This window comes from Lysobacter sp. (assembly GCA_013141175.1).
Taxonomy (GTDB): Bacteria; Pseudomonadota; Gammaproteobacteria; order Xanthomonadales; family Xanthomonadaceae; genus Lysobacter_I.
Map to the genome: position 1 here is coordinate 341,292 of JABFRN010000001.1, position 53,814 is coordinate 395,105.

The window sequence follows — 53,814 nt, forward strand, 5'->3', positions numbered from 1 at the left end:
GCTCTCGGCTTCGAGGCGATCGAGATGGCTCAACGCTGGATAAGACATGACTTCCGGAATGTGTTGGTCGGGCGGAAACGCGCCTGTATTCGTGCTGGACGGCTGTAACGCATCAGGTCCGCATCAGCCGGCGAAGGTATGGTAAAGGGTGCGAACGCTGAGGCCGATCACAAGCACGCCGACGACCGGCATCAGCAAACGCGGCCGTACGAAGCGCAACAGCCAGGCACCGAACGGCGCCGCGACCACGCCGCCCAACGCCAGCCCCAGCACGATGCCGAGGTGGCCGGTCCCCATCGTCAGCAGGAACACCACGGAGGCGGTCAGGGTCACGAAGAATTCCACCGCATTGACGCTGCCCACGGTCAGGCGCAGTTCGTGCCCGCGTGCGATCAGGTTGCTGGCGACGATCGGCCCCCAGCCGCCGCCGCCGATGGCGTCCACCAGGGCGCCGAAGAATCCCAGGATCGACACGTGCGAAGTCACTTCTTTCGGGACCAGTTCGCGGAACGACTTGAAGATGATCATCGCGCCCATCAGCAGCAGGTAGCCGGCGATCCAGGGCTTCAGCATGTCGCCGTCGATGGTGGTGAGCAGGTACGCGCCCACGCCCGCGCCGAGCATACCCGGCAACAACAGCCGCCGGAACAGCTTGCGGTCGATATTGCCGAAGGCGTGATGGGAGATCGCCGAGGTGCCGGTGGTGAAGCATTCGGCGGCATGGACGGTCGCGCTGCTGACCGCCGGCGGCACGCCGAAACCCAGCAACAGGCTGGACGCAGTGACTCCGTAGGCCATGCCCAGCGCCCCATCGACCACTTGCGCGGCGAAGCCGATCACGATGTAGAGGATCAAATCCGGGGGCAGATCCATTTCGGGGGGCGATCCTCTCGACAGGGTTTCAGTATCTGCGACCACCCCGGTTGCTGAAAGTGCGGTGGAGCATAAGCGCATAACGACCGCTCCTTTCCGCACGCAGATACGGAAGCCTAGGCTGAATCGTCGCTCGGACCCCCTCCGCACGGACCGCAGGCCACCGTAATGTCTCCCGCCAATCCCGCCGCAACACTGTCGACACTCCCGCAGACGCCCCTGTCGGCGGAGTCATACAGCCAGATTTCCCGCCTGGTCGAGGGTCTGGACAGCGCCGGCCTCTGGTGGCTGTCGGGCTATACCGCTGGCTTGGCACGGGCACAGGGTGGGGCGGCACCGTTCGCATCGGTCGGCGCGAACGCCGACAGCCTGGCCATCGACAGCGCTGACCGCACGCGTCTGACCGTGGTCTACGGCAGCCAGACCGGCAACGCGCGCCGCGTCGCCGAAGCGCTGACCGCCAAACTCGAAAACGACGGCCTGCCGGTGCGCCTGCTGCGCGCCGATGCCTACCAGACCCGCGAGCTGAAGGACGAACGCTTCCTCGCCATCGTGATCAGCACCCAGGGCGACGGCGACCCGCCGGACGACGCCCGCGCACTGGTCGAATTCATCGAAGGCAAGCGCGCGCCCTCGTTGCCGCAGCTGCGTTTCGCGGTGCTCGGCCTGGGCGATTCCAGCTATCCGCAGTTCTGCGCCATCGGCCAACGCCTCGACGCGCGTTTCGAAGCCTTGGGCGCACAGCGCTGGATCGACCGCGTCGATGCCGATCTGGATATCGACAGCGTGGCCGCGCCGTGGTCGTCGAAATTGTTCGTCGAAGCGAAAGAAGCGCTGAAACCGCGCCCACCACTCGCCAGTGTCACCGCGCTGCGTCCGCACACCGCCCCGGTCGCCTGGACGCGCGAGCGCCCGTTCGCGGCAGAGCTGCTGGCGAACCAGCGCATCACCGGTCGCGGTTCGGATCGCGACGTGCGCCATCTGGAAATCTCGCTCGAAGGCGTGGGCCTCGACTACGAACCCGGCGATGCGCTCGGCATATGGATCGAGAATCCGCCCGCGCTGGTGCAGGCGATCGCCGAAGCGCTGGACCTCGACGCCGACGCGGCGGTCAGCCACCACGGCGACACGCGGACGTTGCGCGAATGGCTGGGCAGCAAGCGCGAAATCACCCGCCTGAGCCGTCCGTTCGTGGCGTCCCATGCCGCGCACGCCGGGAGCGATGCGTTGAATCGCCTGCTCGCGCCGGATCAACGCGAAGGCCTGACCGCGTTGATGGCCGAATCGCAGATCATCGATCTGCTCCAGGAGCATCCGGGCGCATGGACCGCCGAAGCGCTGGTCGAAGCGCTGCGCCCGCTGCAGCCGCGCCTGTATTCCATCGCCTCCAGCCGCAAGGCCGTCGGCGACGAAGCGCATCTCACGGTCGCGCATGTCGAATACCGCCACGGCGACGCGCTGCGCTGGGGCGCGGCCTCGCACTATCTCGCCAGCCATGAGGAAGGCGCGTCCCTGCCGGTGTTCATCGAGCGCAACGAACGCTTCCGCCTGCCTGCCGACCCGTCACGCGACGTGATCATGATCGGCCCCGGCACCGGCGTCGCGCCGTTCCGCGGATTCGTGCAGGAGCGCGCCGTCATCGGAGCAACGGGCCGTCAGTGGCTGTTGTTCGGCAACCCGCACGCGCGCAGCGATTTCCTCTACCAGCTCGAATGGCAGGACGCGCTGAAGCGCGGCGAACTGGATCGCCTCGACCTCGCGTTCTCGCGCGATCAGGCGCACAAGATCTACGTGCAGGACAAGCTGCGCGAGCACGGCCGCGAACTGTTCTCGTGGCTGGAAGGCGGCGCGCACCTGTACGTCTGCGGCGACGCCACGCGCATGGCCAAGGACGTGCACGCGGCGCTGCTGGCGGTGATCGCCGAGCACGGCGCCAAGTCGGCCGAGGATGCGAACGATTACCTGAACGGGCTGCAGTCGCAGGGCCGCTACGCGCGGGACGTGTACTGATGTCCGCACACTCCGTCGAAGACATCAAGCAGCAGAGTGGCCGCCTGCGCGGCACGCTGCAGCAGTCGCTCGCCGACCGGGTCACCGGCGCGCTGGCCGACGACGACCAGACGCTCATCAAATACCACGGCAGCTACCAGCAGGACGATCGCGACGTCCGCGACGAACGCCGCCGGCAAAAGCTCGAGCCGGATGTCTCGTTCATGATCCGCACCCGCACCCCCGGCGGCGTGGTCACACCGGCGCAGTGGCTGAAGCTCGATGCCATCGCGACCACCTACGCAGAACGCGGCCTGCGCATCACCACCCGCCAGGCATTCCAGTTCCACGGCGTGATCAAGGGCAGGCTCAAACCGACGATGCAGGCGATCAACGCCGCACTGATCGACACCCTCGCCGCCTGCGGCGACGTCAACCGCAATATCGCGGTCGCCTCCAACCCGTACCTGTCGCAAGTGCACACCGCGGTGCAGACACAGGCCGAAGCGCTGTCGAAATATCTGTTGCCGAACAGCCGCGCGTACTACGAAATCTGGCTCGACGAGGAAAAAGTCGCCGGCAGCGGCGAGGAAGAAGAACCGATCTACGGCGCGACCTATCTGCCGCGCAAGTTCAAGATCGCCTTCGCGGTGCCGCCGAGCAACGATGTCGACGTGTTCGCGCAGGATCTCGGCTTCATCGCCGTCGTCGGCAACGACGGCGCACTGCTCGGCTACAACGTCAGCATCGGCGGCGGCATGGGTGCAACCCATGGCGACGCCGAAACCTACCCGCGCATCGCCGATGTGATCGGCTTCATCGCGCCGGATCACGTCACTGCGGTCGCCGAAGCAGTGGTCACCACGCAGCGCGACTGGGGCAACCGCGCGGTGCGCAAGCGCGCGCGCTTGAAATACACCATCGACGATCGCGGCCTCGATACATTCAAGGCTGAAGTGGAACGCCGCTCGGGCGTGGCCTTCGCTGCCGCGCGCGCGTTCGAATTCGCGCACAACGCCGACGAATTCGGCTGGCATCAGGGCGACGACGGCCGCTGGCATCTGACCCTGCGCATCATCGCCGGGCGGATCTGGGACCGTGATGGCGTGCGGCATCTCAGCGGCCTGCGCGCCATCGCGACCCTGCTCGACGCCGCCGGCGGCGCGTCGGAATTCCGTCTCACCGCGAACCAGAACATGCTGATCGCGAATCTCGACGATGCCCAGCGCGAAGCGATCGATGCGCTGGTCGGCGAATACGCGCTCGACACCCATCGCACCGCATCGCCCTTGCGCAAAGCCGCGCTGGCCTGCGTCGCGCTGCCGACCTGCGGCCTGGCGATGGCCGAAGCAGAACGCTATCTGTCGAGCTTCGTCGACCGCCTCGAAGCGCGGCTCGCGACGCATGGCCTGGATGGCGCAGAACTGCACCTGCGCATCAGCGGCTGCCCGAACGGCTGTTCACGGCCGTATCTCGCCGAAATCGCCCTGGTCGGCAAGGCGCCCGGCCGCTACAACCTGATGCTGGGCGCCGATCATCGCGGTCAACGCCTGAACACGCTGTACCGCGAAAACATCGACGAAACCACCCTTCTCGACAGCCTCGATCCGTTGTTCGGGCAATACGCCGCACAGCGCAACGCAGGCGAACGCTTCGGCGATTTCCTCGTCCGCAGCGGTGTCGTGACTCTCGAAAGCACGGGCAGCAGGACGTTGCCACTGGAGTTGATCGCATGAGCCTTCCCGACCCGATCACCGCAGCCGAATCGCCGCAGGCGCTCGCCGAACTCAACCGCTGGCTCGCCACGAAAACGGCGCCGGAACGCGTGCAATGGGCGGTCGAGCATCTCGCCGGCCATCACGCGCTGTCGTCGAGTTTCGGCGCGCAGGCGGCGGTCGCACTGCACATGACCACGCAGGCCAAGCCGGACATCCCGGTGATCCTGATCGACACCGGCTATCTGTTTCCGGAAACCTATCGCTTCATCGACGCGCTGACCGAACGCCTGTCACTGAATCTGAAGGTCTACCGGCCGCAGGTCGGCATCGCGTGGATGGAAGCGCGCCACGGCAAACTCTGGGAAAACGGCATCGACGGCATCCAGAGTTACAACCAGTTGCGCAAGGTCGAACCGATGCAGCGCGCGCTGCGCGAACTCGGTGTGCGCACCTGGATCGCAGGCCTGCGCCGCACTCAGACCAGCACGCGCGCCGGCATCGACTTCCTCGAGTTGCGCGACGGCCGCTGGAAACTGCACCCGATCGCCGACTGGAACGACCACGACGTGTGGAAGTATCTCGAAGCCAACGGACTGCCCTACCATCCCCTGTGGGATCAGGGTTATGTCTCGATCGGCGACATCCACACCACCCGCCGTCTCGAAGACGGCATGAACGAAGAAGACACCCGTTTCTTCGGCCTCAAGCGCGAATGCGGCCTGCATGAGGACTGGGCGGAGCTGGCGAAGAGCGCTTGAACTTCAGCGCGCGGCGCGGCGGGCGCAACCCGCACGGCGGGGTTCGCTGCGCTCAGCACCACCCTGCGGACTTTCGGGGAATACGCCTGCTTCCAAGGCATCAATAAACGCCGCATCAGCCTGTTTGTGATCTCCGCATGCTCCGCGCGGAGTATGCGGAGATTGCAAACAGGCTCTTAGAGGCGGTCGATGGTCGGATCTTCGTTCGCGGTGGTGAATACGCCGGGCTGCATCGACAGGGCATTCGCCCATTGCTCCTCGAATCCGGCCGGCACAGCCACGTCGAATTCCACCATCGCACCCGGCGCGCTGCCGGATCTCTTGCCGATCACGTCGAGCGAAAACTGCTTGAGCACCGCTTCGACTTCGGCCTCCCGCCCTTGGCGGGCGGTGACCAGTACGGCACCCCTGCCCCAGATGCTGTCGTAATCCTTGGATTCGACCCGCCTGTATTCCTTGCCGAGCACGACCAACATGCTGCCTCGGTAGTCGACGGCACCATCGCCGCCGCCGGAGCAGGCTGTCATGCACAGGACCACGGCGATGGTCGCCGCATGCAGCAGACTGCTTGCCGATTTCGATGCCATGTCTTCGATTCCCGGATCGCTGCGATGCGCAGATCGTAACGTCGGCGCGCGCGAACTGCATCCGCTGCGCTGTCAAAATCTGCAGATCAGCTCGTGATCACCTGACTCAACTCGGCCCACGTCGGCGGCGCCGGCCACTGCGCGATCTGATTGCCGGCGAGGATCCGGCGCAGGTCATGGCGATCGAGCTGCGGCGCCAGCGCGACCAGCAATTCGACCGTGTAATCGCGCAGCACGCGTTCGCGCGGCAGCACCGCCCATGCGATGCATTCGGGAATCGAGTCCGGCGCCGGCAGCGCGACGAGGTCGGCGTCCTGGATCGCACTCACCGCCATTTCCGCGAGCAGGCCGATACCGATGCCGGCGCGCACATAGGTCTTGATCAGATCCGCGTCGCGCGCGGTCATCGCCAACTGCGGCTCCAGTCCACGCTCGGCGAACGCACGGCGCAGCGAGGACTCGGGACGGATCGAGGATTCATAGCTCACCAGCGGGAAGCCGGCGAGATCGGCCAGCGTCAGCCGCGCACCGGTCCGTGCCAGCGGATGCGCGCGCGGCAACAGCACCACGCGACGCCAGCGGAACATCGGGATCGCGATCCCGTCGGCGGGCGCGTCGCCAGCGGTACTGATCAGGGCGAGATCGGCTTCGCCCCGCGCGAGTTGGGTCAGCACGTCGCCGTCGGCGCTGGGCTGCAGATGGATGCTCAGCTGCGGATACGCCTGATGCACCTGCGAAATCACCGGAGGCAGCACGAAACGCGCCTGGGTGTGGGTGGTGGCGATCAGCAACTGGCCCTGCCCGTCGCGGCGCTGGTTGGCGGCGAAGGCGCGGATGTTCGCCGCTTCGCCCAGCATCTTGCGCGAATGCGCGAGCACCTGGGTGCCGGCGGTCGTAAGTCCTTCCAGACTGCGGCCCTTGCGCACGAACAGCAGGAACCCGAGTTCGTCCTCCAACTGTTTCAGTTGCTTCGACAGGCCCGGCTGGGTCGCATGCACGTGCTCGGCCGCCAACGTGATGTTGAAGCCGGCATCGGCGATCGCGACGAAATAACGCAGCTGGACCAGGGTCATGACGATCGTTCCGGGAAAGCAGGTTTGGAGCGGTGCGGTTGGAGGGGTGCGGTCGTGAGGGATGCGGTCGTGGATGAAGCGACCAGGCTGCCGGGCATGGCCGGGTCGCCTGACATCTCTTTATCCGAATCAAGCGATAGGAATAGCAGATAAGCATTCTGAATGCCCACCGCTCCTTATGCCAAAAAAGCATATGGCCAAGCAATGCCGTCATTTCCAGCACTCTGGCCCCGGAACTACGGTGACCTGTCCCCCTTTGATCCGCAACAGGCCATGTCAGACCCGGTTCCGACCTTGTTCCCGGCCTTCCTCGACCTCCGCGACCGGCCGGTGCTGGTGGTCGGCGGCGGCAGCGTGGCGCGGCGCAAGATCACCGCCCTGCTGCCGACCGGGGCGTTGGTCCGGGTCGGCGCGCCGGAACTGGACCCCGAAGTCGCCATGCTGGTCGCCGAAGGCAGTATCGAACACCTGGACGGCCGCTTCGACCCGGCCTGGCTGGACGGTGTCTGGCTGGTGATCGCCGCCACCGACGAGCCCGACACCAACCGCAGCGTGGCCGAAGCCGCCCATGCACGCAGGATCTGGGCGAACGTGGTCGACGATGCGCCGCTGTGCAGCTTCCAGGTGCCGGCGCGGATCGAGCGCGGCCCGCTGCAGATCGCGATCTCCAGCAGCGGCGGTGCACCGATGCTGGCGCGGCATCTGCGCGAACGCCTGGAAACCGAACTCGACGCGTCGCTCGGCACGCTCGGCCATCTGCTGGTCGAACATCGCCGGCGGATCCGCGCACGCATTCCCGACACCGGCGCACGCCGCCGTTTCTTCGACGCGGTCATGCACAGCGACATCCAGAGCCTGCTCCGTCGCGGCGACACCGCTTCCGCAGAACACGCGCTGCTGGCGTTGATCGACGCCTCGACGAACGTCACCGCCGAGGGCCGCGTTGCGCTGGTCGGCGCGGGTCCCGGCGACGCCGGCCTGCTCACCCTGCGCGGCCTGCGCCTGCTCAACGAGGCCGACGTGATCCTGCACGACCGTCTGGTCAGCGCCGAAGTGCTCGACCTCGCGCGCCGCGATGCCGAGCGCATCGAGGTCGGCAAGGAAGCCGGACATCACCACGTATCTCAGGAAGGCATCCACGCGCTGATGCTCGAACGCGCGCGCGCCGGAAAACGGGTGGTGCGATTGAAGGGCGGCGACGGCTTCATCTTCGGCCGCGGCGGCGAGGAACTCGAATTCCTGCGCGCGCACGGCATCGGCTACGAAGTCGTGCCCGGCATCACCGCCGCGCTGGCCTGCGCCGCGTACGCCGGGATTCCGCTCACCCATCGCGACCATGCGCAGTCGGTACGTTTCGTCACCGCCCATGCGAAAACCGAAGACGACGGCCTGGATTGGGCCGGTTTTGCCCGGGAAAAGCAGACACTCGCGTTCTACATGGGCGTCTCCGGGCTGGAGCGCGTGCGCGCACGCCTGATCGCGCACGGCCGCGCGGCATCCACGCCCTGCGCACTGGTCGAAAACGGCTCGCGCGCCGAACAGCGCGTCGTCGTGGGCACGCTCGACGATCTGCCCGCGCTGGCGCGCCGTCACGACGTGCGTTCGCCTGCGCTGCTGTTCGTTGGCGAAGTCGCCGCGCTTGCCGCGCAACTGCACTGGTTCGGCGCCGCACCGCTCGGCATGTCCGAGGATGTCGCGGCAGCGCCGCCAACGCCCGCACTGGCGGAAGCGGCATGACGAGGCGCAGGTTCATTCATCTTCGATGTCGATGACCGCTGCCGTCATCACTGCACGTTCGATCGCAATAAATACGTCTTTTCCGATGCCCTGTTTTTTCGAACCCGATACGACCCAGGAATTCCCCATGGCTCTCTACGACAACATTCTCGACACCATCGGCCGCACACCCATCGTCAAATTGCACCGCATCGCGCCGAAGCACGTCACGCTCTACGCGAAAGTCGAATCGTTCAATCCCGGCGGCTCGGTCAAGGACCGTCTCGCACTGGCGATCGTGCTCGATGCCGAACGCCGCGGCACGCTGAAGCCCGGACAGACCATCGTCGAAGCGACCTCGGGCAACACCGGCGTCGCGCTGGCGATGGTCGCTGCCGCGCGCGGTTATCCGTTCGTCGCGATCATGACCGAAACCTTCTCGATCGAACGCCGCAAACTGATGCGCGCCTACGGTGCGAAAGTCATCCTCACGCCGGCCGCCGAACGCGGCAGCGGCATGGTCCGCAAAGCGAAGGAACTGGCGGAAAAGCACGGCTGGTTCCTCGCCAGCCAGTTCGAGAACGAAGCCAACCCCGCGTATCACCGCAGCACCACCGGTCCGGAAATCCTCCAGGATTTCGCCGGCAAGCGCCTCGACTATTTCGTCAGCGGCTGGGGCACCGGCGGCACCATCACCGGCGCTGGCGAAATGCTGAAACTCGCGCGCCCCGACATCAGGATCATCAGCACCGAACCTGCGGGCGCTGCGTTGCTTTCGGGCCAGGAATGGAAACCGCACAAGATCCAGGGCTGGACCCCGGACTTCCTGCCGGCGGTGCTCAGCCGCACGATCGCCGACGAAATCATTCTGATCGACGATGTGCTCGCCCGCGACACCTCGCGCCGCCTCGCGGCCGAAGAAGGCATCTTCGTCGGCATCTCCGCTGGCGCGACCGCCGCCGCTGCGATCAAGGCCGCCGAATCCGCCCCCGAAGGTTCGGTGCTGCTCACGATGCTGCCCGACACCGGCGAACGCTATCTCTCGACCTTCCTGTTCGAAGGTGTGAACGAAGGCTCGGACGACGAGTGGTTGGCTTCATTGGGTTGAACACGCAGCGTAGCTCGTAGCCCGGACGCGTTGCGCTCACGGCTACGAAACTAAGCTGATACATCTGGTGTAGGACGGAATTGCCTGCGGCGGTTCCGCCCTACACCGTATCGCGTTTGCCCCTCTTCGGCAGCTCTTCAAAAGCGTGGCTAGCCATCCGCACAGCGGGTTCCGCCCTGTAACTCTGGAAAAACAAACACGATCTCATTCTTAACCAGATTGTAGATCCAGACCCTACGGAACGCGGATTCGTCGATGTTATTGCATACCTCCCTCGCAGCGAGCTTGAATTCTTGCTCGTCAGGCAGCAGATCCCAGTCGACATAAGCCAATAGCTCTATTTGACAGTTCGCCTCGTAGCTCTTTCCAAATTTTGCAGAGATGGCATACCGAGTCGGATCAGTCAGATATCCAAACCCGGAAACATAGAAAGAAGGACCATCTAATGTTGTTTTTTTTACCCTGATGGTATGCAAAGTCGGCATAAGATCTGGGTCGAACCTGATGACGAACTCCGACAAATACTGACGACATGACAACAAGATATCGAAAGCGGACCGAAATATTTTTCTCCTTTGATCCATGCTTGAACCCGGAGAAAAATCAAAGCTTATGAATGCATAATGATACCGCTCATCGAACCTGCATTTTTCATCTGAAGGCAATCCTAAATAAAACTGCCGGAGCGCACCTTTTGTCAGCTCTTGGATATCGATACGTCTCAAGGTCTGCTGATCAATTAGGCGAGTGATCTCGAAAGCCATTTCTTTACCGGATCGCGACACACAGTGAATATCGGGCTGTGGAGGGGAGCGAGACTCAATAGATCCATCATCGATTTCCAACGGACAGATGCGCACGAATGACCGGAAGACTTCCAGCTCTCGCTCAGACTGTTCTAGGCGCGTCATGTTTTCTCCTTTGCCGCTTTGAGAAGCCCCCTCACCCGCCCTGTCGGGCACCCTCTCCCCGCTTTGCGGGGAGAGGGAAGAGTGAGCGCATCGAGTGAGGGTGAGCGGCTCTCTCACCCCCGCCCATACACATCCTCATACCGCACGATATCGTCCTCGCCGAGATAATCGCCCGACTGCACTTCGATCAGTTCCAGCATCTCGTCGCCTGGATTCTCAAGCCGATGCTTGGCACCGATCGGAATATACGTGGACTGATTCGCGAACAATTCGAACACATCGTTGTTGCGGGTCACGCGTGCCGTACCGCGCACGACGATCCAGTGCTCGGCGCGGCGATTGTGCGACTGCAGCGATAGTGCTGCGCCCGGTTTGACCTTGATGCGTTTGACCTGGAAGCCGGCGCCGGCATCCACGGAGTCATAGCTGCCCCACGGACGATGGACTTCGCGATGCAGCGCGGCCTGGCTGCGCTGTTCGGCCTTCAGCCGCGCCACCACCTGTTTCACTTCCTGCACCTTGTCTTTCGCGGCGACCAGCACCGCGTCGTCGGTTTCGACCACGATCAGATCGTCGACGCCGACCAGCGCCACCAGCCGCTGCGCGTAGGCGTAGCTGTTGCGGCTGTCGATGGCGATCACGTCGCCGTGGTGCGCGTTGCCGTCGGCATCCTGTTCGCTCACATCCCACAGCGCCGACCACGAGCCGACATCGTTCCAGCCGATATCGACCGGCAGCACCATCGCCGCGTCGGTCTTCTCCATCACCGCGTAGTCGATCGATTCCGACGGCGATGCGGCGAAGGCGTCGCGATCGAGGCGCAGGAACTCGCCATCGGGATCGAGGTGCTCGCACGCGGCGCGCGCGGCGGCGAGGATGTCGGGACGATATTTGCCGAGTTCCTCGATGAAGCGCGACGCGCGGAACAGGAACATGCCGCTGTTCCAGTAATAGCCGCCTTCATCGAGATAACGCTGCGCGGTGGCGGCGTCGGGTTTTTCGACGAAGCGCAGCACTTTGCGCACGCCTTCACCCGTATCCGCGTGGATATAACCGAAGCCGGTTTCCGGCGCCTGCGGCACGATCCCGAACGTCACCAGCGCGCCGGCTTCGGCGGCCGGCGCGGCAGCGGCCACCGCCGCACGGAACGCGGCATCGTCGCGCACCACATGATCCGACGGGAGCACCAGCAGCAGCGGGTCGCCATTCTGGTGCTGCGGATCGGCCCGCGCGATCAGCGCCGCAGCGGCGATGGCAGGGGCGGTATTGCGTCCGACCGGCTCCAGCACGATCCGCGGGGTCGGCGCGCCGATCACCCGCAGTTGCTCGGCGACCAGGAAGCGATGGTCCTCGTTGGCGACGACGATCGGGGCAAGGGACGACAGCGCCGCAACCCGGCGCCACGTGGCCTGCAGCATGGTGTCGTCGCCGACCAGCGGCAGGAACTGCTTCGGGTAGGCCTCGCGCGAGAGCGGCCAGAGCCGGGTTCCGGACCCGCCGGACAACAACACCGCCTGCACTGCGACCATGACCCGCTCCCGAAAACGATGCCCGGCAGTTTACCCTGTCGTCTTTGTCGCCCTCGCCCGTCCCGCATGACCCTCGACATCGAATCAGACCCCCGTGCCACCGCCCGCACCGCATGGGCACGCAACGCCACCGGTGAGCCTGCGCTCGACCTCGAACGCGCCTCGATGGACGCGGGCTTCCGCAGCTACTGGCGCGGGCGGCCTGCAGAGGGCGCACTCGCTTCCAACAGCGTGATCGTCATGGATTCGCCGCCGGACAAGGAGGATGTGCGGCCGTGGCTGCACATCCGCACGCTGCTCGAAGCCGGCGGCGTGCGCGTGCCGCGGGTGCTGTCCGAGGATGTCGGACACGGCTTCCTGCTGCTGGAAGACCTGGGTCGCGACACCTATCTGCACGTGATCGACGCCGACAACGCCGATGCGCTGTTCGACGATGCGGTCACGCAGTTGCTGACCCTGCAGGCGATCGCGCCGCCGGACGACCTGCCGGTCTACGATGAGGCGATGCTGGCCCGCGAACTGAAACTGTTCGACGAGTGGTTTCTCGGCCGGCATCTCGGCGTGACCCTCGACTGCGGCGATCTGGAAAACCTCGAACTGGTCTACCGTCAGTTGATCGACGCGGCATTGGCGCAGTCGCAGGTGCTGGTGCATCGCGACTTCATGCCGCGCAATCTGATGCCGGCCGACGACGGCCCGGCCGTGCTGGATTTCCAGGACGCCGTGCGCGGGCCGATCGCCTACGATGCGCTGAGCCTGTTCAAGGACGCCTTCCTGAGCTGGCCACGGGACCGCGTCGATGCCTGGCTGGATCGCTACCACGCCCGCGCCATCGCCGCCGGCCTGCCGGTGCCGACGCTGGCGCGTTTCCGCCGCGATGCGGACTGGATCGGCGTACAGCGTCACCTGAAAGTGATGGGCATCTTCGCGCGGCTGAATTACCGCGACGCCAAGCCGAAGTACCTCGAAGACGCGCCGCGCTTCCTCGCCTATCTCGACGGTGTGGTGCCGAAGTATCCGGAACTGGCGCCGCTGGGCGAGTTGCTGGATCGGCACGTGCGACCGGCGTACGGCTGATCCCCGTGCGCCTCGTGCCGACCGGCACAATTCTTGCTTACGAACTCATGGCACAGTGCCCGGTACGCCGCTGGGGGGAGACAGCGCCATGAAAGCCTTGATTTTCGCTGCCGGGCTGGGCGAACGGATGCGGCCACTCACCGACACCACGCCGAAACCGCTGCTGACGGTCGGCGGCAAACCGCTGATCGTGTGGCATCTGCAGAAACTCGCGTCGATCGGCATCCACGATGCCGTGATCAACACCAGTTGGCTGGCGAAACGGTTCCCGGAAACGCTGGGCGACGGCAGCCAGTTCGGGATGCACCTGGAATACACCTACGAAGGCCCGACGCCGTTGGAAACCGGCGGCGGCATGTGGCACGCACTGCCGTTGCTCGGGCGCGAACGCATCAGCGAAGAACCCTTCATCGCCATCAATGGCGACATCTGGACCGATTACGACTTCGCGAAGTTGCCGCTCGATCCCGTCGGCGACGCGCATCTGGTGATGGTCGACAACCCCGGGCACAATCCGCGCGGCGATTTCTCCCTGCTGCGCGACGGACAACTGCTGAGCGCCGCGCCGCACCCCGAAGAAATCGCCGAAACCGGCGATGCCGGCACGCGCCTGACCTTCGCCGGCATCGGCGTGTATCGCCCGAGCCTGTTCGACGACTGGCGCCGCATCATCGGCGACGCACCCGGTGCACGCGACAAACAGCCGCGCTTCAAACTCGCGCCGCTGCTGCGCGCAGCGATGAACTGCAGCGCCGTCAGCGGCGAACATCACACCGGGCGATGGACGGACGTGGGTACGCCGGAGCGGTTGGCGGAATTGAACGGCGCACTTGGCGCCTGAGCGGATCAGCCGCCCAGCACGCTGCGCAGGAAGGGCACCGTCAACCGCCGCTGCGCCGCAAGCGATTCGCGGTCGAGACGATCGAGCAACATTGTCAAACTGACCAGATCGCGATCCACGCGTTTGAGCAGCCAATCGATCGCGGCATCTTCGAGTTGCAGGCCGCGTCGCTGCGCTCGCACGCGCAGGACTTCGGCGCGGCCATCGTCGTCCAGCGGTTCCAGTGCGATCCGCGCGCATTGCGACAGCCGCGAGCGCAGGTCCGGCAGCACCAGATCGAGGGCATCGGGCATCACCCGCGCCGCGTACAGCAGGCTTCGCCCGGCATCGCGCGCGCGGTTGTGCGCATCGAACAGCGCGACCTCGTCCTCACGATCGCCGGCAACCGCTTCCAGCCCGTCGAGCGCGACGAGATCTGCGTGTTCGAAAGCATCGAGCGCATCGCGCAGGCGACCCGCTGCGGCGGCCAACGGCAGGTAGGCGGTGCGGCGACCGGCCGCCTCGGCCTCGGCGCAGGTCGCCAGCAGAAGATGGCTTTTCCCGGTGGATGCCGCGCCAGCGATGTAAACGCCGCCAGCGACGACGTGTCCCTGCGCCAGCGCGAGCAATTGCGCGCGCATGCCATCGGGCGCGGCGACATAGGTTTCGAAACGCTGGTCGGGCGGAAACCGCAGCGCCAGCGGCAACTGCGCCGCCGGCGCGGAAAGCGGACGTTCGTTCACGCGGGATCCGTCGGCTCCGCCGCATCGGCATCGCGGGAATGGTGCGAAGCGGCGATCTCGATCTTCGGCGTATCCGGTACGTCGCCGAGGTAGAAACGACTGGCGGTGTAGCCCGCATGCACGTGCCGGATCAGCACATTCGCGACCGACGCCACCGGCAGCGCCAGCAGCATGCCGAGGAAGCCGAACAGCGTGCCGCCGGCCATCACCGAGAATACGACGGTGACCGGACTCAGGCCGACGCGGTCGCCCACCAGCTTCGGCGTCAGCACATAACTTTCGAGCACCTGGCCCACGCCCCAGACCGCGAGCACGCCCGCGAGATGCTGCCAGTCGCCGAACTGCATCAACGCTGCGGCGCTGCCTCCGATCAGCACGGTGGTCGGGCCGATATAGGGAATGAAGGTGAGCAGGCCCGCGAGCACGCCGATCAGCACGCCCACTTCCAGCCCCACGCCCCACAGGCCAATGGCATAGAACACGCCCATCGCCAGCATCACCATGAACTGGCCACGCAGGAAACTGCCGAGCACGGAATCGGATTCTTTCGCGAGCTGGGTGACGATCTCGATGCGATTGCGCGGTACGAGCCCCGCGATACGCTGCACCAGCTTGTCCCAGTCGCGCAGGAAGAAGAACGTGATGAACGGGATCAACACCAGATTCGCGAACCAACCCAGCACCGCGAAGCCGGACTGGGTCACGTACGTCAGCACCTGGGTCGCGATGCCGCTGGCGCCTTTCCAGTTCCGCTTGAGCATTTCCAGCAGGTAGTCGGGATCGAGCCAGGTGGTGACGTTCAGGCCGGTCTTGGCCTGCAGCCAAGGCAACCCGGTGCGGACGATCCACTCGATATAAGTCGGCACCAGTTTCGCCAACACCATGACCTGGTCCTGGATCACCGGCACCAGGATCAGCACCAGCACGATCAGGATCAGCACCATCAACGTGAACACAAGAGCGACGGCGCTGTTGCGGGACAATCCTCGCTGCTGCAGGCGGCCGACCACCGGGTCGCCCATCCAGGCCAGCAGCATCGACGCCGCGAACGGCGTCAGCGCCGGGGTCATCACCCAGATCAGCGCGCCCACGCCCAGCAGCAGCAGCGCCCACTGCAGGCGCCGGAAGAAGGTGGCGATCTCGTCGATCGACCCGGCCTTGAAGGAACCATCGTTCATCGGTGTTCTCAGCGCAGGTCGAACGTCGGCACGTCGCTGCCTTCGGTATTGTCGCTGCCGACCAGGATGCCGCGACTGCCGATCATCTTGCGGAAACCGGGCAGGCCGCTGATCAGATCCAGCTCCAGCAGCAGGCCGTCGGGACCGGCGCTGATCGGCCGTACTTTGCGGACGACCGAAATCTCCTGCAGGTGACCCATCAGCCGGATGTAGTCGTCGGCGCTGTCGATTCCGGTGAAGCGCACGCGATACGCACCGGCCGGGCCGGAAGCGCCGCTGCCGCGGGCATAGCGGCGGATCAATGCATCGGCGGTGCCGTCGGCGCCGGCGGACATCGCGGCGCGGGCATCGGAATTCTCGGAAGACCATTTCGACAGCACGCGACCGCCATCGACGAAGATCCAGTCGGCCTTCCAGCCGCTGCCTTTGCGGTAAAGCTTGCCGATCAACTGCATCGGTGGGCTGTAGCGGGCGGACGTGCGGGCGATGGCGCCGGTGTCGCCGCGCCAGATCGCGCCGACGGCGGCCTGTTCGGCAGCGTTGCCCGACGGCAGGCCGAGACGGTAACCGCGCTCGATCGCGCGGTCGAGCACCGTACGCGCGGCGTTGCTCTGGCCCACCGCGACCAGACGCGGGCCCTTGCCATCGTCGATCGCCAGCCACAGCACCGGTTTGGGCCGCGGCTGCGGCCAGATGGGCAGACCCAGCGCGCCGATGATGCCGTCGACCTTCGCGCGATCGAACCGCACCACCAGCATGGTCTTGAAGGTCGGCGTGCCGGTCGAGGACACGCCCTGATCCTGACGGTAGTCGTAGCCGTCGACATATTCCTTGGCGCGGCGGAGTTCCTGTCCGACGCCGGGCCGGCCGGTCGCGCCGCGATCGCCGCTGATCTTCGCCAGCACCTGCGCCAGCGCGCGGGCGAAGCCGTTGTTGCGTTCGGTGTCGGTCTGGCTGTTGACCGGGACTTCGGCCTCATAGATGCCGCTGGCTGCGGCGCGGTCGCCCTCGACCCGCTGGGCGTGGGCCATCGGCGCCAACAGCGCGAACGCAAGGCCGAAGCCCAGCATCGTGCCGATTACATGGCGCATACGCACCGGCCACCGCACCGACCTTTCACTCGACTGCCGCATTTTCACGTCCCGAACCAAGGCTATCGGCGGAAATGGTGCCACAAGAAGGGGGAGCCTTGGCCCACGACTGCAATCTTTCGGTGTTGGAGCGGCGCCATTTCTGTCGATCCGGGACATGGTCTGAAGGCGCGCAATGGCGGGCCAGGGCCGTCCCCGTATCTAGTACGGGGCGGGCTCCACTACAATTCCGCCTTTCCGCGCACCGCGAAGCACCGTGACCCAGACCCCGCCCGCCCCCGCAGGAATGACCTACCGCGACGCCGGTGTCGATATCGATGCAGGCAACGAAGTCGTCGAGCGCATCAAACCGTTGGTGAAGCGCAGCTTCCGGCCCGAGGTGATGGGCGGACTCGGCGGTTTCGGCGCGCTGTTCGACCTCTCGGGCAAGTACAAAGAGCCGGTATTGGTTTCCGGCACCGATGGCGTCGGCACCAAACTCAAGCTCGCGCAGCAGTTGAACCGCCACGACACCATCGGGATCGATCTGGTGGCGATGTGCGTGAACGACGTGCTGGTACAGGGCGCCGAACCACTGTTCTTCCTGGACTATTTCGCCACCGGCAAACTCGATGTCGACACCACCGTGGCCGTGGTCGGCGGCATCGCCAAGGGCTGCGAACTGTCCGGCTGCGCACTGATCGGCGGCGAAACCGCGGAAATGCCCGACATGTATCCGCCGGGCGAATACGATCTCGCCGGTTTCTGCGTGGCCGGCGTCGAAAAATCGAAGCTCCTCGACGGCGCCAAGGTGCGCGCAGGCGATGTGCTGATCGGCATCGCTTCCAGCGGTCCGCACTCCAACGGCTACTCGCTGATCCGCCGGATCTACGATCGCGCCGGCCGCCCCGCCGACCTCGACCTCGGCGGCGGCGTGACACTGGTCGATGCACTGATGGCGCCGACGCGCCTGTACGTCAAACCGATCCTAGAACTGCTTGCAGGCACGCACGGCGGCGATGTCAACGCGATGGCGCACATCACCGGCGGCGGTCTGACCGAAAACATCATCCGCGTCGTGCCCGATGGCCTCGGGCTGAGCATCGACGCTTCCTCATGGCCGCTGCCGCCGGTGTTCGAATGGCTGCAGCGCGAGGGCGATGTGTCGCGCGAAGAGATGTGGCGCACCTTCAACTGCGGTATCGGCTTCGTGTTGATCGCACCACCGACTGCGGCGCCCGCACTGGAAAGCGAACTCGATCGCCTGGCGCTGCCGCACTGGCGCATCGGCGAAATCAGCACGCACGACAACGGCGAGCGCGTACGGATCGACTGAGGAAACAGCGATGAACGGACAGAATACGATCGCGTCGGAAACCACCGCGCAGGAACTCGAACATCTGCGGATGCTGTCGATCTTCCACTACATCGTCGGCGGGATCACCGCGCTGTTCTCGCTGATCCCGGTGATCCACCTCGTGATCGGGCTGGCGATGGTGACCGGGAGACTGGAAGGCACCGATCCCGAAGCCCGCCTCTTCGGCTGGCTGTTCGTGATCTTCGCTGGCGTGTTCATCGCCTGCGGCATGACGCTCGCGGGCTTCATCGTCCATGCCGGACGCTGTCTTCAGCAGCGACGCCGGCACACGCTCTGCATGGTCGTTGCCGCGCTCAGCTGCATGATGATGCCGTTCGGCACCATCCTCGGCGTGTTCACGCTGGTCACCATCACCAAACCGTCGGTGAAAGCCTTGTTCGCCGCACACTGAGATGGCAGTTCCGCGCCTTGCGGTTCTCGCCTCCGGCGCCGGCACCAACCTGCAGGCACTGATCGACGCCATCGTTTCCGGGGAACTATCCGCGCGGATCGTCGGCGTGTTCTCGGACAAGCCGGCATCGCCCGCGATGCAGCGCGCCGTCGAAGCGGGCGTTCCGGCGACCGCGCTGTCGCCGAAAGCATTCGCATCGCGCGCAGCGTTCGACGCCGCGTTGTTTGCAGCCATCGATGCGGCACAGCCGGATCTGATCGTCTGCGCCGGCTACATGCGGCTGATCTCTGCGGCGGAAGTCGAGGCGCGACCGGATCGCATGATCAATCTGCATCCCTCGCTGTTGCCGGCGTTCAAGGGACTGCACACGCACCAGCAGGCACTTGACGCGGGTGTACTCGAACACGGCGCCAGCGTGCATGTGGTCACCGCCGATCTCGACGGCGGCCCGGTGATCGCCCGGGCACGGGTCCCCGTGCTGCCCGGCGACAGCGCCGAAACGCTCGCGGCGCGGGTGCGCGAACAGGAACACCCGCTGCTGGTCGAAACGGTGCGACTGCTCGGCGAAGGCCGGTTGCGGCTGGGCGGAGGGCGCATCTGCCTGAACGACAGAGCGCTTGAGGCCCCCCTTCAGCTGGGAGCCAACCGGCAACTCGCATGATGCCGCCCGTCATGCGCCCACTTTCCGCCCTCCCCGCCCTGATCCTCTTCTGTGCACTCTTCTGTGCGCTGCCCCAGGGTCATGCGCAAGATGGCCCGGCACAAGCGAGCCTCCCACCGTCCGTATCGGAGATTCCCACGCCGGTACTGGAACCCTTCCTCGCCACCTACGAGGCGCAATACCACGGGAAACCGGCCGGCAGCGCCACGATGCGGGTAGTCCACGACCACGACGCGCAGTGGCGTGTCGACCTCGGCATCGAAGGCCGTCGCGGCATGGCGGGGGTGCTGGGCCTGAACCTGCAGCAGAGCACCGCTTTCGATGTCATCGACGATGCCTACCGCCCGCTTGGTCAGAGCACCGTCCGCAAAGGCCTGTTCCTGGGCCGCAAGACGGTCGGCACCTATGACTGGAACAAGGCCAGCGCGCGCTGGCACGGCGACCTCAAACCGCAGCACCGGCAGCCCGTCGCCCTGCAACCGGGCGATATGAGCGGCCTGCTGATCAATCTCGCGATCATCCGCGACGCCCGCCCGGGCGCTGTCCTGCGCTATCGTTTCGTCGAAGGCGGCCGGGTCCGCGAGCACATCTACCAGGTCGCGGCCGAACCGGAGACGGTAACGCTGGGCGAGCTGAGCTACACGACCCTGCGCGTCGCCCGTACCAATGGCGGCAACGACGACACCGTCGTCTGGGTCGCCCAAGGCGTACCGACCCCGGTGCGCATCCTGCAGCGCGAGGACGGCGAGGATGCCGTCGACCTGCGCCTGATCGAATACAAATGATCCATCCCCCAAGGACCGCCATGACCCTCGCCGGCTTCTCCCCCATCGTCCGCAGCCTGCTGCTCACCGCAACGCTGGTCGCTGCGTCCGCGATGGCGGCTCCCGCGCGCGCGCTGGAACCTTTTGCCGCCGACTACCAGGCCAGCTACATGGGCCTGTCGGCCAACGGCCGCATGACCATCGAGGCGCAGGGCGGCAATCAGTGGAAATACACGCTGAAGATCAGCAATCAGGTCGCGCAGCTGACCCAGACCACCGTATTCGAGGACCGCGACGGCCAGTGGCGCCCGCTCACCGGCACCGATGCCTCGCTGCTGCTGGTCAAGAAGATCCGCCGCAATGCGGTCTACGACTGGGCCAAGGGCGAAGCGCGCTGGAGCGGCGACATCAAACCCGAACGCGCCGGTCCGGTGTCGCTGCAGGCCGGCGACGTCGACGGCCTGCTGATGAACCTCGCCATCGCCCGCGATGCCATCGCCGGCAAACCGCTGCGTTACCGCATGGTCGACGAAGGCCGCGCGAAGCCGATGAGCTTCACCGTCGCCGGCAAGGAAAGCATCAGCATCGGCGGCAAACCGCGCCAAGCGACCAAACTGGTCAGCACCAACGGCAACAAACAGATGCTGATCTGGGTGGTCGAGGGCTTGGCGCTGCCGGCGCGCATCCTCCAGCGCAAGGATGGCAAGGACGATATCGATCTGAAGATCGTGTCGGTGAAGTGATCGGCTTCGGCTGGAGGCTGGAGGATCGCCCGATATTCCCGAGAAAATCCCATCAGGCCGAAGACCAAAAAAGCCCTGGAAATCCAGGGCTTTTTCGTTGCTGAAACTTCGATCGCCGAAACCCGCGATCAACCGATCCGCTTGATCTTCGCGCCCAGCGCCGACAGTTTCGCCTCGATCCGTTCGTAACCACGGTCGAGGTGATAGATGCGGTCGATGATCGTATCGCCATCGGCCACCAGGCCGGCGAGAATCAACGAGGCCGAAGCGCGCAGGTCGGTCGCCATCACCGGTGCGCCGCTCAGCTGCGGCAAGCCGCGCACGATCGCGGTATGACCTTCGATGCGGATATCGGCGCCCAGACGATGCAGTTCCTGCACGTGCATGAAGCGATTCTCGAAGATCGTTTCGCTGATGACACTCACGCCATCCGCGACGCAGTTCAGCGCCATGAACTGCGCCTGCATATCGGTCGGGAAACCCGGATGCGGCGCGGTGGCGATGTTCACCGCTTTCGGGCGCTTGCCGTGCATGTCGAGGGTGATGCTGTCGCCGTCCTCGGTGATTTCAGCGCCAGCTTCGATCAGTTTGTCGATCACCGCATCCAGAGTGTCCGGACGTGCGGCGCGGCAGACGATCCGGCCGCCGGTCATCGCCGCCGCGACAAGAAAGGTGCCGGTTTCGATGCGGTCGGCGACCACATCGTGCTTCCCACCATGCAGGCGCTCGACGCCGTGCACGGTGATGCGATTGCTGCCGGCGCCTTCGATCTTCGCGCCCATCGCGATCAGGCAATCGGCCAGATCGACGATTTCCGGCTCCATGGCGGCGTTTTCCAGCACGCTCACGCCATCGGCGAGGGTGGCCGCCATCAATACATTTTCGGTCGCGCCCACGCTGACCATGTCGAACACGACGCGCCCGCCTTTCAGACGTTCGGCCTTGGCCTTGATGAAACCGTGATCGACGCTGACCTCGGCCCCGAGCGCCTGCATGCCCTTGATGTGCTGGTCGACCGGGCGCGAACCGATCGCGCAACCGCCGGGCAACGACACTTCCGCCGCGCCGTAGCGCGCGAGCAACGGCCCGAGCACCAGCACCGACGCGCGCATGGTCTTCACCAGCTCGTATGGAGCGACGTGACTGTTGACGCTGCGCGCATCGACGCGGACATGGCCGTTGTCGATGTCGTGATCGACCTGGGCGCCGAGTTCGCGCAACAGTTTGATCGTGGTCACCACATCGTGCAGATGCGGCACGTTGCCGATGTCGACCGGCCCGTCGGCGAGCAAGGTCGCGCACAGGATCGGCAATACCGCGTTCTTCGCGCCGGAAATACGGACTTCGCCGTGGAGCGGCACGCCGCCGGTGACTACGATTTTCTGCATGGTCTTCTTCGGGTAGGGGCGGCTTTTGTAGGCGCTGCTTTTGTGGGAGCGGCTTCAGCCACGAGCTTTTCTTGCAACGGGTGGTACGGCATCACAAGATCGCGGCTGAAGCCGCTCCTACGAAGCCATCGAAAAAACGTCAACCCGCTTCTTCCGGCGTGAGCGTCTTCAACGACAGCGCGTGGATCGCGCCGCCCATCAATTCGCCGAGCGTGGCATAGACCATGCGGTGGCGGGCCAGCGGCAACTTGCCCTTGAAGGCATCGCAGACCACCAGCGCCTCGAAATGCACCCCGTCGTCGCCCTGCACGAGGGCCTGGGCGCCGGGCAGGCCCTGTTCGATCAGTTCGCGGATGGTGTCGGGGGTCATCGGAGGGTCTGGGTCCTGCGCAGCGCGATGCTGCGTTCATGGGCGGTGCGGGCAATCCCGGGGGCGGGTGCGTAGAATTGCGCGCTTAGCGTAACGGAAAGCCGTCTGCTCCCCAATGGCGAACGTATCAGTTCAACCCATCGCTCTGTCTCCCGATACCGCCAGCGACGCCGCCCTGGCCGACAGCGGCCGTCGGGTGTTCGAGATCGAGCGCGACGGCCTGACGGCGGTGGCGGCCCGGATCGATGGCGATTTCTCCACGGCCTGCCGCATCCTGCTGGCCTGCCAAGGCCGGGTGGTCTGTATCGGCATGGGCAAATCCGGCCATGTCGCGCGCAAGATCGCCGCCACCCTCGCGTCCACCGGCACGCCCGCCTTCTACGTGCACCCGGGCGAAGCCGGCCACGGCGACCTCGGCATGATCACCGACCGCGACGTGGTGCTGGCGCTGTCCTACTCAGGTGAGTCCGACGAAATCCTCACCCTGCTGCCGGTGCTCAAGCGCCAGGGCAACCTGCTGATCGCGATGACCGGTCGCGCGCAGTCGACGATGGCGCGGGAGGCCGACCTGCATCTGGATGTGAGCGTGCCGGCCGAAGCCTGCCCACTGGCGTTGGCGCCGACCGCCAGCACCACGGCTTCGCTGGCGATGGGCGATGCCCTCGCGGTGGCGCTGCTCGAGGCCCGCGGCTTCACTTCCGAGGATTTCGCGCGCTCGCACCCGGCCGGCGCGCTCGGCCGGCGTCTGCTGCTGCATATCGCCGATGTGATGCACGCCGGAGACGATGTCCCGCGCGTGGACGCGGACGCCACCCTGAGCGACGCATTGCTGGAAATGAGCCGCAAGCGGCTGGGAATGACGGCCGTCGTCGATGGCGACGGTCGTCTGCTCGGGCTGTATACCGATGGCGACCTGCGCCGCTCGCTGGCGGACCCATCGACCGATGTGCGCGAAACCCGCATCGACAGACTCATGACCCGCACACCGGTCACGATCGACGCCGACGCGCTCGCGGTCGAAGCCGCGCAACTGATGGAAACGCACAAGATCAACGCGCTGCTGGTGATCGATGGCGAACGCCGCGTGGTCGGCGCGCTCAACATCCACGACCTGCTGCGGGCGCGGGTCGTCTGATGGCCTCTACGCCGGTCGAACACGCCTCCGCCGAGCACATGACGCTGACCGAACGCGCCGGACGCGGCAGCATGCTGCGATCGCGCGCCGGCAACATCCGTCTTGCCTGTTTCGATGTCGACGGCACGCTCACCGACGGCCGACTGTTCTTCGACAGCGACGGCCGCGAGCTCAAGGCGTTTCACGTGCACGATGGCCAAGGCCTGGTACTGCTGCGCGAGGCCGGGATCGAGGTCGCGCTGATCACCGCCCGGCACAGCGAAGTCGCGCGCCGACGTGCCGATGAGCTGCGCGTGCGCGCGCACATCGGCGTGAAGGACAAACTCGCCTGCGTGCTGGAATTGTGCGACGAACTCGGCATCGGGCTCGATGCGGTCTGCTTCATGGGCGACGACCTGCCCGATCTGCCGGCGATGCGCGCGGCGGGCCTGTCGGTCGCGCCCGCCAACGCGCATGCGTTCACCGCTGCCCAGGCCGAGTTGCGCACGCGCGCGAACGCGGGCGAAGGCGCAGCGCGCGAACTGTGCGACCTGCTGATCGCCGCGCAGGGTGGATTCGACGAACCGATGCCTTCGACGCCGACCGGGGAATCCTCATGAGCTGGCGCGGCGTCCTCATCCTGTGTCTGCTGGTCGGCGCGCTGCTCAGCGGTTGGGCCGTGTGGAAGCATCGCAATCCGCCCATGCAGGTCGCCGCCGCGAACGCGCGCCCGGACTATGTGCTGCACGATTTCGAACTCACCGCGCTCAACGGCGAAGGCAAGGAATCCTTCACCCTGCGCGCGCCGAACCTGGAGCGCCGCCCGAACGACGACAGCATGTCGCTGACGACCCCGGTGTTCCAGGTGCCCGACGGCACCGGAAAGCATTGGGACATCCGCTCGAAGCAGGGCTGGGTCAGCGCCGACCAGAAGGAAATCAGGCTGATCGGCGATGTGAAGGCCAACAGCCCGGCCGACGACCTGCGCCCGATCACCATGAACACCGATCGTTTGAACGTTTTCCCGGGCCAGAACCGCGCCAGCACCGACGCTGTGGTGACCATCGTTCAGCCCGGCTCTATACTCCGTGGACGCGGTTTCGCGGTGTCCACGACCACGAAACGCTATGTGTTCCGCTCCGAGGTCAGGTCCCGCTATGTCACTGTTCGCCGCTGATTCCATGCCCGCCCGTTGCGTGCGCCTTCCGCTTGTCGCGCTGTTCACGGCCGCAGCCTTCATCGCACTGCCCGCGCTCGCGCGCGAGTCGGACCGCAACCAGCCGATGGATATCGAGTCCGACCATCAGGAAGGCACTCTGGACGGCAACAGCATCAACACCTTGTCGGGCAATGTCGTGATCAAACAAGGCACGTTGGACATCCGCGCTTCCAAGGCCGATATCCATCAGAGCGGCGGCGAAGTCGTCCGCGCGGTGCTCACCGGCAGCCAGGCCGTGCTCAAGCAGCAGATGGACGACGGCTCGCCGATGACCGCCAAGGCCGACCGCATCGACTACAACATGAGCACCGATGTGGTGGTGCTGACCGGCAGCTACACCGTGACCACGCCGCGCGGCAGCACCAGCGGCCAGCGACTCACGTACGACCTCAAGAGCGGCCGTCTCGAAAGCGGCGGCCAGGGCAGCGGGCGGGTGAAGATGACCATCCAGCCGAAGTCCACGCGAACGACGCCTGCGCCAGCGGGCAAACCCTGATGCTGGTCGCAGAGGGATTGCGCAAGCGCTACAAGTCGCGCGAGGTCGTCCGCGACTTCGGCCTGACCTTGAATGCCGGCGAAGTCGTCGGCCTGCTCGGCCCCAACGGTGCCGGCAAGACCACCTGCTTCTACATGATCGTGGGCCTGGTACCGACCGACGCCGGCCGCATCACCCTCGACGGCAAGGACATCACCGGCGAACCGATGTATGCCCGCGCCAAGCGCGGCGTCGGCTATCTGCCGCAGGAACCCTCGGTGTTCCGCAAGCTCAGCGTGGCCGACAATCTGCGACTGGTGCTGGAACTGCGCCCCGACCTCGATCGTGCCGGCCGCGAGCGCGAACTCGCCTCGCTGATGGACGAGCTGCAGATCGCCCATGTCTCCGAGCAGAGCGGCGCCAGCCTCTCCGGCGGCGAGCGCCGCCGGGTCGAGATCGCCCGCGCCTTGGCCGCAAAACCGCGGTTGATCCTGCTCGACGAACCGTTCGCCGGCGTCGACCCGATTTCGGTCGGCGAGATCCAGCGGATCGTCCGCCACTTGAAGAAACGCGGCATCGGTGTATTGATCACCGATCACAACGTGCGCGAGACGCTGGGTATCTGCGACCGCGCCTACATCCTGAGTGAAGGCAGTGTGCTGGCACAGGGCGCACCGGAGGCGCTGTTGGCGAACCAGGACGTCCGCCGGGTCTACCTCGGCGAGTCGTTCCGTCTGTAAGTCGTCCATCCCATGTTTTCCGGCCCCGGCACACACGGGCCGGGCCGATCATTCCGCTGTAGCCCCGGCAAGACGCCACGATCTACCATAGGGACATGAAGCCACGCCTGCAGACATCGCTGGGTCAACAGCTCGTCCTGACGCCGCAGTTGCGTCAGGCGCTGCATCTGCTGCAGCTGTCTTCGCTTGAGCTCGAAAACGAAATCACCCTCGCCGTCGAAAGCAACCCGCTGCTCGACTGGGTCGAAACCGACAACGACCCGACCGAAAGCACGCCCGAGGGCATGCCTGAACAGGCCCCTGCGCCCGATGCCACCAGCGCGGATGAATCGGCGGAACGCGAACACGGCAACGATGACGACGGCTGGGAGCCCCCCGACAGCTGGAACACCAGCAGCTCCGGCAGCGGAAGCGGCAATGGCAGCGACGAAGACGGCGCGGATCCGATGGACCGGCTGGTCCGTACCGAATCGCTGCACGATCACCTGTCGTGGCAGCTGCACCTGACCCGACTGTCGCCGCAGGACCAGCGCATCGGCGCCGCGCTGATCGACGCCATCGACGACGATGGTTATCTGCGCGAACCGCTCGACGCCATCGCCGAAATGCTGCGGCCGGAGCTCAATGTCGGCACGGCGGAAGTGGCGGCGGTCCTGTGCCAGATCCAGCGGTTCGATCCGCTGGGCATCGGTGCCCGCGACCTGCGCGAATGCCTCACCCTCCAGCTCGAAGCGCTGTCCGACGACACCCCCGGCAAGGCCATGGCGCTGCGGATCGTCGACGGACCACTGGAACGGCTGCCGAAGATCGGCGCGGATGGTCTCGCCGCCGAAATGGGCGCGCCGGCGGATGAAGTCGCGACCGGCCTGCATCTGGTCCGTTCACTCGACCCCAGGCCCGGCGCGCAGCACGGCGCGATGGGCGCGGATACCTACATCACCCCGGATTGCGTGATCTGGCGGCATCAGGGGCTTTGGCGGGCGGCACTCGCCGGCAGTCACACCCGGCTGACCATCCACCGTGGTTACGAAGGCATGATCCAGCACGCCAGCAGCAGCGACGCCAGCTATCTGCGCGGCCGGCTGCAAGAGGCGCGATGGCTGCTCAAGCATCTCGAAGCGCGCGGCGACACCCTGCTCAAAGTGGTGCGCTGCCTGATCCGGCAACAATCGGGCTTTCTCGAATTCGGCGAGCAGGCGCTGCGCCCGCTCACGCTGCGCGAAGTGGCCGCCGAAGTGGGTCTGCATGAGTCCACCGTCTCGCGCGCGATCGCACGCAAGTACGCGGTCACCCCGCGCGGCACGCTGCCGCTGCGCAGTTTCTTCGCCTCGGGCATCGGCACCGAAGGCGGTGGCGAAGCGTCCAGCACCGCCATCCAGTCGATGATCAAACGACTGATCGAAGCCGAGAATCCACGCAAGCCGCTGTCCGACGCGAAACTGGCCGATACGCTGAAAGCCTCCGGCGTACCGGTGGCGCGCCGCACGGTGGCGAAATATCGCGAATCGATGAATATCCCGGCATCGCACGAACGCGTGCGAATGGCCTGAATACCCGGCGGATCACGGATTGCTACGGTATACAAGCGCGATTCACGCGGCTGAATCGCGGCGCGGCATGCCTTCCCGAAACTGTCGACGTTCGCACTTGCGTCCATGCCGGGCTGGGGTACCCTGTCCAAGAGGGGTGGTCGCGCGATGCCGGCCTTGCATCAAGGCAACGCGGACCCGACATCCCTCGTGTACGGGACCTCCATCCAGTACAGGTGGAGGAACCGGCGTCGCGGTATCGGCCAGCTGGGCCCGATGTCGCGATGTGGACCCAGGCCCGGCAACCAGAGGACACCGTCGATGCGTATCGAAACCCACGGCCACCAGATCGAAGTCACCCCCGCCCTGCGCGATTACGTCGAAACCAAACTCTCGCGCCTCGGTCGACATTTCGAACATCCGATGGATGTCGTCCGCACCCAGCTCAGCATCGACCGACCCGATCACCGCGCCGAGGCCACCGTCCACATCTCCGGCCGCACGCTGCATGCCGATGCCAACGGCCAGGACATGTATGCCGCCATCGATCTGCTCACCGACAAACTCGACCGGCTGTTGATCAAGCACAAGGAAAAAATGGTCGACCATCATCGCGGCGAAAGCCTCGCCCACAGCGTCGATCTGGGCTGATCCATTCCAATCGCAGCCGACGTCGCGGCTCGCGCCGCGCGTCGGCCCACCCTCTCTCCACTCTTCCGCTTCGCACCCCATGAACGCCAGCATCCGCGCCCGCGACCTGTTCGATCAGCAACAAGAACGCCTCGGGCTGCATTGGATCGCCGGCGAACGCGGCGAACAGCGCGTGCTCGAAGCGGTGGACACCGTCGCCCGCCGGCCATCGCTCGCCGGTTATCTCAACATCATCTATCCGAACAAGGTGCAGATCCTCGGCACCGAGGAGCTGGCGTGGCTCGACGCGCTCGATGCGCGGCAGCGCGCGGAGACCATCGAGAAGATCGTCCAGTTCCGCCCGCTGGCGATGGTGATCAGCAAAGGCCAGCCATGCCCGGATGACCTGCGCGCCGCCGCCGAAGCCTCCGACACACCGTTGTGGGGGTCGCCGCGCCGTGGGCACGAACTGTTCAACCATCTGCAATACCATCTCGCGCGCAAACTCGCGCCACGGCTCACGGTGCACGGCGTGTTCATGGAGATCTACTCCATCGGCGTACTCATCACCGGCGACTCCGGCGCCGGCAAGAGCGAACTCGCGTTGGAACTCGTCACCCGCGGCCATCGCCTGGTCGCCGACGACGCGCCCGAGTTCACCCAGATCGCGCCCGATGTGCTCGATGGCGCCTGCCCGGATCTGCTTCAGGACCTGCTGGAAGTACGCGGTCTCGGCATTCTCAACGTGCGCAGCATGTTCGGCGACACAGCGGTCAAGCGGAACAAATACCTGCGCCTGATCGTGCATCTCGCGCGCCCGCAACCGCAGCAGGCACCGCAGACCGATGGCTACGAACGCCTGATCGGCGATCTCGGCGCGCGCCGCCTGCTCGATCTCGATGTGCCGATGATCACCTTGCCGGTGATGGCGGGCCGCAATCTCGCCGTGCTCACCGAAGCCGCCGCACGCGCGCACATCCTGCGGATCAAGGGCGTCGATCCGGCGGCGGCGTTCATGGCCCGGCATTCGCACTTCCTGGAGCGCGCCGAGTCATGAGCGCAGAACCATGAGCGCACCGGTCGCCCCCGCGAATGCGAAGGACTCCAGCCTGATCATCGTCAGCGGCATGTCCGGCAGCGGAAAATCCATCGCATTGCACACATTCGAGGATCTCGACTACTACTGCGTCGACAATCTTCCGGCCGAACTGCTGCCGGAATTCGTACGCGGCGCCACCGGTAAAGGCAGCGGCTCCGGCGCGGACATGCCGCCGAAGCTTGCGGTGAGCATCGACGTGCGCAACCGCAACACCGATCTGTCGAAGCTGCCGTCGTGGCTGTCGCAAGCCGGCGCGATCGGCCTCGACCCGAAGCTGGTGTACTTCGATGCCAACGACGACGTTCTGCTCAAACGCTATGCGGAAACGCGACGACGCCACCCGCTGAGCCATCTCGGGCTCGCGCTCGCGGACGCGATCGCACTGGAGCGCCGCATCCTCAAACCGTTGCGCGCGCAGGCCGATATCATCATCGATACCAGCACGCTCAATGTGCATCAGATGCGACGCCGGGTGATCGCCGAGCTGAACCTCAACGCCGATCGCCCGGTGTCGCTGCTGTTCGAATCCTTCGCCTACCGTCGCGGCGTACCCGCCGACGCCGACTTCGTATTCGACGCGCGCTGCCTGCCCAATCCGCACTGGGACCCCAGCCTGCGTCCGCTGTCCGGCCGCGACCGCGAAGTGCGCGAATACCTCGACGCCCAAACCGAAGTGAACGAATACGTCGCCCAGATCACCGCGTTCCTCGACACCTGGATGCCGCGCATCCAGGCGGATACCCGCAGCTACATAACCGTCGCGTTCGGATGCACCGGCGGCAAGCATCGTTCGGTTTATCTGGCCGAAACCCTCGCCGCGCATGCGCGCGGACACGGCTGGCGCGACGTGGCGACGTTTCATCGCGAGTTGGAATAACCCGTCCTGCCAGCAGGATCGATATCGGCGCTTCACTCCGCGGAGGAATCGGCCTGGTTGCGCCCGTTCGGCGGAATCGGATCGAATCTTCGCAGCGAGCGATCCGGAGCGATCGACAGGATTTCCGAATGCGCGAGCCGCACCGCATCGGTGAATTCGAACTGCATGCGCCTGATCGCTTCGAGGTCGCCGCTTTTTTTCTGGACCAACGCCTGCACCGCATGAAACAACCGCTTGCCCCTTGCTCTCACAACGGGGCCATTGACCTGGGCGAAATCGGAATACTGCTGCAGCTCCCATTCGAGGGCCGAAAGCATCGACGTGACCTCGTTCAATCCCGCGATGACCCTGTTGGCGCCATCGATATCGTCGTCTTCGTTGACGCACCGGGCTAGCAGCGCCATCGATGTGACGATCCTGGTCGCACAACCATTGAAATCGTTGGCGACGCGCAGGAAAGCGCTCGCCCAGTACGATTCCCACTCTCTTTCCTTCGACATCCGTGCTTTCGCATACTCCAGCTTGCGGTTGATCACCAGACCCAGCACCAGGACGGCAAGCGGTGTCAGCAGGCTCGCGGAGAGTTTGACCCACTCGAATGCATCGACCATCGCGCACCTCGTCCGGAATCAGCCGAAGAACACGCCCGCGTCCGGGCCGAAGCGCACGGTCTTCACATGCATCAACGGCAAACGACCAGGACCTAGGTCAGGTGGACCCGCATCCGCAGATCGTCGACATCACGCTTCCAGTCGTCCAGCCGCTCGGAATCGTCCCAAAGCTCGAGAATCTCCGAGTCCGCGCCGAGGATCCGATCGATCGCGGCATGCGCTTTCAGCGCCAGCGTCGCAGACGGCTGCAGCTTGACCTTTTCGACCCATGCATCGACGTTCGCGGTGTAGCTGTTGCGTACGCCCCAGTGGCCCTGCAACCGTGCGATGGTTTCGATCGCAGCGAGCGCTTCTTCCGCATCGGAGGCGTCCAGATACTCGCCGCCCGCCGCGAGCACCGTGTCGAGCGTGCGCTCGATCAGCGCCAGATCGCCTTGTTCTTCCAGTCCATACGCCCAATCGCAGGCCGTATCGTTGTCGAAAACACCCGTGCCCCATGCGCCCATGATCGTCCTTCGCAATCGAATGATGGAAATGATGGAAATGATGGATCCCAAAATAGTCGAATCCAGCGCCGCTGGACATCCTTCGACTCAAGGCCGCGGGGACCGCCGCATCGCCCTCATCACCATGACGACACCCATCATCACGAAGGGCAGGCTCAGATACTGGCCGACACTGAACGACTGACCGGCCTCGTATGCTGCTTGCGGTGTCTTGAAGAATTCGACGAGGATGCGCGCCGAGAACACCAGCGCCATCAACACCCCGAACAGCAGGCCTTCCGGCGTTCGCTTGCCGCTGCGGCGATAGATGGCCCACAGCACGACAAAGATCAAGGCGTAAGCGATCGCCTCGTACAACTGCGCGGGATGACGCGGCAAGGCGTCGACGGACTCGAACACCACGCCCCATCGGCCCGATGTGGGAATGCCGACGATCTCGGAGTTTAGGAAATTCGCGACGCGCACGAACACCGCACCGAGCGCGGCGGGCATCGATACCCGGTCGATCAACCAGAGAAACGGCAACCCGGGCCGTGTCGTGCGCGCTGCGAACCAGAGCGCCAGCAGCATGCCCAGCGCACCGCCGTGACTCGCCAACCCACCCTCCCAGATGCGCAGGATCGCCAACGGATGCGACAGGTAATACCCGGGCTCGTAGAACAGACAGTGCACCAGTCGCGCGCCGATGACGGCGCCGAGCAGCGCATGGATCATCAAGCGCTCCGCGTTCTCACGGGGCACGCCCTCGGCCGCAAAAATGCGGCCGAGCATCCATTGTCCGACCAGGAACGCGCCCACGAACAGCAGGCCATACCAGCGGATCGCCAATGGCCCGGCGGAGAACAGGATGGGGTCGAATGTCCAATGGATCAGCATGGTCTTTGCGCTGCGCGGCAGCGCCGGGCGGAACGTGCAACCACGATCAATGCGCCGTGGTCGCGGTGGAATATCCGCACCATGGGCTTGCGCACCGGTCCGGTCATGTTTGCGTCGCCATCGATTCGCTGCATGGCGCAGTCTGTGGCCGGATCACCCCTTCGTCAATCGAACGGGACTTCCGGCCCATGCGGCGCGCGACGTCTCGCAGGATGATCGGCCGGGCATCGGATTGACTCACTGCACTACATCTCGCGCATCCGCAGCGGATGCATGCATGGCACGACGACCGACAGTCGCGGCTCCGGCCCCGGTCACATTTTTCGACGGCCGCCGTCATGGTCGCATGCGATCGGGAAAACGCACTTCGGATCGCAGCAGTTCCCTCTCTTTCCTGGAACCTTCGCTCATGAAACTCGTTGCAACCTCGCTCCTGTCGCTATCGCTTTCGCTCGCTCCGCTCTGCGCGAACGCGGACGAACTGCGTGCGAAGGAAACCTTCGCCGTGGTCTGGGAACGGCTGCAGAACAGCGGTTTCAACGGCAAGCAGGAAAGCCCCGACTGGACCGCACTCAAGGCCGAGCATCAATCCGATATCGAAAGCGCGAAGGATATCGACGCTCTGCGCCGCGAGATCTCGGAATTGCTGGAAGCGCTGAAAGCGTCGCACCTCGAACTGATTCCATCCAGCGCTTTTCCGAAGAAGGGTGAAGCCCCGAAATCGGGCAACGCCGAGCTCGGCCTGCGCCTTGCGGTCATCGACAACCACCTCATGGTCGAACGCACCATCCCCGGTCATGCGGCCTCATCCGCCGGGATTCGACCCGGCTGGATCGTGGAGAAAATCGGCAACTTCGATCTGGCCGGAGTCCTCGCAAAAAAGCACGCCGGCAAGTCGCTCAAACCGCGCGGACTCACCGTCCTGCAGCTGACCGTCAATGGCATGGTCAGCGCCATCGCACCGGGCACCACGCTGGATCTGCAGTTGCGCGATGCCGACGGCGGACTGCGCATGGTGGCCCTGACCGCCCGCGAGAACGCGCAGACGCAGACCGTGCTGCTGCCCAATCTTCCACCGCTGCCGCTGCGCTTCGAATCGCACAGGCTACCGGTTGCCGGCGGCTGCGTGCTGCAGGTGGAATACAGCCAGTGGGCGATGCCGGCCTACGACCAGTTGATGCAGACGTTGCGCGAGCACGGCGACTGCCGCGGCGTGATCATCGATCTGCGCGGCAACAGCGGCGGCCTGATCGCTTCGCTGAGCGCCATCAGCGGCCTGTTCGTCGACAAGCCCGTGTCGCTGGGCACCATGATCACCACCGGCGGCGACCTCAAACTCACCGCGCTGCCGCGCGTGGTCGACAACGACGGCAAGGACATCCGCCGCTTCTCCGGCCCCCTTGCCATCCTCACCGATCGCGGTTCGGCCAGTTGCTCCGATATTTTCGCCGGTGGCCTGCAGGCACTCGGTCGCGCCCGCATCTTCGGCGATACCAGCGCCGGCATGGCGCTGGTATCGGCCAGCATCCCGTTGCCCTCGGGCGATCATCTGCTCTACCCGACCGCCGATTTCGTCGATCCCAACGGCCGCCGTATCGAAGGCGTCGGCGTGATTCCCGACACACCCAGCCCGCCGACCGCCCGCGCTCTGCGTGACGGTCGCGATCCCGCATTGGAAGCTGCTCTCGCCTGGATCGATACCTCGGCGTGATGCGCAAGCCTTATCATCCTTTCCGCTTCACTTTCACGATATCGGAGTCGCACATGACACTGTTGAACCGTACCACCATGGCCGTCGGCCTCGCGCTCGCCCTCTCGCCGCTCGCTCATGCAACCGAAATGCCGGCCACCGCGCTACCGGCCGCACGCAGTCTGATCGATGCGCATATCGCCGCGTCCGGTGGTGCCGAAGCCTATGCCAAGAGCGGCGACGGCACCACCAAAGTCCAGATGGAGATCGTCGAGAACGGCATGAAGCTGGACATGACGATGTACGGACGCGGCAGCGACCGCGCATCGCTGATGGCGATCCCGGGCGCTGGCGACTTCCGTAGCGGCTACACCGGCGGCGTCGCGTGGTCGATGGACCCGATGAACGGTCCGCGCCTGCTCGACGGCAGGGAGCGCGAACAGATCGTCGAACAGGGCGATCCCAGGATCAGCATGCGCGACCCCGGCTTGGTCGCTTCGGCAACGACAGTCGCCCTGTCGGAATCGGAAGGCCGCCCGTGCTACCGCGTCGAAATCAAATGGACATCGGGCCGCGAAACCATCGACTGCTACGGCACCGAGGACGGCCTGCTGTTGTCGACCGAATCGGTGATCGCATCCCCGATGGGCGATATGAAGCAGGTCAGCCACATGTCCGAGTACAAAAGTTTCGGCGCGGTCAAACTGCCCAGCAAGATGAAAGGCAAGGCGGCAGGCATGACCCAGCTCATCACGATCCAGTCTTACGATCCTGCGGCGCCGGCAGCCGAAGTATTCGCTCTGCCGACGGCGATCGAGGCGCTGGTCAAGAAATCGGCCACCGCGACGTCGACACAATCGAACTGACGCGAACCGCAAGCATCGTCGAAACGAAGAGGCCCGCACGACGCGGGCCTCTTATTGTCATCGTCTGGGCATCTGCGCCCGACTCGGAACTCAGAGCATCGTCGGCGCATTGATCTGCGCCTGCTTGCGCACGATCAGCATTGCGATTTCCAGCGCCTGCTCGTAGTTGAGCCGTGGATCGACCGTAGTGCGATAGGCACGCTCCAGATCGATCTCGGTGAGATCGCGCGCGCCGCCGGTGCATTCGGTCACGTCCTCTCCGGTGAGTTCCAGATGTACGCCGCCGAGACGCGTGCCCACCGCCGCATGCAGCTCGAACGCCTGCTCCAACTCGCTGCGGATGTTGGCGAAACGGCGGGTCTTGAAGCCGTTGCTGGTGGACTCGGTATTGCCGTGCATCGGGTCGCAGATCCACAGCACGCGGCGTCCATCGCGCTTCATCGCTTCCAGCAACGGCGGCAATTTCTCGGCGATCGACCCGGCGCTCATGCGATGGATCAGGCTGAGGCGACCGGGCTCGTCGTTCGGGTTGAGCACGTCGATCAAGCGCAGCAACTGATCCGGCGACACCGATGGACCGACCTTGATCGCGATCGGATTGCGGATGCCGCGGAAATATTCGGTATGCGCGCCATCGACTGCGGCGGTGCGCATACCGATCCACGGAAAATGCGTGCCGAGGTTGAACCAGCCGGATTGGCGCGGCACCTGGCGGGTCACGCCTTCCTCGTACGGCAGCAACAGCGCTTCATGCGACGTGTAGAACTCGACGCTGCGCAGATTGTGCAGCGACGACCCCGACAGCGTCTCCATGAAACGCACGGCATCGCCGATGCCGGCCACCATCTTCTGATACTCCTCGGCGAGCGGCGAATGGCCGACCCAACCGAGATTCCAGTATTCGGGGTGATGCAGATCGGCGAATCCGTCGTCGATCAGCGCGCGAATGAAGTTCATCGTCATCGCCGAACGCGCATGGGCTTTGATCATGCGACGCGGGTCCGCGACACGGGCTTCCGATGTGAATTCCGGCCCGTTGACGATATCTCCGCGATAGCTGGGCAATATCACGCCATCCCGGGTTTCCATATCGGCCGAGCGCGGCTTGGCATACTGGCCCGCGAAACGACCGACGCGTACCACCGGCAACCGCAGGCCGTGGACGAGCACCAGGCTCATCTGCAGCAACACCTTGAGGCGGTTGGAAATCACTTCCGGTGTGCAGTCGTCGAAAATCTCGGCGCAGTCGCCTCCCTGCAGCAGGAAGCGCTTGCCTTCCTGCGCTTCCGCCAATTGCTGGCGCAGATTCATCACTTCGCGTGAAGTGACCAGCGGCGGCAGCGCGTGAAGTTCGCCCAGCACGCCTTCAAGCTGTTGCGCGTCGCCGTAAGCCGGTTGCTGCAGCGCCTGGCGATCGCGCCAACTGGCGGGAGTCCAGCCTTCTGGTGGCAAGACGGCGGATTGGAGTGCTTCGGAGCGTATGCGGGGCATCTTCTTCAACCTGACGAACGAATCGATTTCAATGAACGGCTTTCAGTGTGCGGCAGTGAGTGGCATTACGGTCAAATCCAGGCAGGCCTGCACGATCCAGGCCGGCGACGCCACAAGTTCCTCGATGAAGCTCGTTGGCGCATCAAGCCGCATCACGTCGCTTGAACGCAGCCAGCAGCGCCCAGGCAGTGAGCCCCACGAAACACAACAAGCTCCACGCCGGCATCGACAGTCCCAGGAACGTCCAATCGACCTTGGCGCATTCGCCGGAGCCGGTCAGCACTTTGCGGACAACGTCGGTGAGTGGATTGGTTTCCATCATGAACTGGAGCGGTGGCCCGCACTCCGGGACCTGATCCTCGGGCAGCGTGGTCAGCCAGACATGGCGCCCGGCGATACCGAGCCCGATGCCGGCGGGAATGAGCGCAAGCAGACCGTAGATCCTGCGTCCCCAGATACCCTTGGGGGCATGCAGCCCGCCGAGCAGAAAAACAACGCCGAGACCCGCGAATGCGATGCGCTGGAAGATGCACAGCGGACAGGGATTGAGCCCCCACCAGTCCTGGGACAGGACCGCAAAACCGATCAAGCCCATACAGACCACGAAACCCAGCAGGCACTGGGAACGGAACGACCAGCGGAAGAGATTCAGTTGCATGCGTGAGGGCGCGTCGGCGCAGGGTGAGGACGGTATGACAAGGACCTGCATCAGCCGGTGGAGTTCCAGATCCGTGATGCGGGGGCTTTACCCGGAGCCAAGATAGCAAAAACCCCGACAAATGCCGGGGTCTTCGTCATAACAACCGCTCAGGTACTGATGCCCCGTACGGCGACCATCCATGAGAACGGTCGACCGGACGCGATCAGGCCGCTGCTTCGGGACGATCGACCAGCTCGACATACGCCATCGGGGCATTGTCGCCGTCGCGGAAGCCGCACTTCAGGATGCGCAGATAACCGCCCGGGCGCTCGCGGTACCGCGGGCCGAGGGTGGTGAACAACGTACCCACCGCTTCCTTGTCGCGCAGACGCGAGAAAGCGAGGCGGCGATTGGCGACGCCGTCGATCTTCGACAACGTGATCAGCGGCTCGGCGACGCGACGGAGTTCCTTCGCTTTCGGCAGCGTGGTGCGGATCAGGCCGTGCTTGATCAGCGAGGAAGCCATATTGCGGAACATCGCTTCGCGATGAGCGCTGGTGCGGCTGAATTTGCGTCCGGATTTCAGGTGGCGCATGGTCGTGATTCCTGGTTATCCCCGGCACCCGGTGCCGGGATCATGATTCGTGTTCTAGCGAAGACTCAGCCCAGCATGCCGTGGGCGGCGATACCGGCGGGCGGCCAATTTTCGAGCTTCATGCCGAGCGACAAACCGCGCTGGGCAAGGACTTCCTTGATCTCGGTCAGCGATTTCTTGCCAAGATTCGGGGTCTTCAGCAGCTCGACCTCGGTTTTCTGGATCAGGTCGCCGACGTAATAGATGCTCTCGGCCTTAAGGCAGTTGGCCGAACGCACCGTCAGTTCGAGATCGTCGATCGGACGCAGCAGGATCGGGTCGACCCCGGTCGCGGCCGGCTTGGCGGCGCCACGGTCGCGGTGCGTGAAGTCGCCGAATACCGACAACTGGTCGGTCAGGATGTCGGCAGCGGTGCGCACCGCTTCCTCGGCGTCGATCGTGCCGTTGGTTTCGATATCGAGGACCAGCTTGTCGAGGTCGGTGCGCTGTTCGACGCGGGCCGCTTCGACTTCATAGGCAACGCGGCGAACCGGCGAGAACGATGCATCCAGCATCAGGCGACCGATCGCACGGGTCTCTTCGTCCGGGCGGCGACGGGCAGCGGCCGGCTGATAGCCGAAGCCGCGCTCGATCTTCAGGCGCATGTTCAGCGCAGCGTCTTTGGTCAAATGCGCGATCACGTGGTCGGTGTTGAGGATCTCGACGTTGTGGTCGGTCTTGATGTCGCCTGCGGTGACCACGCCCGGGCCTTGCTTGTTCAGGCTCAGGGTGGCGACCTCGCCAGTACCCATGCGAATCGCGACATCCTTGAGATTCAGCAGCACTTCCAGTACATCTTCCTGCAAGCCTTCGACCGTGGTGTACTCGTGCAGCACGCCATCCATCTCGACTTCGGTGATTGCGAAGCCGGGGATCGAAGACAGCAGCACTCGGCGAAGCGCATTGCCGAGGGTGTGGCCGTAGCCACGTTCCAGCGGTTCGATCACAACCTTGGCGCGGTTGCCGGCAAGGCGCTCGATCTGCGGAGCGCGCGGACGCAGGACCTGGTTGGCGGATACCGTCATCTTTTGATGTCTCCTGGAGCCGGGGCCTCGCGGCCTCAGCGGTGTTTCGGGGGCCTCCCCGGGCAAGGGAGGCGGCCGGTGCGCGACGCGCGACGACCGTGGGGGTGGGAGTCTCGCTGCCGGTGGTACCGGCAGCGTCTCGCCGTCGCTTACTTCGAATACAACTCGACGATCAGCGCTTCATTGATATCAGCCGGCAAATCGCCGCGATCCGGCACAGCCTTGAACACGCCAGCGAATTTCTTGCTGTCGACTTCGATCCAACCCGGGGTCAGATCCATGGTCGAAGCGACATTCAGCGCTTCCTGCACGCACATCTGCTTCTGCGCGCGCTCGGACAGAGTGATCGCGTCGCCTGCCTTGACCTGGTAGGACGGCAGGTTCACCGACTTGCCATTGACCAATACACCGCGATGCGACACCAGCTGCCGTGCAGCCGGGCGCGTCACCGCAAAGCCCATGCGATAGATGACGTTGTCGAGACGGGTCTCGAGCAATTGCAGCAAGTTCTCGCCGGTGTTGCCTTTCTTCGTCGAGGCTTTCTTGTAGTAATTGCGGAACTGGCGTTCCAGCAGACCGTAGATACGCTTGACCTTCTGCTTTTCGCGCAGCTGGGTGGCGTAATCGGACAGCTTGCCCTTGCGCGAAGCGCCGTGCTGGCCGGGCTTCTGCTCGAGCTTGCACTTCGAGTCGAGCGCGCGGGCGGGCGACTTCAGACTGAGGTCGGCGCCCTCGCGACGGGCGAGTTTGCAGGTGGGACCGATATAACGAGCCATGGTGGTTTCTGCTCCTCAGGCCGTCGCGTTAAACGCGACGCTTTTTCGGCGGACGGCACCCGTTGTGCGGGATGGGCGTCACGTCGATGATGTTGATGATCTTGTAGCCGACGCTGTTCAACGAACGCACGGCCGATTCGCGACCCGGGCCCGGGCCCTTGATCCGCACTTCCAACGCCTTCAGCCCGTAATCGAGCGCGGCCTTTCCGGCCTTTTCGGCAGCGACCTGCGCGGCGAACGGCGTCGACTTGCGCGAACCACGAAAACCCGCGCCGCCCGACGTTGCCCACGAGAGCGCATTGCCTTGGCGATCGGTGATCGTGACGATGGTGTTGTTGAACGAAGCATGGACGTGGGCGATGCCGTCGGTGACGACCCGCTTGATCTTCTTCTTGGTTTTGTTTGCTGCCGGCTTGGCCATGATCGTTGCCCCTTACTTCTTGATGGCCTTGCGCGGACCCTTGCGGGTACGTGCATTGGTCCGGGTACGCTGGCCGCGGAGCGGCAGGCCACGACGATGACGCAAGCCGCGGTAGCAGCCCAGGTCCATCAGGCGTTTGATAGCCATGCCCACTTCACGACGGAGGTCGCCCTCGACCGTGATCTTGCCGATTTCGGCGCGGAGACGCTCGACCTCGGATTCGGACAGGTCGCGGATCTTGGTGCTCGAAGTGACGCCTGCAGCCTCGCAGACCTGCTTCGAACGGGTACGGCCAATGCCGTAGATGCTTTGCAGCCCGACCCAGACGTGTTTCTGGGCAGGCAGGTTGACACCTGCAATACGCGCCATGCGCGAATCTCCAACTGGTTTGGCGACCGGGTAACCCCGGCGGATAGGGCACTTGGATAAGTGAACTCGAAATTCTAACAGGGCCTCGATCTTGAGGGAAGAGGCAGCGCCAAAAACGCCGCCCAACGGCGCCCCCGAAAGGGAACCATCAGCTCTTCCGGCATGGGGAGAGTGCCCATGCTCCGGCGATGGACCCGGGTTGATGGAGCAGAACCGCTTCTTGTCAAAGCGACCCTACCCAGCGACCAGCACTCCTCAAGTGCCGGTACAGACCCGGGCCCACCTGCGCTCGAGACCGCCGCGCAGGTCGCCCATCTTGCTTTCCCGTGAGAGCGGGAAAGCGGAAATACAGTGTTGCCATCCTTGGTTCGGGCCAGCAGGCCCGCGGTGTATCGGATCACTGGAAACAAGCGACTTGCGTCGATCAACGTCCCCGTGACCCTCCTTTCAAATTCGCCTTTTTCAACAGACTTTCATACTGATGGGACATCAGATGCGCTTGGATTTGAGCGATGAAGTCCATGACCACGACCACAACGATCAGCAGTGAGGTCCCCCCGAAATAGAACGAGGTACCAAGCTCGGTCTGCATGAACGTCGGCAGCAGGCAAACGATCACCAGGTAAATCGCACCTGCCATCGTCAGCCGCGTCAATACCGCATCGATATAGTCGGCAGTCGCTTTGCCGGGACGAATACCCGGAATCAAAGCGCCCGATTTCTTAAGATTGTCGGCAGTTTCCTGCGAATTGAACACCAGCGCAGTATAGAAAAACGCGAAACCGATGATCAATGCCGCGAACAGGATCATATACAGCGGCTCGCCGGGAGAAAGCGCTTGGGCAACCTTCTGAAGCACGCTGACGTTGCCGCTGGCACTGAACCAGGTGGAAGCAGTGGCCGGGAACATGATGATGGACGAAGCGAAAATCGCCGGGATGACGCCAGACATGTTGAGCTTGAGCGGCAGGAATGACGTCTGGTTCATGTAGGCGTTGCGACCGCCCTGACGGCGCGCATAGTTCACCGTGATCCGACGTTGACCACGCTCCACGAACACCACGAAATAAGTGAACGCCAAGACGATGACGATGATCGCAATGACCGTGAGTGGGCTCATGTCACCTTTGCTGGCCTGATCGAGGGTGTTGAGCACGGCGCCCGGCAAACCCGCAACAATGCCAGCGAAGATGATCAACGAAACGCCGTTGCCGATGCCGCGCTCGGTCACCTGTTCGCCGAGCCACATCAGGAACATCGTGCCTGCGGTCAGCGAAACGACTGCGGTCAGCACGAACCCCATGCCCGGCGAATACACCACAGGTATGCCGTTGTTGGCTCCCGAGGCCTGCAGAGCCGTAGCGATACCTGCCGCCTGGAACATCGCCAATGGAATCGCACCGATACGCGACCACTGGGTGATGCGACGCCGACCGGATTCGCCTTCCTTCTGGATGGCTTTCAGGCTCGGAACGATCTGTACCAGCAACTGCACGATGATCGATGCCGAGATATACGGCACAACGTTCAACGCGAACAGGCTGAAGCGCTGCAACGCACCGCCGGAAAACATGTTGAACATGTCGACGATGGTGCCCTTCTGGGACTCCATCAACTGCAGCATGGCCTCGGGGTTGACGCCCGGCACTGGGATATAACAACCAATGCGGTAAACGATCAACGCCCCCACCACGAACAGCAGCCGGGAGCGCAGCTCGGTGAATTTACCGAGCCCGCCGCCGACGCCAGCCATTGCATTCGCGCTTCGCGCCATGCCCGGATTACTCCTCGAAACTGCCGCCGGCGGCTTCGATCTCCGCACGCGCGCCAGCAGTCGCCAGAATGCCTTTGAGCACGAGCTTTTTGCTCAGCTCACCTTTCTTCACGACCTTGACCTTCTTCACGCCGGGCGGCACCAGCTTGGCGGCACGAAGAACCTCGAGATCGATGATGCCTTCAAGCTTTTCCAGTTGGTAGAGCAGCACTTCAGCGGTGTCTTTCGACATCTTCGAGCGGAAGCCGATCTTCGGCAGGCGGCGCTGCATGGGCATCTGACCGCCTTCGAAACCGGCCTTGATCTTGCCCTTGCCCGCGCGAGCGAAAGAACCCTTGTGGCCGCGACCCGCTGTTTTGCCGAGACCGGAACCGATGCCACGACCGACGCGGGTGCGCTCTTTGCGGGCGCCGTCGGCGGGCTTGAGTGTATTCAGGCGCATACGATTACTCCTCTACGCGAACGAGATAGTGCAACTGCGTGATAAGACCACGCACCTGCGGACTGTCCTTGAGTTCACGGACATCATTCAATTTGTTCAGGCCCAGCGCCTTCACCGAAAGACGGTGACGCGCCTGGGTACCGCGCAGGCCTTTGACCAGACGAACCTTGATCGTGCCGCCATTGCTGGAATTAGCCATGCTGGATCTCCTCGGTCTTCTTGCCGCGCTTGGCCGCGATGCGGGTCGGCGACTGCATGGCTTCGAGGCCCCTGAGCGTGGCGCGCACCAGATTGATCGGATTACGCGAACCGGTGGCCTTGGCCAACACGTTCTTCACGCCGACCGCTTCGAGGACGGCGCGCATCGCGCCACCGGCGATGACGCCAGTACCTTCGGAAGCAGGCTGCATGTACACATGGGCAGCACCGTGACCCGACTTGACGGCATGCCAAAGGGTACCGTTGTTCAGGTCGACATTACTCATGTTCTTGCGCGCGTATTCCATCGATTTCTGGATCGCGACCGGCACTTCGCGTGCCTTGCCATAACCGAAGCCGACCTTGCCGGAACCATCGCCCACCACCGTCAAAGCGGTGAAGGTGAACTGGCGACCGCCCTTGACGGTCTTGCTGACGCGGTTGACCGCGATCAGCTTTTCGATCATGCCATCATCGACTTCTTCGCGGTTGCGATCACGATCGCGTCCGCGCGATTCACGTTGCTCTGCCATTTCGATATCTCGTTTGAGTTTGGGAAAATTGCGGCTTCGCCGCTTATGATTGTGATGTGCATCGGATGTATCACGCCGCCCGGAACCGGAGAGCGCGCCCGGTGTCTGCCACACCGGCGGGTGAAACACGGGTGGGGACGAGCCCCCACCCTTTCAACACCAGCTCAGAACTTCAGACCGCCTTCGCGAGCCGCTTCAGCGAGCGCCTTGATACGGCCGTGATAGCGGTAACCCGACCGATCGAATGCGATCTTCTCGATACCGGCGGCGCGCGCTTTCTCGGCGATCATGCGACCCACTTTCGCGGCTGCCTCGCTGTTCTTCTTGCTCTTGAGACCGTCGCCCACGTCGGTCTGCATCGTGTTGGCGGCTGCCAGCACTTTGGAGCCATCGGCGGTGAAAACCTGGGCGTACAGGTGCTGCCCCGTGCGCAGCACGGTCAGGCGGGGCACGCCGAGTTCGCGGATGTGCGCGCGCGTTGATTTGGCGCGGCGCAGGCGGGCGGTGTTCTTGATGCTGCTCATGTTCTTGATCCTTGGGAAGCGGATAGGCCGATCAGGCCTTCTTGGCTTCCTTGCGAATGATGGTTTCGTCGGAGTACTTCACGCCTTTGCCCTTGTAGGGTTCCGGTGGGCGGAATGCGCGGATCTTTGCCGCGACTTCGCCGACGCGCTGCTTGTCGGCACCCGAGACCAGGATTTCGGTCTGGGTCGGCGTGGCGATGGTGATGCCTTCGGGCGCCGGAAACACGACGGGATGCGAGAAGCCGAGCGACAGGTTCAGATCGCTGCCCTGCATCGAGGCGCGGTAACCGACGCCGACGAGATCGAGCTTGCGAACGAAACCCTCGCTGACGCCATGCACCATGTTCGCGATGATCGCGCGCAGGGTGCCGGTCAGCGGAATCAGTGCATCTTCGTTGGCCGAAAGCTGGGCAGTGCCATCTTCGATCTTGACTTCGATACCGGCAGGCTTCGCGATCGACAAGGTGCCCTTGGGGCCCTTGACGCTCACGCTGTCGGATTGGATGTTGAATTCGATGCCTTTCGGGAAGGCGATCGGTTTTTTGGCGACACGAGACATGGGCGAGCTCTCCTTACGCCACGAAGCACAGGACTTCACCGCCGACGCCCTGTTGGCGTGCCTGCGTGTCGGTCATGATGCCCTTGGAGGTTGAAATGATGGCGACGCCGAGACCGCCGAGCACTTTCGGCAGCGCGTCCTTGCCACGATACTGGCGCAGGCCAGAACGCGACACGCGGTGCAGGCGCTCGATGACCGGCTTGCCCTCGTAGTATTTCAGTGCGATTTCGAGGGTCGCCTTGGCGCCTTCCTCGGTCACGCGGATATCGCCGATATAGCCTTCCGTCTTGAGGACGTTGGCGATCGCGACTTTCGTCTTCGACGACGGCATTTTCACCGTCTGCTTGCCGACTGCGGCCGCATTTCTGATGCGGACCAGCATGTCGGCGATGGGATCAGTCATGCTCATTGAGAGTCACCTTATGAGTAGCACCGATATCCGCTTTCGCGAAATCTGTATGTTTTGAGCGGCAGGTATAAACCTGCCAAGGAAGCCCGGTCGCCCGGGGCGGTACATTTGAAGCCTGCCGCCGGAGACGGCTGCAGGCCGGACGAACCGGCCTGCGGAATCACTTGATCTAACAGCCGGCTAGTCTAACAGCCCAGAAGGGTTGCTTACCAGCTGGCCTTGCGCAGGCCCGGCACGTCACCGCGCATGGTGGCTTCGCGCAGCTTGTTGCGGCCGAGGCCGAACTTGCGATACACGCCGCGCGGACGGCCGGTCAGCACGCAGCGCAGGGTCTGCCGGGACGGCGAAGAGTCGCGCGGCAACTTCTGCAGCTTGGTGGCCGCTGCCATCTTCTCTTCGAAATCGCCGTCCTGGCTGTTGATGATCTTCTTGAGCGCGTCACGCTTGGCCGCAAATTTCTTCGCGAGCTTCTTCCGCTTGACTTCGCGGTTCACCATTGAGGTCTTTGCCATGGGATGCCTGTCCTGGAATCAGTTGCGGAACGGGAAGCGGAAGGCTTCCAGCAAAGCCTTCGCTTCAGCGTCGGTCTTCGCGGTGGTGGTGATGGCGATATCCATGCCGCGAACCGCGTCGACGGCGTCGAAATCGATTTCCGGGAAGATGATCTGTTCCTTCACACCCATGTTGTAGTTGCCGCGGCCATCGAACGCGCGGCCCGACACGCCACGGAAGTCGCGGACGCGCGGCAGCGAGATGTTCACCAGGCGATCGAGGAACTCGTACATCTTGGCGCGACGCAGCGTGGTCTTGCAGCCGATCGGCCAACCATCGCGGATCTTGAAGGACGCGACCGAGACGCGAGCCTTGGTGACCACCGGCTTCTGGCCGGAGATCTTCGCCATATCGGCGACCGCGTTCTCGAGCACTTTCTTGTTCGCCGCTGCTTCGCCCACGCCCATGTTGAGCGTGATCTTCACCAGCTTCGGCACCTGCATCGGATTGGTGTAACCGAACTGCTTCATCAGCTTCGGCACCACTTCATCCTTGTAGAACTGTTCCAGACGTGTCGTCATTTTTGCATTCCTCAGGCGTCAACCGCCTCACCGCTGGAGCGGAACACACGCAGTTTGCGTCCATCCTCCAGCTCTTTGATACCGATGCGCTCGCCCTTGCCTGAGGCCGGGTTGAACAGCATGACGTTGGAAATATGGATCGAAGCTTCGCGCTCGATCACGCCGCCGGGCTGACCCGCTTGCGGGTTCGGCTTTGTGTGGCGCTTGATGATGTTGATGTTGGCAACGACCACGCGGTCGCCGGCAACGCTCATGACATCACCCTGCTTGCCCTTGTCCTTGCCTGCGGTGACGACCACACGGTCGCCCTTTTTGATGCGATTCATGTCTATTCCTCCGCTCAGAGCACTTCGGGCGCGAGCGAGACGATCTTCATGAACTTCTCGGAACGCAGCTCGCGCGTTACCGGTCCGAAGATACGTGTGCCGATCGGTTCATGTTTGTTGTTCAACAGCACTGCAGCGTTGGTGTCGAAGCGGATCAGCGATCCGTCGGCACGACGCACGCCCTTGCGGGTGCGCACCACAACGGCGTTGTACACCTCGCCCTTCTTGACCTTGCCGCGCGGGATGGCGTCCTTGATCGACACCTTGATGATGTCGCCAATGTGGGCGTAGCGGCGCTTTGAACCGCCAAGCACCTTGATACACATCACTTCTTTGGCGCCGGAATTGTCAGCCACTTCGAGATGGCTCTGCATCTGGATCATGATTCAGCCTCCTCGGTTATTCGGCTGCACGTTCGACGATTTCGACGACGCGCCAGTTCTTGGTTTTCGACATCGGGGCGCACTCGGCGACACGTACCACATCGCCTTCCTTGCAGCTGTTCTCTGCGTCGTGGGCGTGCAGCTTGGTCGACCGGCGGATGTACTTGCCGTACAGCTCATGCTTGACCTGGCGTTCGACCAGCACAGTGACGGTTTTATCCATCTTGTTGCTGACAACACGGCCCTGCACAGTGCGCTGCTTCTTTTCGGTATCCGGCTTGATTTCAATATTCATGGTCGTCGGTCCTTACTTCTTCATACCGAGCAACATGTTGACGCGGGCGATTTCACGGCGCACGCGACGAATGTCGTGGGTCTTGGCGAGCTGGCCGGTCGCTTTCTGCATGCGGAGCGAGAAACGCTCTTTCTGCAGATCGAGCAGGTGGCTCTTCAGCTCATCGGCCGACTTGGCACGGAGTTGTTTGAGTTCCATCAGCGCACCGTCCGGGTCACGAAAGTGGTGGTGACCGAGAGCTTGGCGGCGGCGAGACGGAAAGCCTCGCGCGCGGTCGCCTCGTCGACGCCCTCGATCTCGTAGATCATGCGGCCGGGCTGGATCTGCGCGACCCAGTACTCGACGTTGCCCTTACCGGAGCCCATGCGGACTTCGATCGGCTTCTGCGTGATCGGCTTGTCGGGAAACACGCGGATCCACATCTTGCCGCCGCGCTTGACGTAGCGGCTGATGGTCCGACGCGCGGCTTCGATTTGACGGGCGGTCAGACGGCCGGTCGCGGTCGCCTTCAGGCCGTACTGGCCGAAGCTGACCGCATTTGCGCTCCAGCTCAGACCGTCGTTACGGCCTTTGAAGAGCTTGCGGTATTTGGTTCGCTTGGGTTGCAACATGATTAGTCCCTCGCCTCGCGATCACGACGCGGGCCACGCGGGCGGTCGCGATCATTGCGGTCGTTACGATCGCCACGCTCGCCGCGCGGAGAATCGTCTTGCTTCTCCTGGCCGACTTGGGAGAAATCGAAGATCTCGCCCTTGTAGATCCAGGTCTTGATGCCGATGACGCCGTAGGTGGTATGCGCTTCGGCAAAACCATAATCGACGTCCGCGCGCAGGGTGTGCAGCGGCACGCGGCCTTCGCGATACCACTCCGAACGGGCGATTTCGGCGCCGTTGAGGCGGCCAGCGACATTGACCTTGATGCCGAGCGCGCCGAGTCGGATCGCGTTGCCTACAGCGCGCTTCATCGCACGACGGAACATGATGCGGCGCTCGAGCTGCTGAGCGATCGATTCGGCCACCAGCTGCGCATCGAGCTCAGGCTTGCGGACTTCGGTGACGTTGATGTGCGCGGGAACGCCCATCACATCGCTGATTTCCTTGCGCAATTTCTCGATATCTTCGCCGCGCTTGCCGATCACCACGCCTGGGCGGGCGGTGTGCACGGTCACGCGCGCGGTCTTGTTCGGACGCTCGATCAGGATCTTGCTGATTCCGGCAGCGGCGAGTTTCTTGCGCAGCATTTCGCGAACCTTGAGGTCTGCGGCCAGAAAACCGGCGAATTCCTTCTTGCCCGCGTACCACTTCGAATTCCAATCCTTGGAAATGCCGAGGCGGATACCGGTCGGATGTACTTTGTGGCCCATACTTATTTGCCCTCGCCCACGACCACGGTGATGTGGCTGGTGCGCTTCAGAATGCGGGTTCCGCGGCCTTTGGCGCGGGCCATGAAACGCTTCAGCATCGGACCTTCATCGACCATGATGGCCTTGACCTTCAGCAGGTCGATGTCGGCGCCTTGGTTGTTCTCGGCATTCGCGATCGCCGATTCCACGACCTTGCGGATCATGGCGGCAGCCTTCTTGTCCGAGAACCGGAGCAGGTTGACGGCACGCTCGGCGGAGAGGCCACGGACCTGGTCGGCGACCAGTCGGGCTTTCTGCGGAGAGATGCGGGCTGTACGCAGGATCGCTTTCGCGTCGTTGCTATTGTTGATGGTCGCCATGTCTTACTTGCCCTTCTTGTCGCCGCCGTGACCCTTGAAGGTCCGGGTGAGCGCGAACTCGCCGAGCTTGTGACCGACCATGTTCTCGTTGACCAGCACCGGCACGTGATTCTTGCCGTTGTGCACGGCGATCGTGAACCCGATCATTTCCGGCAGGATGGTGGAACGACGCGACCAGGTCTTGATCGGCTTCTTGTTGTTGCCCGCAGTCTCCACCTTCTTGATGAGATGGTGGTCGATGAACGGACCCTTCTTGAGTGAACGTGCCATGGTCGATTAGCTCCTGCGGTCGCGCACGATGAACTTCTGCGTGCGCTTGTTCTTGCGGGTCTTGTAACCCTTGGTCGGGACACCCCAGGGAGTGACCGGATGCGGGTTACCTTGGCCGGCCTTCGCCTCGCCGCCACCGTGCGGATGGTCGACCGGGTTCATGGCCGCGCCGCGAACGGTCGGCTTGATGCCGCGCCAGCGCTTGGCACCGGCCTTGCCGAGTTTCTCGAGGTTGTGCTCGGTGTTGCCGACTTCGCCGATGGTGGCGCAGCATTCGGCAGGCACCTTGCGCATTTCGCCCGAACGCAGGCGGAGCATCGCGTAAATACCTTCGCGGGCGACCAACTGGACGCCAGCACCGGCGGCGCGGGCGATCTGCGCGCCCTTGCCCGGCTTCATTTCGATGCAATGCACGGTCGAACCAACCGGAATATTGCGCAGCGGCAACGTATTGCCGGGTTTGATCGGCGCATCGTTGCCCGCGATCACCTGATCGCCGGCCTTCAGGCCCTTCGGCGCGATGATGTAGCGGCGCTCGCCATCGACATAGCACAGCAGCGCGATGTGCGCGGTGCGGTTGGGATCGTATTCGATCCGTTCGACCTTCGCCGCAATGCCGACCTTGTCGCGCTTGAAGTCGATGATGCGGTAGTGCTGCTTGTGGCCACCGCCGATATGGCGGGTGGTGATGCGACCATGGTGGTTACGACCACCGGTCTTGCCCTGCTTCTCGACCAGCGCGGCATGCGGCGCGCCTTTGTGCAGGCCCGGCGTGACCACGCGGACAGCACTACGGCGGCCGGGAGAAGTGGGGTTGAATGTCATCAATGGCATCGGTGAGTCCTCAGACCTTGACCGTGGTGACGTCGATCGACTGGCCTTCGGCCAGCGTCACGTAGGCTTTGCGCCAGTCGCCACGGCGACCGTTACGGTTACGGAAAGCCTTGTTCTTGCCCTTCACATTGAGCACGTTGACCGACTCGACTTTCACGTCGAAAAGCTTTTCGACGGCAATCTTGATATCGGCCTTGGTAGCGTCTGTGGCGACTTCGAACGCGTACTGATTGGAAGTTTCCTGGGCGCGAACGGTCTTTTCGGACACGCGCGGCGCACGGATCACGCTATAGAGCTTGGCGTCGTTCATGCCAGCCACTCCTCGATCTTCTTGACCGCATCGGCGGTCATCAGGACGCTGTCAGCGCCGACCAGCGCAACCGGATCCAGACCCTGGACATCGCGCACCTGCACGTACGGCAGATTGCGGGCGGACAGGAACAGGTTCTCGGATGCGTCTTCGGTGACGATCAGCGGACGCTTGCCGAGCTCGAAACCCTTGAGCTTCTCGATCAGCCCACTGGTCTTCGGGCCGTCGATATCGAAAGACTCGACGATCGTGATCCGACCCTGACGATTCAGCTCGGACAGAATCGCGGCGATCGCGGCGCGATACATCTTGCGATTGACCTTCTGCGCGAAGCTGCGCGGCTTCGCCGCGAACGCGCGGCCACCGCCGACGAAGATCGGAGCAGTCAGCGCGCCATGACGTGCGCCGCCGCCTTTCTGCTTCTTCGACTTCTTGGTGGTGCCGTTGACTTCGGCGCGGGTTTTCTGCGCCTTGGTCCCGGCGCGACCGGCATTGCGATAGGCGACCACGACCTGATGCACGAGGTCATGACTGAATTCGCGGCCGAAAACGGCGTCAGAGACCGAGACGGTCTTACTGCTGTTGTTGATGGCGAGTTCCATTGTCGTCTCCCTTACTTCGTCGTCGGACGGACAATGACGTCGCCGCCCGGAGCGCCCGGGACCGCGCCCTTGATCGCGATCAGGCCGCGCTCGGCGTCGACCTTGACCACTTCAAGACGCTGCGTCGTCTGCTGCTCGGCGCCCATGTGGCCGGACATCTTCTTACCCGGAAACACGCGGCCCGGCGTCTGGCGCTGGCCGATGGAGCCGGGCGAGCGATGCGACAGCGAGTTGCCGTGCGTCGCGTCGCCCATGGTGAAGTTCCAGCGCTTGATCGTGCCCTGGAAACCTTTGCCCTTGGTGATGCCCTGCACGTCAACGATCTGGCCGACCTCGAAGATGTCGGCCTTGATTTCGCCGCCTACCTGGAAGTCGCCGATCTTGTCGGCTTCGACGCGCAGCTCCCACAGGCCGCGGCCAGCTTCAACCTTCGCCTTGGCGAGGTGACCAGCTTCCGGCTTGTTGATCAGCGCAGCGCGCTTGACGCCGGCGGTGATCTGCACGGCGCTGTAGCCGTCGGATTCCGTGGTCTTGATCTGGACGATACGATTCGGCGTGGCTTCGATCAGTGTCACCGGGATGGACTTGCCGTCTTCGGTGAACAGTCGGCTCATGCCGGCCTTGCGGCCGACGATGCCCAACGAATATTTCTTCGCGGTCATGGTGGCGGCCTCAGGTCAATTTGATCTGGACGTCGACGCCAGCCGCGAGCTCGAGCTTCATCAGCGCGTCCACGGTCTTGTCGTTGGGGTCGACGATATCGAGCACGCGCTTGTGCGTGCGGGTTTCGTACTGGTCACGCGCGTCCTTGTCGACGTGCGGGGACACCAGGACGGTATAGCGTTCGATCTTGGTCGGAAGCGGAATCGGGCCGCGCACTTGTGCGCCGGTCCGCTTCGCTGTCTCGACGATCTCACTGGCCGAACGATCGATCAGACGATGATCGAATGCTTTCAGCCGGATCCGGATCTTTTGGTCCGCCATGACGGAATTCCTCGTAGAAAGAGCGACAGGCCCGACGGCTAGGTGCGTCGAACCCCGTTGTTTTTATCGAAACAGCTGCAAACATCGAACTATAAGTGCTTGAAAATCTTCAAATTTCAAGGAGGCAATGACCTCCGAAAACTTATCCGAATCTCAAAAAAAAGCAGACCGGTTAACCGGTCCGCCAGAGAGGGAATCGAGGACGCGACTACATGCCCCTGCCGCAGTTGCCCCGAGTATTCTCGGAGCGGGCGGGGGCGATGCCGTTGCGACGTTTCCCTGTCCGGCGAAGACGAAGCGCATCCAGCACTTCATTTCGCTTATCCGCGAACCGCCCGAGGGCAATTCGCGAAGTGGTCTTGCATTATAGAGGGGCTACAGCCGAGCTTGCAAGCCATCGACACCCTCTTTTTTGTTCCGGCTTGGACCGGTCCCGAGAATCCGGCCCGTCCCTGAAGTTGAAGCAGACGGACCCTCGCCTTCGTGGGGGCGAGGATCCGGTAAACCCGCGCCCTCGCGCAGGTCAAACCATCACTTGATGATCTTGGCGACGACGCCAGCGCCGACCGTACGGCCACCCTCGCGAATCGCGAAACGCAGACCTTCGTCCATCGCCACCGGGTTGATCAGGCTCACCACCATCTTCACGTTGTCGCCAGGCATCACCATCTCCACGCCTTCCGGAAGCTCGCAAGCACCCGTGATGTCGGTCGTGCGGAAGTAGAACTGCGGACGGTAACCCTTGAAGAACGGCGTATGACGGCCACCCTCGTCCTTCGACAGCACATACACCTCGGCCTCGAAGTCCGTGTGCGGCTTGATCGAACCGGGCTTGCACAGCACCTGGCCACGCTCCACGTCGTCGCGCTTCGTGCCGCGCAGCAGGCAGCCGACGTTGTCGCCGGCCTCGCCGCTGTCCAGCAGCTTGCGGAACATCTCCACGCCCGTCACCGTCGTCTTCTGCGTCGGACGAATACCCACGATCTCGATTTCGTCGCCCACCTTCACGATGCCGCGCTCGATACGACCCGTCACCACCGTGCCGCGACCCGAAATCGAGAACACGTCTTCCACCGGCATCAGGAACGCCTTGTCGATGTCGCGCTCCGGCTGCGGAATCCACGTGTCCAGCGCTTCCACCAGCTTCAGGATCGACGGAACGCCAATCTCGCTCTGGTCGCCTTCCAGCGCCGAACGCGCCGAACCGGTCACGATCGGGGTGTCGTCGCCCGGAAACTCGTACTTGCTCAGCAGCTCGCGCACTTCCATCTCGACCAGCTCAAGCAGCTCCGCGTCGTCCACCAGGTCCGCCTTGTTCAGGTAGACGATGATGTACGGCACACCGACCTGACGGGCCAGCAGAATGTGCTCGCGCGTCTGCGGCATCGGACCGTCCGCCGCCGAACACACCAGGATCGCGCCGTCCATCTGCGCCGCACCCGTGATCATGTTCTTCACGTAGTCCGCATGGCCCGGGCAATCCACGTGCGCGTAGTGACGGTTCGGGCTCTCGTATTCCACGTGCGCCGTCGAAATCGTGATACCGCGCGCCTTCTCTTCCGGCGCCGCGTCGATCTGGTCGTATGCCTTGAACTCGCCACCGAAACGTTCCGCGCCGATCTTCGTCAGCGCCGCCGTCAGCGTCGTCTTGCCGTGGTCAACGTGACCGATCGTGCCCACGTTCACGTGCGGCTTGGTGCGCTCGAACTTACCCTTTGCCATGATGTCTCTCTCTTTATCTGGATGCTTGAATGATCTGAAATGCTGTGGAAAGCGAGGCCAGCCTCAGCCGGCCTCGACTCAGCTCTTCTTGATGATCGAATCGGCGATGTTGGTCGGCGCTTCGGCGTAGTGATCGAACTCCATCGTGAAGGTCGCCCGGCCCTGGGTCAGCGAGCGGATGGTGGTCGCGTAACCGAACATTTCGCCCAGCGGCACCATGGCGTTGATGGTCTTGCCCGACGGCGTGTCATCCTGGCCCTGAAGCAGGCCGCGACGACGGCTCAAGTCGCCCATCACGTCGCCGACGTAGTCTTCCGGGGTCACCACTTCGACCTTCATGATCGGCTCCAGCAGAACCGGGTCGGCCTTGCGGAAACCTTCCTTGAACGCCATCGACGCGGCGAGCTTGAACGCCATTTCC

Annotated in this window: 68 protein-coding genes (2 of these 68 running past the window's edge); 23 read left to right on the forward strand and 45 right to left on the reverse strand. The window is 63.9% G+C overall.

What is annotated here, in order from left to right:
* Nucleotides 1-48, reverse strand: the 5' end (the start) of a protein-coding gene (gene cysD / locus HOP03_01610; protein ID NOT86863.1) for a sulfate adenylyltransferase subunit CysD. Its footprint begins 861 nt before the window's first position; 48 of the gene's 909 nt are visible here — the first part of the coding sequence; its start codon is at nt 46-48; its stop codon lies beyond the left edge, outside the window.
* Between the two features lie 75 nt (nt 49-123).
* Nucleotides 124-873 (reverse strand): sulfite exporter TauE/SafE family protein, encoded by a 750-nt coding sequence (locus HOP03_01615; protein ID NOT86864.1) that lies wholly within the window; start codon nt 871-873, stop codon nt 124-126.
* A 168-nt stretch (nt 874-1,041) separates the two neighbouring features.
* On the opposite strand from HOP03_01615, the gene HOP03_01620 reads away from it, so the two are divergent.
* The 3 genes from HOP03_01620 to HOP03_01630 are packed head-to-tail and all read left to right on the forward strand — an operon-like array spanning nt 1,042 to nt 5,338.
* Nucleotides 1,042-2,883 (forward strand): assimilatory sulfite reductase (NADPH) flavoprotein subunit, encoded by a 1,842-nt coding sequence (locus HOP03_01620; protein NOT86865.1) that lies wholly within the window; start codon nt 1,042-1,044, stop codon nt 2,881-2,883.
* Nucleotides 2,883-4,598, forward strand: coding sequence for an assimilatory sulfite reductase (NADPH) hemoprotein subunit (cysI, locus tag HOP03_01625; protein ID NOT86866.1), 1,716 nt, complete (start codon nt 2,883-2,885; stop codon nt 4,596-4,598). Before HOP03_01620 ends, cysI begins: the two co-directional genes overlap by 1 nt.
* The gene (locus HOP03_01630) at nt 4,595-5,338 is read left to right on the forward strand and encodes a phosphoadenylyl-sulfate reductase (GenBank protein NOT86867.1); all 744 of its coding nucleotides are present in this window, start codon (nt 4,595-4,597) and stop codon (nt 5,336-5,338) included. The genes cysI and HOP03_01630 overlap by 4 nt, the downstream gene beginning before the upstream one ends.
* Nucleotides 5,339-5,514: 176 nt before the next feature.
* Here the strand turns inward: HOP03_01630 and HOP03_01635 are convergent, their stop codons facing one another.
* Both HOP03_01635 and HOP03_01640 read right to left on the reverse strand, forming a co-directional pair.
* Nucleotides 5,515-5,925: a hypothetical protein gene (locus tag HOP03_01635; GenBank protein NOT86868.1), complete on the reverse strand. Its 411-nt coding sequence runs from the start codon at nt 5,923-5,925 to the stop codon at nt 5,515-5,517.
* An 86-nt stretch (nt 5,926-6,011) separates the two neighbouring features.
* Nucleotides 6,012-6,998, reverse strand: a complete 987-nt coding sequence (locus HOP03_01640; protein ID NOT86869.1) for a LysR family transcriptional regulator — start codon at nt 6,996-6,998, stop codon at nt 6,012-6,014.
* Nucleotides 6,999-7,271: 273 nt separating this feature from the next.
* On the opposite strand from HOP03_01640, the gene cobA reads away from it, so the two are divergent.
* Together cobA and cysK are read left to right on the forward strand one after the other, a co-directional pair.
* A complete protein-coding gene (gene cobA / locus HOP03_01645; GenBank protein ID NOT86870.1) occupies nt 7,272-8,735 on the forward strand; it encodes a uroporphyrinogen-III C-methyltransferase in 1,464 nt (487 codons plus the stop codon).
* A gap of 127 nt (nt 8,736-8,862) precedes the next feature.
* Nucleotides 8,863-9,822: a cysteine synthase A gene (gene cysK / locus HOP03_01650; protein ID NOT86871.1), complete on the forward strand. Its 960-nt coding sequence runs from the start codon at nt 8,863-8,865 to the stop codon at nt 9,820-9,822.
* A 149-nt stretch (nt 9,823-9,971) separates the two neighbouring features.
* On the opposite strand, the gene HOP03_01655 is transcribed toward cysK, so the two are convergent.
* Together HOP03_01655 and HOP03_01660 are read right to left on the reverse strand one after the other, a co-directional pair.
* Complete coding sequence (locus tag HOP03_01655) at nt 9,972-10,733, reverse strand: hypothetical protein (protein NOT86872.1); 762 nt, start codon at nt 10,731-10,733, stop codon at nt 9,972-9,974.
* A 113-nt stretch (nt 10,734-10,846) separates the two neighbouring features.
* A complete protein-coding gene (locus HOP03_01660) occupies nt 10,847-12,262 on the reverse strand; it encodes a mannose-1-phosphate guanylyltransferase/mannose-6-phosphate isomerase (GenBank protein ID NOT86873.1) in 1,416 nt (471 codons plus the stop codon).
* Between the two features lie 66 nt (nt 12,263-12,328).
* On the opposite strand from HOP03_01660, the gene HOP03_01665 reads away from it, so the two are divergent.
* Together HOP03_01665 and HOP03_01670 are read left to right on the forward strand one after the other, a co-directional pair.
* Nucleotides 12,329-13,339 (forward strand): phosphotransferase, encoded by a 1,011-nt coding sequence (locus HOP03_01665; protein ID NOT86874.1) that lies wholly within the window; start codon nt 12,329-12,331, stop codon nt 13,337-13,339.
* 88 nt (nt 13,340-13,427) lie between these two features.
* Nucleotides 13,428-14,180, forward strand: coding sequence for a nucleotidyltransferase family protein (locus tag HOP03_01670; protein ID NOT86875.1), 753 nt, complete (start codon nt 13,428-13,430; stop codon nt 14,178-14,180).
* A gap of 5 nt (nt 14,181-14,185) precedes the next feature.
* On the opposite strand, the gene hda is transcribed toward HOP03_01670, so the two are convergent.
* Genes hda through HOP03_01685 form a run of 3 tightly spaced genes read right to left on the reverse strand, consistent with a single transcriptional unit; the run spans nt 14,186 to nt 17,171 of the window.
* A complete protein-coding gene (hda, locus tag HOP03_01675; GenBank protein ID NOT86876.1) occupies nt 14,186-14,866 on the reverse strand; it encodes a DnaA regulatory inactivator Hda in 681 nt (226 codons plus the stop codon).
* A 32-nt stretch (nt 14,867-14,898) separates the two neighbouring features.
* A complete protein-coding gene (locus HOP03_01680; protein NOT86877.1) occupies nt 14,899-16,080 on the reverse strand; it encodes an AI-2E family transporter in 1,182 nt (393 codons plus the stop codon).
* Nucleotides 16,081-16,088: 8 nt separating this feature from the next.
* Nucleotides 16,089-17,171 carry a DUF2066 domain-containing protein gene (locus HOP03_01685; protein ID NOT86878.1) on the reverse strand — a complete coding sequence of 361 codons (1,083 nt, stop codon included), beginning with the start codon at nt 17,169-17,171 and terminating at the stop codon, nt 16,089-16,091.
* 286 nt (nt 17,172-17,457) lie between these two features.
* Here HOP03_01685 and purM point away from each other — a divergent pair, with 286 nt between their 5' ends.
* From purM to HOP03_01710, 5 genes are read left to right on the forward strand one after another with little or no spacing between them, the layout of a single operon-like run.
* A complete protein-coding gene (gene purM, locus HOP03_01690; GenBank protein ID NOT86879.1) occupies nt 17,458-18,486 on the forward strand; it encodes a phosphoribosylformylglycinamidine cyclo-ligase in 1,029 nt (342 codons plus the stop codon).
* A 10-nt stretch (nt 18,487-18,496) separates the two neighbouring features.
* Nucleotides 18,497-18,919 (forward strand): hypothetical protein, encoded by a 423-nt coding sequence (locus tag HOP03_01695; GenBank protein ID NOT86880.1) that lies wholly within the window; start codon nt 18,497-18,499, stop codon nt 18,917-18,919.
* A 1-nt stretch (nt 18,920) separates the two neighbouring features.
* Complete coding sequence (locus HOP03_01700; protein NOT86881.1) at nt 18,921-19,580, forward strand: phosphoribosylglycinamide formyltransferase; 660 nt, start codon at nt 18,921-18,923, stop codon at nt 19,578-19,580.
* 11 nt (nt 19,581-19,591) lie between these two features.
* Nucleotides 19,592-20,365, forward strand: coding sequence for a DUF3108 domain-containing protein (locus HOP03_01705; protein NOT86882.1), 774 nt, complete (start codon nt 19,592-19,594; stop codon nt 20,363-20,365).
* A gap of 20 nt (nt 20,366-20,385) precedes the next feature.
* On the forward strand, nt 20,386-21,087 hold the full coding sequence (locus tag HOP03_01710) for a DUF3108 domain-containing protein (protein NOT86883.1): 702 nt from the start codon (nt 20,386-20,388) through the stop codon (nt 21,085-21,087).
* A 128-nt stretch (nt 21,088-21,215) separates the two neighbouring features.
* Here HOP03_01710 and murA read toward each other — a convergent pair whose 3' ends face one another.
* Nucleotides 21,216-22,475 carry a UDP-N-acetylglucosamine 1-carboxyvinyltransferase gene (gene murA / locus HOP03_01715; protein ID NOT86884.1) on the reverse strand — a complete coding sequence of 420 codons (1,260 nt, stop codon included), beginning with the start codon at nt 22,473-22,475 and terminating at the stop codon, nt 21,216-21,218.
* A 139-nt stretch (nt 22,476-22,614) separates the two neighbouring features.
* Complete coding sequence (locus HOP03_01720) at nt 22,615-22,845, reverse strand: BolA family transcriptional regulator (protein NOT86885.1); 231 nt, start codon at nt 22,843-22,845, stop codon at nt 22,615-22,617.
* Nucleotides 22,846-22,960: 115 nt separating this feature from the next.
* Between HOP03_01720 and HOP03_01725 the strand changes: the two genes are divergently transcribed.
* The 9 genes from HOP03_01725 (at nt 22,961) to rapZ (ending at nt 30,528) form a co-directional block, all read left to right on the forward strand.
* Nucleotides 22,961-23,980: a KpsF/GutQ family sugar-phosphate isomerase gene (locus tag HOP03_01725; GenBank protein NOT86886.1), complete on the forward strand. Its 1,020-nt coding sequence runs from the start codon at nt 22,961-22,963 to the stop codon at nt 23,978-23,980.
* Nucleotides 23,980-24,579 carry an HAD family hydrolase gene (locus HOP03_01730; GenBank protein ID NOT86887.1) on the forward strand — a complete coding sequence of 200 codons (600 nt, stop codon included), beginning with the start codon at nt 23,980-23,982 and terminating at the stop codon, nt 24,577-24,579. The genes HOP03_01725 and HOP03_01730 overlap by 1 nt, the downstream gene beginning before the upstream one ends.
* Nucleotides 24,576-25,136 carry an LPS export ABC transporter periplasmic protein LptC gene (gene lptC, locus HOP03_01735; GenBank protein ID NOT86888.1) on the forward strand — a complete coding sequence of 187 codons (561 nt, stop codon included), beginning with the start codon at nt 24,576-24,578 and terminating at the stop codon, nt 25,134-25,136. The genes HOP03_01730 and lptC overlap by 4 nt, the downstream gene beginning before the upstream one ends.
* On the forward strand, nt 25,117-25,674 hold the full coding sequence (gene lptA / locus HOP03_01740) for a lipopolysaccharide transport periplasmic protein LptA (GenBank protein NOT86889.1): 558 nt from the start codon (nt 25,117-25,119) through the stop codon (nt 25,672-25,674). Before lptC ends, lptA begins: the two co-directional genes overlap by 20 nt.
* Nucleotides 25,674-26,393, forward strand: a complete 720-nt coding sequence (gene lptB, locus HOP03_01745) for an LPS export ABC transporter ATP-binding protein (protein NOT86890.1) — start codon at nt 25,674-25,676, stop codon at nt 26,391-26,393. The genes lptA and lptB overlap by 1 nt, the downstream gene beginning before the upstream one ends.
* A gap of 95 nt (nt 26,394-26,488) precedes the next feature.
* Nucleotides 26,489-27,943, forward strand: coding sequence for an RNA polymerase factor sigma-54 (locus HOP03_01750; protein ID NOT86891.1), 1,455 nt, complete (start codon nt 26,489-26,491; stop codon nt 27,941-27,943).
* Nucleotides 27,944-28,243: 300 nt separating this feature from the next.
* The gene (gene raiA, locus HOP03_01755; protein ID NOT86892.1) at nt 28,244-28,573 is read left to right on the forward strand and encodes a ribosome-associated translation inhibitor RaiA; all 330 of its coding nucleotides are present in this window, start codon (nt 28,244-28,246) and stop codon (nt 28,571-28,573) included.
* A gap of 79 nt (nt 28,574-28,652) precedes the next feature.
* On the forward strand, nt 28,653-29,609 hold the full coding sequence (gene hprK, locus HOP03_01760; GenBank protein NOT86893.1) for an HPr(Ser) kinase/phosphatase: 957 nt from the start codon (nt 28,653-28,655) through the stop codon (nt 29,607-29,609).
* A 10-nt stretch (nt 29,610-29,619) separates the two neighbouring features.
* Complete coding sequence (gene rapZ / locus HOP03_01765; protein ID NOT86894.1) at nt 29,620-30,528, forward strand: RNase adapter RapZ; 909 nt, start codon at nt 29,620-29,622, stop codon at nt 30,526-30,528.
* A 32-nt stretch (nt 30,529-30,560) separates the two neighbouring features.
* Here rapZ and HOP03_01770 read toward each other — a convergent pair whose 3' ends face one another.
* The 3 genes from HOP03_01770 to lgt form a co-directional block, all read right to left on the reverse strand.
* Nucleotides 30,561-31,139: a hypothetical protein gene (locus HOP03_01770; protein ID NOT86895.1), complete on the reverse strand. Its 579-nt coding sequence runs from the start codon at nt 31,137-31,139 to the stop codon at nt 30,561-30,563.
* Nucleotides 31,140-31,231: 92 nt separating this feature from the next.
* A complete protein-coding gene (locus HOP03_01775; protein NOT86896.1) occupies nt 31,232-31,645 on the reverse strand; it encodes a DUF4259 domain-containing protein in 414 nt (137 codons plus the stop codon).
* Nucleotides 31,646-31,732: 87 nt separating this feature from the next.
* Nucleotides 31,733-32,521, reverse strand: a complete 789-nt coding sequence (gene lgt, locus HOP03_01780) for a prolipoprotein diacylglyceryl transferase (GenBank protein ID NOT86897.1) — start codon at nt 32,519-32,521, stop codon at nt 31,733-31,735.
* A gap of 409 nt (nt 32,522-32,930) precedes the next feature.
* On the opposite strand from lgt, the gene HOP03_01785 reads away from it, so the two are divergent.
* Together HOP03_01785 and HOP03_01790 are read left to right on the forward strand one after the other, a co-directional pair.
* The gene (locus HOP03_01785) at nt 32,931-34,232 is read left to right on the forward strand and encodes a hypothetical protein (protein NOT86898.1); all 1,302 of its coding nucleotides are present in this window, start codon (nt 32,931-32,933) and stop codon (nt 34,230-34,232) included.
* Between the two features lie 53 nt (nt 34,233-34,285).
* Nucleotides 34,286-35,077, forward strand: coding sequence for a hypothetical protein (locus HOP03_01790; protein NOT86899.1), 792 nt, complete (start codon nt 34,286-34,288; stop codon nt 35,075-35,077).
* Nucleotides 35,078-35,167: 90 nt separating this feature from the next.
* Here HOP03_01790 and HOP03_01795 read toward each other — a convergent pair whose 3' ends face one another.
* From HOP03_01795 to fusA, 31 genes are all read right to left on the reverse strand, one after another.
* A complete protein-coding gene (locus HOP03_01795; GenBank protein NOT86900.1) occupies nt 35,168-36,568 on the reverse strand; it encodes a 3-deoxy-7-phosphoheptulonate synthase class II in 1,401 nt (466 codons plus the stop codon).
* A 142-nt stretch (nt 36,569-36,710) separates the two neighbouring features.
* A complete protein-coding gene (locus HOP03_01800; GenBank protein ID NOT86901.1) occupies nt 36,711-37,220 on the reverse strand; it encodes a disulfide bond formation protein B in 510 nt (169 codons plus the stop codon).
* 211 nt (nt 37,221-37,431) lie between these two features.
* Complete coding sequence (gene rplQ / locus HOP03_01805) at nt 37,432-37,803, reverse strand: 50S ribosomal protein L17 (GenBank protein ID NOT86902.1); 372 nt, start codon at nt 37,801-37,803, stop codon at nt 37,432-37,434.
* A gap of 65 nt (nt 37,804-37,868) precedes the next feature.
* Nucleotides 37,869-38,867: a DNA-directed RNA polymerase subunit alpha gene (gene rpoA, locus HOP03_01810; protein ID NOT86903.1), complete on the reverse strand. Its 999-nt coding sequence runs from the start codon at nt 38,865-38,867 to the stop codon at nt 37,869-37,871.
* A 149-nt stretch (nt 38,868-39,016) separates the two neighbouring features.
* Nucleotides 39,017-39,643: a 30S ribosomal protein S4 gene (rpsD, locus tag HOP03_01815; protein NOT86904.1), complete on the reverse strand. Its 627-nt coding sequence runs from the start codon at nt 39,641-39,643 to the stop codon at nt 39,017-39,019.
* A 28-nt stretch (nt 39,644-39,671) separates the two neighbouring features.
* The gene (gene rpsK, locus HOP03_01820; protein NOT86905.1) at nt 39,672-40,064 is read right to left on the reverse strand and encodes a 30S ribosomal protein S11; all 393 of its coding nucleotides are present in this window, start codon (nt 40,062-40,064) and stop codon (nt 39,672-39,674) included.
* Nucleotides 40,065-40,076: 12 nt separating this feature from the next.
* On the reverse strand, nt 40,077-40,433 hold the full coding sequence (gene rpsM / locus HOP03_01825; protein ID NOT86906.1) for a 30S ribosomal protein S13: 357 nt from the start codon (nt 40,431-40,433) through the stop codon (nt 40,077-40,079).
* Between the two features lie 424 nt (nt 40,434-40,857).
* Nucleotides 40,858-42,207 carry a preprotein translocase subunit SecY gene (gene secY / locus HOP03_01830; GenBank protein NOT86907.1) on the reverse strand — a complete coding sequence of 450 codons (1,350 nt, stop codon included), beginning with the start codon at nt 42,205-42,207 and terminating at the stop codon, nt 40,858-40,860.
* Between the two features lie 7 nt (nt 42,208-42,214).
* Complete coding sequence (gene rplO / locus HOP03_01835) at nt 42,215-42,649, reverse strand: 50S ribosomal protein L15 (protein NOT86908.1); 435 nt, start codon at nt 42,647-42,649, stop codon at nt 42,215-42,217.
* 4 nt (nt 42,650-42,653) lie between these two features.
* Nucleotides 42,654-42,848, reverse strand: coding sequence for a 50S ribosomal protein L30 (rpmD, locus tag HOP03_01840; protein NOT86909.1), 195 nt, complete (start codon nt 42,846-42,848; stop codon nt 42,654-42,656).
* Entirely contained in the window at nt 42,841-43,380 is a 540-nt protein-coding gene (rpsE, locus tag HOP03_01845; GenBank protein ID NOT86910.1) for a 30S ribosomal protein S5, read from the reverse strand. Before rpsE ends, rpmD begins: the two co-directional genes overlap by 8 nt.
* Nucleotides 43,381-43,544: 164 nt before the next feature.
* A complete protein-coding gene (gene rplR / locus HOP03_01850; GenBank protein NOT86911.1) occupies nt 43,545-43,904 on the reverse strand; it encodes a 50S ribosomal protein L18 in 360 nt (119 codons plus the stop codon).
* Nucleotides 43,905-43,935: 31 nt separating this feature from the next.
* Nucleotides 43,936-44,463 carry a 50S ribosomal protein L6 gene (rplF, locus tag HOP03_01855; protein ID NOT86912.1) on the reverse strand — a complete coding sequence of 176 codons (528 nt, stop codon included), beginning with the start codon at nt 44,461-44,463 and terminating at the stop codon, nt 43,936-43,938.
* Nucleotides 44,464-44,476: 13 nt separating this feature from the next.
* The gene (gene rpsH, locus HOP03_01860) at nt 44,477-44,872 is read right to left on the reverse strand and encodes a 30S ribosomal protein S8 (GenBank protein ID NOT86913.1); all 396 of its coding nucleotides are present in this window, start codon (nt 44,870-44,872) and stop codon (nt 44,477-44,479) included.
* A gap of 206 nt (nt 44,873-45,078) precedes the next feature.
* Nucleotides 45,079-45,384, reverse strand: coding sequence for a 30S ribosomal protein S14 (gene rpsN / locus HOP03_01865; GenBank protein ID NOT86914.1), 306 nt, complete (start codon nt 45,382-45,384; stop codon nt 45,079-45,081).
* 18 nt (nt 45,385-45,402) lie between these two features.
* On the reverse strand, nt 45,403-45,945 hold the full coding sequence (gene rplE / locus HOP03_01870) for a 50S ribosomal protein L5 (GenBank protein NOT86915.1): 543 nt from the start codon (nt 45,943-45,945) through the stop codon (nt 45,403-45,405).
* An 11-nt stretch (nt 45,946-45,956) separates the two neighbouring features.
* Nucleotides 45,957-46,271, reverse strand: coding sequence for a 50S ribosomal protein L24 (gene rplX, locus HOP03_01875; protein NOT86916.1), 315 nt, complete (start codon nt 46,269-46,271; stop codon nt 45,957-45,959).
* 14 nt (nt 46,272-46,285) lie between these two features.
* Nucleotides 46,286-46,654 (reverse strand): 50S ribosomal protein L14, encoded by a 369-nt coding sequence (rplN, locus tag HOP03_01880; protein NOT86917.1) that lies wholly within the window; start codon nt 46,652-46,654, stop codon nt 46,286-46,288.
* A 16-nt stretch (nt 46,655-46,670) separates the two neighbouring features.
* The gene (rpsQ, locus tag HOP03_01885) at nt 46,671-46,949 is read right to left on the reverse strand and encodes a 30S ribosomal protein S17 (GenBank protein NOT86918.1); all 279 of its coding nucleotides are present in this window, start codon (nt 46,947-46,949) and stop codon (nt 46,671-46,673) included.
* Nucleotides 46,950-46,961: 12 nt separating this feature from the next.
* A complete protein-coding gene (rpmC, locus tag HOP03_01890; protein ID NOT86919.1) occupies nt 46,962-47,147 on the reverse strand; it encodes a 50S ribosomal protein L29 in 186 nt (61 codons plus the stop codon).
* Complete coding sequence (gene rplP, locus HOP03_01895; protein ID NOT86920.1) at nt 47,147-47,560, reverse strand: 50S ribosomal protein L16; 414 nt, start codon at nt 47,558-47,560, stop codon at nt 47,147-47,149. Before rplP ends, rpmC begins: the two co-directional genes overlap by 1 nt.
* A 2-nt stretch (nt 47,561-47,562) precedes the next feature.
* A complete protein-coding gene (gene rpsC / locus HOP03_01900) occupies nt 47,563-48,312 on the reverse strand; it encodes a 30S ribosomal protein S3 (protein NOT86921.1) in 750 nt (249 codons plus the stop codon).
* A 2-nt stretch (nt 48,313-48,314) separates the two neighbouring features.
* Complete coding sequence (gene rplV / locus HOP03_01905) at nt 48,315-48,671, reverse strand: 50S ribosomal protein L22 (GenBank protein NOT86922.1); 357 nt, start codon at nt 48,669-48,671, stop codon at nt 48,315-48,317.
* Between the two features lie 3 nt (nt 48,672-48,674).
* A complete protein-coding gene (gene rpsS / locus HOP03_01910; protein NOT86923.1) occupies nt 48,675-48,941 on the reverse strand; it encodes a 30S ribosomal protein S19 in 267 nt (88 codons plus the stop codon).
* 6 nt (nt 48,942-48,947) lie between these two features.
* Entirely contained in the window at nt 48,948-49,775 is an 828-nt protein-coding gene (rplB, locus tag HOP03_01915; GenBank protein ID NOT86924.1) for a 50S ribosomal protein L2, read from the reverse strand.
* A gap of 10 nt (nt 49,776-49,785) precedes the next feature.
* Nucleotides 49,786-50,085, reverse strand: coding sequence for a 50S ribosomal protein L23 (gene rplW, locus HOP03_01920; protein NOT86925.1), 300 nt, complete (start codon nt 50,083-50,085; stop codon nt 49,786-49,788).
* Nucleotides 50,082-50,687: a 50S ribosomal protein L4 gene (gene rplD, locus HOP03_01925; protein NOT86926.1), complete on the reverse strand. Its 606-nt coding sequence runs from the start codon at nt 50,685-50,687 to the stop codon at nt 50,082-50,084. The genes rplW and rplD overlap by 4 nt, the downstream gene beginning before the upstream one ends.
* Before the next feature lie 11 nt (nt 50,688-50,698).
* Nucleotides 50,699-51,349: a 50S ribosomal protein L3 gene (rplC, locus tag HOP03_01930; GenBank protein NOT86927.1), complete on the reverse strand. Its 651-nt coding sequence runs from the start codon at nt 51,347-51,349 to the stop codon at nt 50,699-50,701.
* Nucleotides 51,350-51,359: 10 nt separating this feature from the next.
* Complete coding sequence (rpsJ, locus tag HOP03_01935) at nt 51,360-51,671, reverse strand: 30S ribosomal protein S10 (protein NOT86928.1); 312 nt, start codon at nt 51,669-51,671, stop codon at nt 51,360-51,362.
* A gap of 531 nt (nt 51,672-52,202) precedes the next feature.
* On the reverse strand, nt 52,203-53,393 hold the full coding sequence (gene tuf, locus HOP03_01940; protein NOT86929.1) for an elongation factor Tu: 1,191 nt from the start codon (nt 53,391-53,393) through the stop codon (nt 52,203-52,205).
* Nucleotides 53,394-53,471: 78 nt separating this feature from the next.
* Nucleotides 53,472-53,814 carry the final stretch of an elongation factor G gene (gene fusA, locus HOP03_01945; GenBank protein ID NOT86930.1) on the reverse strand. It continues 1,775 nt past the right edge of the window, so the window shows 343 of its 2,118 coding nt (coding positions 1,776-2,118); its start codon lies off the right edge, out of view — the gene reads right to left on this strand; the stop codon is at nt 53,472-53,474.

Excerpts from the sequence above, each read along its gene's own strand:
- HOP03_01615 (NOT86864.1), bottom strand. The coding sequence starts at position 873 with ATGGATCTGCCCCCGGATTTGATCCTCTACATCGTGATCGGCTTCGCC.
- HOP03_01620 (NOT86865.1), top strand. The coding sequence starts at position 1,042 with ATGTCTCCCGCCAATCCCGCCGCAACACTGTCGACACTCCCGCAGACG.
- cysI (NOT86866.1), top strand. The coding sequence starts at position 2,883 with ATGTCCGCACACTCCGTCGAAGACATCAAGCAGCAGAGTGGCCGCCTG.
- HOP03_01630 (NOT86867.1), top strand. The coding sequence starts at position 4,595 with ATGAGCCTTCCCGACCCGATCACCGCAGCCGAATCGCCGCAGGCGCTC.
- HOP03_01635 (NOT86868.1), bottom strand. The coding sequence starts at position 5,925 with ATGGCATCGAAATCGGCAAGCAGTCTGCTGCATGCGGCGACCATCGCC.
- HOP03_01640 (NOT86869.1), bottom strand. The coding sequence starts at position 6,998 with ATGACCCTGGTCCAGCTGCGTTATTTCGTCGCGATCGCCGATGCCGGC.
- cobA (NOT86870.1), top strand. The coding sequence starts at position 7,272 with ATGTCAGACCCGGTTCCGACCTTGTTCCCGGCCTTCCTCGACCTCCGC.
- cysK (NOT86871.1), top strand. The coding sequence starts at position 8,863 with ATGGCTCTCTACGACAACATTCTCGACACCATCGGCCGCACACCCATC.
- HOP03_01655 (NOT86872.1), bottom strand. The coding sequence starts at position 10,733 with ATGACGCGCCTAGAACAGTCTGAGCGAGAGCTGGAAGTCTTCCGGTCA.
- HOP03_01660 (NOT86873.1), bottom strand. The coding sequence starts at position 12,262 with ATGGTCGCAGTGCAGGCGGTGTTGTTGTCCGGCGGGTCCGGAACCCGG.
- HOP03_01665 (NOT86874.1), top strand. The coding sequence starts at position 12,329 with ATGACCCTCGACATCGAATCAGACCCCCGTGCCACCGCCCGCACCGCA.
- HOP03_01670 (NOT86875.1), top strand. The coding sequence starts at position 13,428 with ATGAAAGCCTTGATTTTCGCTGCCGGGCTGGGCGAACGGATGCGGCCA.
- HOP03_01680 (NOT86877.1), bottom strand. The coding sequence starts at position 16,080 with ATGAACGATGGTTCCTTCAAGGCCGGGTCGATCGACGAGATCGCCACC.
- HOP03_01685 (NOT86878.1), bottom strand. The coding sequence starts at position 17,171 with ATGCGCCATGTAATCGGCACGATGCTGGGCTTCGGCCTTGCGTTCGCG.
- purM (NOT86879.1), top strand. The coding sequence starts at position 17,458 with ATGACCTACCGCGACGCCGGTGTCGATATCGATGCAGGCAACGAAGTC.
- HOP03_01695 (NOT86880.1), top strand. The coding sequence starts at position 18,497 with ATGAACGGACAGAATACGATCGCGTCGGAAACCACCGCGCAGGAACTC.
- HOP03_01700 (NOT86881.1), top strand. The coding sequence starts at position 18,921 with ATGGCAGTTCCGCGCCTTGCGGTTCTCGCCTCCGGCGCCGGCACCAAC.
- HOP03_01705 (NOT86882.1), top strand. The coding sequence starts at position 19,592 with ATGCGCCCACTTTCCGCCCTCCCCGCCCTGATCCTCTTCTGTGCACTC.
- HOP03_01710 (NOT86883.1), top strand. The coding sequence starts at position 20,386 with ATGACCCTCGCCGGCTTCTCCCCCATCGTCCGCAGCCTGCTGCTCACC.
- murA (NOT86884.1), bottom strand. The coding sequence starts at position 22,475 with ATGCAGAAAATCGTAGTCACCGGCGGCGTGCCGCTCCACGGCGAAGTC.
- HOP03_01720 (NOT86885.1), bottom strand. The coding sequence starts at position 22,845 with ATGACCCCCGACACCATCCGCGAACTGATCGAACAGGGCCTGCCCGGC.
- HOP03_01725 (NOT86886.1), top strand. The coding sequence starts at position 22,961 with ATGGCGAACGTATCAGTTCAACCCATCGCTCTGTCTCCCGATACCGCC.
- HOP03_01730 (NOT86887.1), top strand. The coding sequence starts at position 23,980 with ATGGCCTCTACGCCGGTCGAACACGCCTCCGCCGAGCACATGACGCTG.
- lptC (NOT86888.1), top strand. The coding sequence starts at position 24,576 with ATGAGCTGGCGCGGCGTCCTCATCCTGTGTCTGCTGGTCGGCGCGCTG.
- lptA (NOT86889.1), top strand. The coding sequence starts at position 25,117 with ATGTCACTGTTCGCCGCTGATTCCATGCCCGCCCGTTGCGTGCGCCTT.
- lptB (NOT86890.1), top strand. The coding sequence starts at position 25,674 with ATGCTGGTCGCAGAGGGATTGCGCAAGCGCTACAAGTCGCGCGAGGTC.
- HOP03_01750 (NOT86891.1), top strand. The coding sequence starts at position 26,489 with ATGAAGCCACGCCTGCAGACATCGCTGGGTCAACAGCTCGTCCTGACG.
- raiA (NOT86892.1), top strand. The coding sequence starts at position 28,244 with ATGCGTATCGAAACCCACGGCCACCAGATCGAAGTCACCCCCGCCCTG.
- hprK (NOT86893.1), top strand. The coding sequence starts at position 28,653 with ATGAACGCCAGCATCCGCGCCCGCGACCTGTTCGATCAGCAACAAGAA.
- rapZ (NOT86894.1), top strand. The coding sequence starts at position 29,620 with ATGAGCGCACCGGTCGCCCCCGCGAATGCGAAGGACTCCAGCCTGATC.
- HOP03_01770 (NOT86895.1), bottom strand. The coding sequence starts at position 31,139 with ATGGTCGATGCATTCGAGTGGGTCAAACTCTCCGCGAGCCTGCTGACA.
- HOP03_01775 (NOT86896.1), bottom strand. The coding sequence starts at position 31,645 with ATGGGCGCATGGGGCACGGGTGTTTTCGACAACGATACGGCCTGCGAT.
- lgt (NOT86897.1), bottom strand. The coding sequence starts at position 32,521 with ATGCTGATCCATTGGACATTCGACCCCATCCTGTTCTCCGCCGGGCCA.
- HOP03_01785 (NOT86898.1), top strand. The coding sequence starts at position 32,931 with ATGAAACTCGTTGCAACCTCGCTCCTGTCGCTATCGCTTTCGCTCGCT.
- HOP03_01790 (NOT86899.1), top strand. The coding sequence starts at position 34,286 with ATGACACTGTTGAACCGTACCACCATGGCCGTCGGCCTCGCGCTCGCC.
- HOP03_01795 (NOT86900.1), bottom strand. The coding sequence starts at position 36,568 with ATGCCCCGCATACGCTCCGAAGCACTCCAATCCGCCGTCTTGCCACCA.
- rplQ (NOT86902.1), bottom strand. The coding sequence starts at position 37,803 with ATGCGCCACCTGAAATCCGGACGCAAATTCAGCCGCACCAGCGCTCAT.
- rpoA (NOT86903.1), bottom strand. The coding sequence starts at position 38,867 with ATGACGGTATCCGCCAACCAGGTCCTGCGTCCGCGCGCTCCGCAGATC.
- rpsD (NOT86904.1), bottom strand. The coding sequence starts at position 39,643 with ATGGCTCGTTATATCGGTCCCACCTGCAAACTCGCCCGTCGCGAGGGC.
- rpsK (NOT86905.1), bottom strand. The coding sequence starts at position 40,064 with ATGGCCAAGCCGGCAGCAAACAAAACCAAGAAGAAGATCAAGCGGGTC.
- rpsM (NOT86906.1), bottom strand. The coding sequence starts at position 40,433 with ATGGCGCGTATTGCAGGTGTCAACCTGCCTGCCCAGAAACACGTCTGG.
- secY (NOT86907.1), bottom strand. The coding sequence starts at position 42,207 with ATGGCGCGAAGCGCGAATGCAATGGCTGGCGTCGGCGGCGGGCTCGGT.
- rplO (NOT86908.1), bottom strand. The coding sequence starts at position 42,649 with ATGCGCCTGAATACACTCAAGCCCGCCGACGGCGCCCGCAAAGAGCGC.
- rpmD (NOT86909.1), bottom strand. The coding sequence starts at position 42,848 with ATGGCTAATTCCAGCAATGGCGGCACGATCAAGGTTCGTCTGGTCAAA.
- rpsE (NOT86910.1), bottom strand. The coding sequence starts at position 43,380 with ATGGCAGAGCAACGTGAATCGCGCGGACGCGATCGTGATCGCAACCGC.
- rplR (NOT86911.1), bottom strand. The coding sequence starts at position 43,904 with ATGAGCAGCATCAAGAACACCGCCCGCCTGCGCCGCGCCAAATCAACG.
- rplF (NOT86912.1), bottom strand. The coding sequence starts at position 44,463 with ATGTCTCGTGTCGCCAAAAAACCGATCGCCTTCCCGAAAGGCATCGAA.
- rpsH (NOT86913.1), bottom strand. The coding sequence starts at position 44,872 with ATGAGCATGACTGATCCCATCGCCGACATGCTGGTCCGCATCAGAAAT.
- rpsN (NOT86914.1), bottom strand. The coding sequence starts at position 45,384 with ATGGCAAAGACCTCAATGGTGAACCGCGAAGTCAAGCGGAAGAAGCTC.
- rplE (NOT86915.1), bottom strand. The coding sequence starts at position 45,945 with ATGACGACACGTCTGGAACAGTTCTACAAGGATGAAGTGGTGCCGAAG.
- rplX (NOT86916.1), bottom strand. The coding sequence starts at position 46,271 with ATGAATCGCATCAAAAAGGGCGACCGTGTGGTCGTCACCGCAGGCAAG.
- rplN (NOT86917.1), bottom strand. The coding sequence starts at position 46,654 with ATGATCCAGATGCAGAGCCATCTCGAAGTGGCTGACAATTCCGGCGCC.
- rpsQ (NOT86918.1), bottom strand. The coding sequence starts at position 46,949 with ATGAATATTGAAATCAAGCCGGATACCGAAAAGAAGCAGCGCACTGTG.
- rpmC (NOT86919.1), bottom strand. The coding sequence starts at position 47,147 with ATGGAACTCAAACAACTCCGTGCCAAGTCGGCCGATGAGCTGAAGAGC.
- rplP (NOT86920.1), bottom strand. The coding sequence starts at position 47,560 with ATGTTGCAACCCAAGCGAACCAAATACCGCAAGCTCTTCAAAGGCCGT.
- rpsC (NOT86921.1), bottom strand. The coding sequence starts at position 48,312 with ATGGGCCACAAAGTACATCCGACCGGTATCCGCCTCGGCATTTCCAAG.
- rplV (NOT86922.1), bottom strand. The coding sequence starts at position 48,671 with ATGGCGACCATCAACAATAGCAACGACGCGAAAGCGATCCTGCGTACA.
- rpsS (NOT86923.1), bottom strand. The coding sequence starts at position 48,941 with ATGGCACGTTCACTCAAGAAGGGTCCGTTCATCGACCACCATCTCATC.
- rplB (NOT86924.1), bottom strand. The coding sequence starts at position 49,775 with ATGCCATTGATGACATTCAACCCCACTTCTCCCGGCCGCCGTAGTGCT.
- rplW (NOT86925.1), bottom strand. The coding sequence starts at position 50,085 with ATGAACGACGCCAAGCTCTATAGCGTGATCCGTGCGCCGCGCGTGTCC.
- rplD (NOT86926.1), bottom strand. The coding sequence starts at position 50,687 with ATGGAACTCGCCATCAACAACAGCAGTAAGACCGTCTCGGTCTCTGAC.
- rplC (NOT86927.1), bottom strand. The coding sequence starts at position 51,349 with ATGACCGCGAAGAAATATTCGTTGGGCATCGTCGGCCGCAAGGCCGGC.
- rpsJ (NOT86928.1), bottom strand. The coding sequence starts at position 51,671 with ATGGCGGACCAAAAGATCCGGATCCGGCTGAAAGCATTCGATCATCGT.
- tuf (NOT86929.1), bottom strand. The coding sequence starts at position 53,393 with ATGGCAAAGGGTAAGTTCGAGCGCACCAAGCCGCACGTGAACGTGGGC.